The 56,573-nt window shown below is 68.6% G+C and carries 50 protein-coding genes and 3 tRNA genes (2 of these 53 running past the window's edge); 24 read left to right on the forward strand and 29 right to left on the reverse strand.

What is annotated here, in order from left to right; translation table 11 throughout:
* The 8 genes from serS to CW359_RS14295 form a co-directional block, all read right to left on the reverse strand.
* Positions 1-496, reverse strand: the 5' end (the start) of a protein-coding gene (serS, locus tag CW359_RS14260) for a serine--tRNA ligase (RefSeq protein WP_105970296.1). It extends 794 nt beyond the left edge of the window; only the first 496 of its 1,290 coding nucleotides appear in the window; its start codon is at positions 494-496; its stop codon lies beyond the left edge, outside the window.
* A 560-nt stretch (positions 497-1,056) separates the two neighbouring features.
* Positions 1,057-1,989, reverse strand: coding sequence for a prephenate dehydratase (gene pheA / locus CW359_RS14265; protein WP_105970297.1), 933 nt, complete (start codon positions 1,987-1,989; stop codon positions 1,057-1,059).
* Positions 1,990-2,040: 51 nt separating this feature from the next.
* Entirely contained in the window at positions 2,041-3,360 is a 1,320-nt protein-coding gene (gene efeB / locus CW359_RS14270) for an iron uptake transporter deferrochelatase/peroxidase subunit (RefSeq protein ID WP_105970298.1), read from the reverse strand.
* 8 nt (positions 3,361-3,368) lie between these two features.
* Complete coding sequence (locus CW359_RS14275; protein ID WP_105970299.1) at positions 3,369-5,381, reverse strand: copper resistance CopC/CopD family protein; 2,013 nt, start codon at positions 5,379-5,381, stop codon at positions 3,369-3,371.
* A gap of 19 nt (positions 5,382-5,400) precedes the next feature.
* A complete protein-coding gene (locus tag CW359_RS14280; protein ID WP_105970300.1) occupies positions 5,401-5,868 on the reverse strand; it encodes a copper chaperone PCu(A)C in 468 nt (155 codons plus the stop codon).
* A complete protein-coding gene (locus tag CW359_RS14285) occupies positions 5,865-6,518 on the reverse strand; it encodes an SCO family protein (protein ID WP_105970301.1) in 654 nt (217 codons plus the stop codon). The genes CW359_RS14280 and CW359_RS14285 overlap by 4 nt, the downstream gene beginning before the upstream one ends.
* Before the next feature lie 154 nt (positions 6,519-6,672).
* On the reverse strand, positions 6,673-7,413 hold the full coding sequence (locus CW359_RS14290; RefSeq protein WP_105970302.1) for a YcnI family copper-binding membrane protein: 741 nt from the start codon (positions 7,411-7,413) through the stop codon (positions 6,673-6,675).
* Positions 7,414-7,599: 186 nt separating this feature from the next.
* Positions 7,600-8,499 (reverse strand): hypothetical protein, encoded by a 900-nt coding sequence (locus CW359_RS14295; RefSeq protein ID WP_105970303.1) that lies wholly within the window; start codon positions 8,497-8,499, stop codon positions 7,600-7,602.
* Positions 8,500-8,750: 251 nt separating this feature from the next.
* Between CW359_RS14295 and CW359_RS14300 the strand changes: the two genes are divergently transcribed.
* From CW359_RS14300 to CW359_RS14310, 3 genes are all read left to right on the forward strand, one after another.
* Entirely contained in the window at positions 8,751-9,236 is a 486-nt protein-coding gene (locus CW359_RS14300; protein ID WP_105970304.1) for an ATP-binding protein, read from the forward strand.
* Between the two features lie 90 nt (positions 9,237-9,326).
* Positions 9,327-10,277: an intradiol ring-cleavage dioxygenase gene (locus CW359_RS14305; RefSeq protein WP_105970305.1), complete on the forward strand. Its 951-nt coding sequence runs from the start codon at positions 9,327-9,329 to the stop codon at positions 10,275-10,277.
* 9 nt (positions 10,278-10,286) lie between these two features.
* Complete coding sequence (locus CW359_RS14310) at positions 10,287-11,105, forward strand: triphosphoribosyl-dephospho-CoA synthase (protein ID WP_105970306.1); 819 nt, start codon at positions 10,287-10,289, stop codon at positions 11,103-11,105.
* 74 nt (positions 11,106-11,179) lie between these two features.
* Here CW359_RS14310 and CW359_RS14315 read toward each other — a convergent pair whose 3' ends face one another.
* Positions 11,180-12,646 carry an aminopeptidase P family protein gene (locus tag CW359_RS14315; RefSeq protein WP_105970307.1) on the reverse strand — a complete coding sequence of 489 codons (1,467 nt, stop codon included), beginning with the start codon at positions 12,644-12,646 and terminating at the stop codon, positions 11,180-11,182.
* Positions 12,647-12,727: 81 nt separating this feature from the next.
* Complete coding sequence (locus tag CW359_RS14320) at positions 12,728-14,260, reverse strand: PP2C family protein-serine/threonine phosphatase (RefSeq protein WP_105970308.1); 1,533 nt, start codon at positions 14,258-14,260, stop codon at positions 12,728-12,730.
* Between the two features lie 504 nt (positions 14,261-14,764).
* Here CW359_RS14320 and CW359_RS14325 point away from each other — a divergent pair.
* Together CW359_RS14325 and CW359_RS14330 are read left to right on the forward strand one after the other, a co-directional pair.
* Positions 14,765-15,442, forward strand: coding sequence for a bifunctional DNA primase/polymerase (locus CW359_RS14325; protein WP_105970309.1), 678 nt, complete (start codon positions 14,765-14,767; stop codon positions 15,440-15,442).
* A gap of 56 nt (positions 15,443-15,498) precedes the next feature.
* The gene (locus CW359_RS14330) at positions 15,499-16,095 is read left to right on the forward strand and encodes a hypothetical protein (protein WP_105970310.1); all 597 of its coding nucleotides are present in this window, start codon (positions 15,499-15,501) and stop codon (positions 16,093-16,095) included.
* 233 nt (positions 16,096-16,328) lie between these two features.
* Here the strand turns inward: CW359_RS14330 and CW359_RS14335 are convergent, their stop codons facing one another.
* From CW359_RS14335 to CW359_RS14345, 3 genes are all read right to left on the reverse strand, one after another.
* Positions 16,329-17,294: a DUF5926 family protein gene (locus tag CW359_RS14335; RefSeq protein ID WP_105970311.1), complete on the reverse strand. Its 966-nt coding sequence runs from the start codon at positions 17,292-17,294 to the stop codon at positions 16,329-16,331.
* Between the two features lie 132 nt (positions 17,295-17,426).
* Entirely contained in the window at positions 17,427-18,065 is a 639-nt protein-coding gene (locus CW359_RS14340) for an ATP-binding protein (protein WP_105970312.1), read from the reverse strand.
* Between the two features lie 197 nt (positions 18,066-18,262).
* Complete coding sequence (locus CW359_RS14345) at positions 18,263-19,072, reverse strand: glycerophosphodiester phosphodiesterase (RefSeq protein WP_105970313.1); 810 nt, start codon at positions 19,070-19,072, stop codon at positions 18,263-18,265.
* A 308-nt stretch (positions 19,073-19,380) separates the two neighbouring features.
* On the opposite strand from CW359_RS14345, the gene CW359_RS14355 reads away from it, so the two are divergent.
* The 5 genes from CW359_RS14355 to CW359_RS14375 all read left to right on the forward strand — a co-directional run bounded on the left by CW359_RS14355 (position 19,381) and on the right by CW359_RS14375 (position 22,981).
* Positions 19,381-20,880: a S1C family serine protease gene (locus tag CW359_RS14355; protein WP_105970314.1), complete on the forward strand. Its 1,500-nt coding sequence runs from the start codon at positions 19,381-19,383 to the stop codon at positions 20,878-20,880.
* Between the two features lie 22 nt (positions 20,881-20,902).
* Positions 20,903-20,989: transfer RNA gene (locus tag CW359_RS14360), tRNA-Ser, on the forward strand.
* A 196-nt stretch (positions 20,990-21,185) separates the two neighbouring features.
* Positions 21,186-21,497: a hypothetical protein gene (locus CW359_RS14365; protein ID WP_105970315.1), complete on the forward strand. Its 312-nt coding sequence runs from the start codon at positions 21,186-21,188 to the stop codon at positions 21,495-21,497.
* Between the two features lie 15 nt (positions 21,498-21,512).
* Positions 21,513-22,088, forward strand: a complete 576-nt coding sequence (locus CW359_RS14370; protein ID WP_105970316.1) for a hypothetical protein — start codon at positions 21,513-21,515, stop codon at positions 22,086-22,088.
* Entirely contained in the window at positions 22,085-22,981 is an 897-nt protein-coding gene (locus tag CW359_RS14375; protein WP_105970317.1) for a hypothetical protein, read from the forward strand. The genes CW359_RS14370 and CW359_RS14375 overlap by 4 nt, the downstream gene beginning before the upstream one ends.
* A gap of 89 nt (positions 22,982-23,070) precedes the next feature.
* Here the strand turns inward: CW359_RS14375 and CW359_RS14380 are convergent, their stop codons facing one another.
* A complete protein-coding gene (locus CW359_RS14380; protein ID WP_105970318.1) occupies positions 23,071-23,943 on the reverse strand; it encodes a bifunctional DNA primase/polymerase in 873 nt (290 codons plus the stop codon).
* Between the two features lie 419 nt (positions 23,944-24,362).
* On the opposite strand from CW359_RS14380, the gene CW359_RS14385 reads away from it, so the two are divergent.
* The 6 genes from CW359_RS14385 (at position 24,363) to CW359_RS14410 (ending at position 30,067) form a co-directional block, all read left to right on the forward strand.
* On the forward strand, positions 24,363-24,668 hold the full coding sequence (locus CW359_RS14385; RefSeq protein WP_105970319.1) for a hypothetical protein: 306 nt from the start codon (positions 24,363-24,365) through the stop codon (positions 24,666-24,668).
* Between the two features lie 205 nt (positions 24,669-24,873).
* Positions 24,874-25,848: a bifunctional MaoC family dehydratase N-terminal/OB-fold nucleic acid binding domain-containing protein gene (locus CW359_RS14390; protein ID WP_105970320.1), complete on the forward strand. Its 975-nt coding sequence runs from the start codon at positions 24,874-24,876 to the stop codon at positions 25,846-25,848.
* Positions 25,845-26,258, forward strand: a complete 414-nt coding sequence (locus tag CW359_RS14395; protein ID WP_105970321.1) for a MaoC family dehydratase — start codon at positions 25,845-25,847, stop codon at positions 26,256-26,258. Before CW359_RS14390 ends, CW359_RS14395 begins: the two co-directional genes overlap by 4 nt.
* Positions 26,255-27,421 (forward strand): lipid-transfer protein, encoded by a 1,167-nt coding sequence (locus CW359_RS14400; protein WP_105970322.1) that lies wholly within the window; start codon positions 26,255-26,257, stop codon positions 27,419-27,421. Before CW359_RS14395 ends, CW359_RS14400 begins: the two co-directional genes overlap by 4 nt.
* A gap of 225 nt (positions 27,422-27,646) precedes the next feature.
* On the forward strand, positions 27,647-28,243 hold the full coding sequence (locus CW359_RS14405) for a SigE family RNA polymerase sigma factor (RefSeq protein ID WP_105970323.1): 597 nt from the start codon (positions 27,647-27,649) through the stop codon (positions 28,241-28,243).
* Positions 28,244-28,390: 147 nt separating this feature from the next.
* Complete coding sequence (locus tag CW359_RS14410; protein WP_105970324.1) at positions 28,391-30,067, forward strand: long-chain fatty acid--CoA ligase; 1,677 nt, start codon at positions 28,391-28,393, stop codon at positions 30,065-30,067.
* 101 nt (positions 30,068-30,168) lie between these two features.
* Here the strand turns inward: CW359_RS14410 and CW359_RS14415 are convergent, their stop codons facing one another.
* Both CW359_RS14415 and CW359_RS14420 read right to left on the reverse strand, forming a co-directional pair.
* On the reverse strand, positions 30,169-34,791 hold the full coding sequence (locus CW359_RS14415; protein WP_105970325.1) for a response regulator: 4,623 nt from the start codon (positions 34,789-34,791) through the stop codon (positions 30,169-30,171).
* Between the two features lie 257 nt (positions 34,792-35,048).
* A complete protein-coding gene (locus tag CW359_RS14420; protein ID WP_105970326.1) occupies positions 35,049-35,582 on the reverse strand; it encodes an SSI family serine proteinase inhibitor in 534 nt (177 codons plus the stop codon).
* 221 nt (positions 35,583-35,803) lie between these two features.
* Between CW359_RS14420 and CW359_RS14425 the strand changes: the two genes are divergently transcribed.
* From CW359_RS14425 to CW359_RS14435, 3 genes are all read left to right on the forward strand, one after another.
* A tRNA-Ser gene (locus tag CW359_RS14425) sits at positions 35,804-35,894 on the forward strand.
* A 207-nt stretch (positions 35,895-36,101) separates the two neighbouring features.
* A tRNA-Arg gene (locus tag CW359_RS14430) sits at positions 36,102-36,174 on the forward strand.
* A gap of 365 nt (positions 36,175-36,539) precedes the next feature.
* Positions 36,540-37,286 carry a hypothetical protein gene (locus tag CW359_RS14435; protein ID WP_105970327.1) on the forward strand — a complete coding sequence of 249 codons (747 nt, stop codon included), beginning with the start codon at positions 36,540-36,542 and terminating at the stop codon, positions 37,284-37,286.
* A gap of 63 nt (positions 37,287-37,349) precedes the next feature.
* On the opposite strand, the gene CW359_RS14440 is transcribed toward CW359_RS14435, so the two are convergent.
* From CW359_RS14440 to CW359_RS14470, 7 genes are all read right to left on the reverse strand, one after another.
* On the reverse strand, positions 37,350-38,576 hold the full coding sequence (locus CW359_RS14440; protein WP_105970328.1) for a site-specific integrase: 1,227 nt from the start codon (positions 38,574-38,576) through the stop codon (positions 37,350-37,352).
* Complete coding sequence (locus tag CW359_RS14445; RefSeq protein WP_105970329.1) at positions 38,576-38,758, reverse strand: helix-turn-helix domain-containing protein; 183 nt, start codon at positions 38,756-38,758, stop codon at positions 38,576-38,578. The genes CW359_RS14440 and CW359_RS14445 overlap by 1 nt, the downstream gene beginning before the upstream one ends.
* Positions 38,755-40,218, reverse strand: coding sequence for a replication initiator (locus CW359_RS14450; protein WP_105970330.1), 1,464 nt, complete (start codon positions 40,216-40,218; stop codon positions 38,755-38,757). The genes CW359_RS14445 and CW359_RS14450 overlap by 4 nt, the downstream gene beginning before the upstream one ends.
* Positions 40,219-40,368: 150 nt before the next feature.
* Positions 40,369-41,073 (reverse strand): DUF2637 domain-containing protein, encoded by a 705-nt coding sequence (locus CW359_RS14455; protein WP_105970331.1) that lies wholly within the window; start codon positions 41,071-41,073, stop codon positions 40,369-40,371.
* 61 nt (positions 41,074-41,134) lie between these two features.
* Complete coding sequence (locus CW359_RS14460) at positions 41,135-42,541, reverse strand: FtsK/SpoIIIE domain-containing protein (RefSeq protein WP_105970332.1); 1,407 nt, start codon at positions 42,539-42,541, stop codon at positions 41,135-41,137.
* On the reverse strand, positions 42,538-42,750 hold the full coding sequence (locus CW359_RS14465) for a hypothetical protein (RefSeq protein WP_105970333.1): 213 nt from the start codon (positions 42,748-42,750) through the stop codon (positions 42,538-42,540). The genes CW359_RS14460 and CW359_RS14465 overlap by 4 nt, the downstream gene beginning before the upstream one ends.
* On the reverse strand, positions 42,747-43,097 hold the full coding sequence (locus CW359_RS14470; protein WP_006381100.1) for an SCO3933 family regulatory protein: 351 nt from the start codon (positions 43,095-43,097) through the stop codon (positions 42,747-42,749). Before CW359_RS14470 ends, CW359_RS14465 begins: the two co-directional genes overlap by 4 nt.
* A 171-nt stretch (positions 43,098-43,268) precedes the next feature.
* Between CW359_RS14470 and CW359_RS14475 the strand changes: the two genes are divergently transcribed.
* Complete coding sequence (locus CW359_RS14475; protein WP_105970334.1) at positions 43,269-43,766, forward strand: GntR family transcriptional regulator; 498 nt, start codon at positions 43,269-43,271, stop codon at positions 43,764-43,766.
* An 869-nt stretch (positions 43,767-44,635) separates the two neighbouring features.
* Here the strand turns inward: CW359_RS14475 and CW359_RS14480 are convergent.
* The 3 genes from CW359_RS14480 to CW359_RS14490 all read right to left on the reverse strand — a co-directional run bounded on the left by CW359_RS14480 (position 44,636) and on the right by CW359_RS14490 (position 46,481).
* Positions 44,636-45,472, reverse strand: a complete 837-nt coding sequence (locus CW359_RS14480; RefSeq protein WP_105970335.1) for a serine/threonine-protein kinase — start codon at positions 45,470-45,472, stop codon at positions 44,636-44,638.
* A 71-nt stretch (positions 45,473-45,543) separates the two neighbouring features.
* Complete coding sequence (locus CW359_RS14485; RefSeq protein ID WP_105970336.1) at positions 45,544-45,987, reverse strand: glycine-rich domain-containing protein; 444 nt, start codon at positions 45,985-45,987, stop codon at positions 45,544-45,546.
* Positions 45,988-46,238: 251 nt separating this feature from the next.
* The gene (locus CW359_RS14490; RefSeq protein WP_105970337.1) at positions 46,239-46,481 is read right to left on the reverse strand and encodes a hypothetical protein; all 243 of its coding nucleotides are present in this window, start codon (positions 46,479-46,481) and stop codon (positions 46,239-46,241) included.
* 114 nt (positions 46,482-46,595) lie between these two features.
* Between CW359_RS14490 and CW359_RS14495 the strand changes: the two genes are divergently transcribed.
* A complete protein-coding gene (locus CW359_RS14495; RefSeq protein ID WP_105970338.1) occupies positions 46,596-47,936 on the forward strand; it encodes a helix-turn-helix domain-containing protein in 1,341 nt (446 codons plus the stop codon).
* Here CW359_RS14495 and CW359_RS14500 read toward each other — a convergent pair.
* On the reverse strand, positions 47,914-48,447 hold the full coding sequence (locus CW359_RS14500; RefSeq protein ID WP_105970339.1) for an NUDIX hydrolase: 534 nt from the start codon (positions 48,445-48,447) through the stop codon (positions 47,914-47,916). The genes CW359_RS14495 and CW359_RS14500 overlap by 23 nt on opposite strands.
* A gap of 166 nt (positions 48,448-48,613) precedes the next feature.
* On the opposite strand from CW359_RS14500, the gene CW359_RS14505 reads away from it, so the two are divergent.
* Positions 48,614-52,390, forward strand: coding sequence for an NACHT domain-containing protein (locus tag CW359_RS14505; protein ID WP_105970458.1), 3,777 nt, complete (start codon positions 48,614-48,616; stop codon positions 52,388-52,390).
* A gap of 607 nt (positions 52,391-52,997) precedes the next feature.
* Complete coding sequence (locus tag CW359_RS14510) at positions 52,998-53,729, forward strand: ferritin-like domain-containing protein (RefSeq protein ID WP_105970340.1); 732 nt, start codon at positions 52,998-53,000, stop codon at positions 53,727-53,729.
* Here CW359_RS14510 and CW359_RS14515 read toward each other — a convergent pair.
* A complete protein-coding gene (locus tag CW359_RS14515) occupies positions 53,715-54,314 on the reverse strand; it encodes a DinB family protein (RefSeq protein WP_105970341.1) in 600 nt (199 codons plus the stop codon). The two genes, CW359_RS14510 and CW359_RS14515, sit on opposite strands and share 15 nt — an antisense overlap.
* A gap of 390 nt (positions 54,315-54,704) precedes the next feature.
* Between CW359_RS14515 and CW359_RS46410 the strand changes: the two genes are divergently transcribed.
* On the forward strand, positions 54,705-55,442 hold the full coding sequence (locus tag CW359_RS46410) for a hypothetical protein (RefSeq protein ID WP_232838392.1): 738 nt from the start codon (positions 54,705-54,707) through the stop codon (positions 55,440-55,442).
* 115 nt (positions 55,443-55,557) lie between these two features.
* Here CW359_RS46410 and CW359_RS14525 read toward each other — a convergent pair whose 3' ends face one another.
* Positions 55,558-56,573, reverse strand: partial view of a glycosyltransferase gene (locus CW359_RS14525; protein WP_105970343.1) — the 3' portion only. The gene runs 259 nt beyond the window's last position; only the last 1,016 of its 1,275 coding nucleotides appear in the window; its start codon lies off the right edge, out of view; it ends in the stop codon at positions 55,558-55,560.

Here is a 56,573-nt window from a genome sequence, read left to right on the forward strand (position 1 = left end):
GGTAGTAGAAGCGCGAACCGGACACCTTGGCGCCGCGCTCGACGTCGATGGCGCCCAGCGCCTCGCCCAGCTCCAGGTGGTCCTTGGGCTCGAAGCCCTCGGCGCCGAAGTCGCGGATCGTGCCGTGCGTCTCCAGGACGACGAAGTCCTCCTCGCCGCCTACGGGGACGTCCGGGTGGACCAGGTTGCCGAGCTGGAGGAGGAGCTTCTTGGCGTCCTCGTCCGCCTCGTGCTGCTCGGCGTCGGCCGCCTTGACGTCGGTGGCGAGCCGGCCCGTCTTCTTGAGCAGCTCGGCCTTCTCCTCGGGGGAGGCCTTGGAGATGAGCTTGCCGATGCTCTTCTGCTCGGAACGCAGCTCGTCGAAGCGGACGCCGGACGCCCTGCGCCGCTCGTCGGCGGACAGGAGAGCGTCGACGAGCGCGACGTCCTCTCCACGGGCACGCTGCGAGGCGCGCACACGGTCGGGGTCCTCACGGAGCAGGCGAAGGTCAATCACGGTCCAAGGCTACCGGTGCGAGGTCGGCGCTCACGACTCGGTATTTCCATACACCCCTTCTGCTGCTATTTGCCCGAAATGCCGATCACGTCAAGGGGAATGGGAGCGGTCCCCCGGAAGGATCTGCGGAGGCCTCGCCGGTTGACTCGAATCCCTTGCGGCGAACGGGACTTGAGGTGCGGCGAGGCGTGGTAATCCACACCCTCGAAAAGTTATCCACAGGCTGTGCGAAAGATCTGTGGATTACGGCGGTGATCGTTTCGGAAGGTGTCCGGCAGATGACCAATTCCCGAAGCAAACCACCCTCACGCCCACTTTCGGGTGGAAATGCGTAACCCCGGGGAGTTACGCCAGGGAAACGAGTGGACGAAGGGTGGCATGCCGGGCTGTGGACGAGTCGACGGTCTGTAGGCCGATTTGTCGACAGACCGGCACTCCGTTGTCGACTTGTCCCCAGGTCGAGAAGCTGGCCTGTGGATAACTTCTGTGGATAACGCAAATCGGCTGGTAGGACTGGCCCCAGGTAGCTGCCAGGAGCTTCCAGGAGCTGAAGGTCCGGTTTAGAAGCGGCCGTCCTGGCAGCGGGCCACCCAGTCGGCGGCCGTCACGAACTCGTCGTCGGACGTCCCCGGCAGCGGAGCGCGCACGTCCTCGACGCCGATGTCCGCACGCGGGTACGAACCCAGGTACCGCACCTTGAGACAGATCCGCCGGAGCCCCATGAGCGCCTCGGCGACCTTCCGGTCGGAAATGTGTCCCTCGGCGTCGATCGCGAAGCAGTAGTTGCCGATGCCCTGCCCGGTCGGCCGGGACTGCAGCAGCATCAGGTTGACGCCGCGTACGGCGAACTCGCCCAGCAGGTCGCGCAGTCCACCGGGGTGGTCGTCGCGCTGCCAGATGACGACGGACGTCTTGTCGGCGCCGGTCGGCGCGGCGGGCCGGGCGGGCCTGCCGACCAGGACGAACCGGGTCTGCGCGTTCTCCGCGTCGTGGATGCCGGTCTCCAGCGCCGTGAGGCCGTAGCGGGCGGCGGCGAACTCGCCGGCGAAGGCGGCGTCGTAGCGGCCCTCCTGGACCAGCCGGGCGCCGTCCGCGTTCGAGGCGGACGACTCCCACACCACGTCCGGGAGGTTGATCTTCATCCAGTTGCGGATCTGCGACTGCGCCGCCGGATGGGCGGTGACCGTCTTGATCTCCGACAGCTTGGTGCCCGGCCTGACCAGCAGCGCGAAGGTGATCGACAGCAGCACCTCGCGGTAGATCATCAGCGGGGCGCCCGCGACCAGCTCGTCCAGCGTGGTGGTGATGCCGCCCTCGACGGAGTTCTCGATCGGCACGAACGCCGCCTCGACCTCGCCGCTGCGCACCGCGTCGAGCGTGGCGGGCACGGACACCATCGGGATCAACTCCCGGGTGGCCGCCTCGGGAAGCGTGCGCAGGGCAACCTCGGTGAAGGTGCCCTCGGGGCCGAGATACGCGTAGCTGGCTGGCATGCCCTCACCCTAATGGCCCCCGCAGAGCCCCGGCGCACGCTTCCTTCCCCGTCACCCCTCCAGCAGCGACTGCCCCACGTACTCCCCCTCGCCCGCCCCGCCGGGCACCGCGAACAGCCCGCTCGACTCGTGCCGGATGAACTTGGAGAGGGCGTCGCCCCGGTCGAGCTTGCGCTGGACGGTGACGAAGCCGCGCAGCGGGTCCGCCTGCCAGCACACGAAGAGGAGCCCCGCGTCGGGCGTACCGTCCGTGCCGATCCCGTCGTGGAAGGACCAGGGGCGCCGCAGCATGGCCGCGCCCCCGTTCTCGTCCGGGCGCGCGATCCGCGCGTGGGCGTTGATGGGGACCACGAGATCGCCGTTCGCGTCGACCTTCTCCAGATCCATCGCGGTGGTCTCGGTACCGCCGCTGAGCGGAGCCCCGTTCGACTTCTTCCGCCCGACGACGTCCTCCTGGGCCTTGACCGACAGTTGCTCCCAGTCGTCGAGCAGCATGCGGATGCGGCGTACGACGGCGTAGGAGCCGTTGGCCATCCAGGACGGTTCGCCGGTGGCGGGCACGAAGATGCGCTTGTCGAAGTCGGCCTCGGTCGGCTTGGGGTTGCGGGTGCCGTCGATCTGGCCCATCAGGTTGCGGGCGGTCATGGGCTGCGCGGTGGCGCCCGGCGACCGGTTGAAGCCGTTCATCTGCCAGCGGACCCGGGCCGCGCTGCCCGCGTCCTTCTGGATCGCGCGCAGGGCGTGGAAGGCGACCAGGGCGTCGTTCGCGCCGATCTGCACCCACAGATCGCCGTTGCTGCGGGCCTTGTCGACGTGGTCGGAGGAGAACTCGGGCAGCGGGTCCAGCGCGACCGGGCGCTGCTTCTCCAGCCCGGTGCGGGCGAAGAAGCCGTAGCCGAAGCCGAAGGTGATCGTCAGCGACGAGGGACCGGCGTCCCGGGCGACATCCGTGTCGTCGTGCGCGGCGGGCTCTCCCGCCATGAGCCGCTGGGCGGTGTCGGACCAGCGGCGCAGCAGTGCGGCGGCCTCCTTGCGCCCGGCGCCCGCCGCGAGGTCGAAGGCGACGAGGTGGCCGCGCGCCTGGAGGCCTTCGGTGATGCCCGGCTGATGTTTCACGTGAAACATGACCCTGTCCGTACCCACCGAGGTGAGCGGGAGGGACTGGCCGGAGGAGCCGGTGGAATCGGATCCGGAGCCGACGGCATAGCCGGTGGCCCCGCCCGCCGCGCCGAGCGCGAGCCCGGTGGCACCGGCGGTACCGAGCAGCCGCCTGCGCGAGATGCCGGGTTCCCCGTGCTCGTGCTCGGTGCTTCCGGGGGCGTTCTCCCGGTTGCTTTCCCGGTCGTTTTCCTTGGTGGACTGCTCGGGCATGGTGCGGTTCAGCCGATCTGCGCGTTCTTGGTGACGGTCACTTGGTCGATGTCGGAGGTCCGCACCGTCACGGCGATCTTCCAGGTGCCGGTCATGGGGATCTGTACCGCGTTCGCCGTCCAGTGGCCGGTGGCGACGTGGTCCGGGTTCACGGTCAGCGGCCCGATCTTCTTGGCGGTGAGGGTGAAGGCGACCTTGACCTCGGGCACGTCGAAGGCGCGGCCGTTGGGCCGTTCCACGTAGACGTGCATGACGTTGCCGCCGACCCGGGCGGGGTTGATGTCGATCCGGGCGAGGCCCTTGCCGTCCTGGCCGCCGGTGTCGAAGGGCATGTCCAGGGTCAGCGCGCCGGTCCCGGCCCCGGAGTCCGCGGCGGACGACGAGGCCGAGGCCGCGGTGGCCGCCTTGGCCTCCTCCTCCGTACGGCCCGGTTCGGTGGACGTCAGCACGGTGGTGACGGCGAGCAGGACGACGGCGACGCCCGCCTCGGCCAGCACCGAGCGGCGCAGCCCGGTGCGCAGGGGGTCGGCGTCGCGCAGCCGCTTCACGCGCGCGGTGTCGACGGCGGCCCGCTGCCGGGCGAGCTGGGCGGCACGCTTGGTGTCCCCGCCCGCGACGGCGCCCGCGGCGACCGGTTCCTTCTCGGCGTCGGCGCTCTCGTGCTCCGTATCTTCCGTGGCCTCCGTCTCGACGGCTTCGGCGGTCTCCGGGAGCTGGGCGGTCCAGCGGCGCGAGATGTAGGCGAGGCCGACGAGGACGACGACCAGGCCGATCTTGACGAGCAGCAGCTGCCCGTACGAGGTGCCGGTGAGCGCGGACCAGGAGCCGACCTGGCGCCAGGACTGGTAGATGCCGGTCGCGACCAGCGCCAGCACGCTGCCGAACGCGAGGCGGGAGAAGCGGCGTACGGCCGAGCCCTCGATCGGGGCGTCGGCGGGTGCCCGGAACAGGGCTACGAGGAGGGCGGAGAGCCCGCCGAGCCAGAGGGCGACGGCCACCAGGTGGATCACGTCGACGGGCATCGCGATGCCCGCCTGGAGCCCGGTCGAGGCGTGTTCGGCGAGCGCCCAGGTGGCGGCGAGGCCGATGGCCACGACACCGCCGCCGATGGCGAGCCCGAAGGTGAGGTCGCGCCGCGCGGTGGCGCGGTACGCCGCCTCCTCGGCCTCCTCTTCCTCCGTGCGGTCGTCCTCGCCGAGGCCGGCGTCCTCCGCTTCGTCGTCCTCGTCCGGTCTGGCGTACGCCCCGAAGAGGACCGCGATGAAGAGAGCGCCGGCCGCGAGCAGCAGCAGGCGGGAGACGAGGGCGGCGCCGGTCTTGGTCTGGAGGACGTCGGCGAGGAGGCTCAGGTCGAAGATGTCGGCGACCTTGCCGGAGCCGGTGTACGAGCCGCGCATCAGCAGCAGGGCGAGGGTGGCGGCGGTCATCGCGAGCCATCCGGCGGCCACGAGCCGCTGGAGCGCCCGCACACCGGCCCCGCGCTGCCAGCAGGCGAGGACGAAGGCGGCGCCGCCGACCATGACGATGAAGCCCGCGTACGACACGTACCGGCCGAAGCCGTAGAGGGCGCCGACGACTCCGCCGCCCGCCGACTGGTCGGAGACCGAGACGGAGGTGACGGAGGGGGCGCCGACGGAGAAGGTGAAGGCGCCCGCGACGGGGTGGCTGTCCGCCGAGACGACCTGGTAGGCGACGGTGAAGGTGCCGTCGGGCAGTCCGGAGTGGAGCGGGACGCCGTAGGTCGTGCCGCTGATCTCGGCCGCCTTGCCGGTGTCGACGCGCTTGCCCTTGGGGTCGAGCACCCGGAACGCGCCGTCGGAGAACGCGATCTTCTCGGAGAAGGTGAGCGTCACCTGGTCGGGGGCCTTGTCGACCACCACTCCCTGCGAGGGGGAGCTGCCGATCAGAGCGGCGTGTGCGGATGCGGGCGCGGCGCCGGCCAGCCCGGTGAGCAGTGCGGCGGCGAGCGCGAGGAACAGCAGCACCAGGGGGCGTACGCGGGGGGCGATGGTCTGTGTCACGGTGGTCCCTCCCTCGGTCTCAGTGTCCGGTCTTCGGGTTGTACGTCGCGGACTTCACCGGCATCTCGACGGTGATCGGCGAGGTTTTGGCAAAGTGCAGCTGGACGGCGACCTTCTCGCCCTCGCGCGGCTTGCGCTTGAGCTGTTCGAACATCAGGTGGTCGCCGCCGCTCTGGAGGACGAGTTCGCCGTGGGCCGGGATGTCGAGGCTCTCGGCCTCCTCCATGGTCTGCCCGACGGTCCTGTGCACGGTGACCTCGCCCGCGACCTCGCTGGTGACGCGGGTGAGCACCTCACCGGCGGCGCCCTTGTTGGTGATGACGAGGAACCCGGCGGCCATGGTGTCCGAGACGGGCTGGGGCATGTAGGCGGAGCCGACGGACAGTCCGGCGCCGTCGGAGGAGCCGTCGGAGTCGGAACCGCCGCACGCGGTGAGGGCGAGCGCCCCCGCGAGCACCGCGGCCGTCACCGAGGGGACGCGCCTCACGGGTTCTGCCCCTTGATGATCTTCGGGAGGTCCTTGGTGTAGTCGTCGACGGTGGCGTCCTCGCCGTAGAGGACGTAGCCGCCGTCGGTCTTCGGGGAGAACGCGATGACCTGGGTGCCGTGCATCGAGATCGTCTTGCCGTTCTTGTCCTTCGACGTCGGCTCGATGGAGATGCCGAGGGTGCGGGCGCCCGCCTGGATGGTGGCGAAGTCGCCGGTCAGGCCGACCACCTGGGGGTCGATGCCCTTGAGCCACTTGCCCAGCTCGGCCGGGGTGTCGCGCTTGGGGTCGGTGGTGACGAAGACGATGCGGAGCTTGTCCTGGTCGGCCTTGGACAGCTGCTTCTTGGCCACGGCGATGTTGTTCATCGTCAGCGGGCAGACGTCGGGGCAGTTGGTGTAGCCGAAGTAGATGAGCGTGGGCCGGCCCTTGGTCTCCGCGCGGAAGTCGTACGGCTTGCCCTGGGTGTCGGTGAGGACCAGGTCGGGCTTCTCGAACGGCTGGTCGAGGATCGTGGCGGCCTTGTCGGAGCCCGCCTCGACGGAGACATCGGCGACGGACTGGTTGTCGGAGTCGCCGCTGCCGCAGGCGGAGAGGGTCAGGGTGGCCGCGACCAGCAGGGCGGACGCGGCGAACAGCTTCTTGCGCATAAGGAGATGTCCCGAAGGTGTGGTTCGTGGAAGGCCCGGTGCGCCGGCGGGCGGGGCCGTACCGGGAAGAGGTCGTACAGGGAAGGCGTCGTACCGGGAGGGGGCGTACGGGAGAACCGCACGCCCCCGGCGCGCACCGGAGGGTGAGCGAGGGTCAGGCGGCGGTGCGGCGACGGCCGGCCAGCACGCCGAACGCCACGCCCGCGACCCCGACGACGATGCCCACGACGCCCAGCACGCGCGCGGTGGTGTCGCCGCTGTCGGCGGGCTCGGCCGCGGTGGTCGTGGTCTTCGCGGCGGGCTCCGCGGAGGCCGCCGCCTCGGTCTCCTCCGTGGCGGAGCCGCCGTGGTGGTCCCCGGTGGCGGCGGACAGGGCGAGCACCGGAGCCGGGTTGTCGGGCTCCTCGGCGCCGTCCGCCTGGACCTCGATCCAGCGGACGACCTCCTTGTTGGAGTACGTCTGCAGCGCCTTGAACACCAGTTCGTCGGCGTCCTCGGGCAGCTGGCCGATGGAGAGCGGGAACTTCTGGAAGAAGCCGGGCTCGATGCCCTTGCCCGCTGCGGTCCAGGTGACCTTGGAGACGGCCTCGGAGATCTTCTCGCCGTGCAGCTCGACCGGGGTGGCCAGCTTGGACTTGGTGACCTTGACGGTCCAGCCCGCGACCGGCTCCGGCATCACCGAGGCGAGCGGGTGGTCGGTCGGGAAGCTGACCTCCAGCTTGGTGGTCGAGGCGTTGTCGCGCTCGTTCGGCACCTTGAAGTTGACGGTCGCGTAACCGCCCTTGGCGGCGGTGCCCTCGGCGGACACGCTGACGTGCGCGAAGGCGGGGCCGGAGAGGACGAGGACGGTGGCGCCGGCGAGGGCACCGGCGGCGGCGATACGGGAAACCTTCATGTCGGAAGGCGCTCCACTTCGGTTCGAGGGGCATGCGAGGGGCATGCGAGAGACAGGAGGGGAAGGGGACGCGCGGGCGGAACGGTGCACACGCGCGTGTGTGCCGCACCACGGCGGCCTTCCTCCGGCCCTCGGACCCCCGGATCACAGGACCCTGGGAAACCGACGGGGAGCGGTCGCGCCGTGTCAGGCGGCGAGCACGAGAGCGGCGGCGGGCGGACCGCGCCGGATCACCGAGTGCTGGAGCGCGGCGGCGGGTGGCCGCGGCGGTACGAGGGTGCACGCGCGCGGGGCCTGCGGTGCCGTGTCCGGGGTACCCGCAAGACCGGTACGGAGTGCGCGCGCCAGCGCGAGCGCCCCGCGCAGGGAGCGTACGAGCGCCCCCTCGGCCACTCCGTGCGCCGACAGCCGCATCAGCCGCAGCAGGGCCAGGTCGCCGCGCCGCAGCACCCAGCCCGTGACGACGGCCGCGAGGAGGTGACCGAGCAGCATGGGCAGCGAGGGCAGTCCGGAGGTCAGGGACGCGGGAATCCCGGTGGCGGAGGCGAGAGCGTCCGCGGAGTGGCCCATGGACCCCATGTCCGCGCCGGAACCCATCACCATGCCGCCCGTGCCGCCGGAACCGCCCGCGACTCCCGTACCGCCCGTGCCGATCCGCGCGTCGGTGAGGATGCGCTGGGCCTGGGCCGGGCTGATCGCGGCGAGCGGCGCACCGCACAGCAGCCGGGCGGCGCGGGCGACCAGGTCGGTGTCCGTCGCGGCGGCCGTGGACGCCGAGGCCGACGCGGCGGCGGTCACCGAGGCGGTGGTGTGCTGTCCGAGCCCGAACAGCGTGTGCAGGACCGTCTGGCCGACGGCCAGCAGGGCGACGATGCCCGGCAGCGAACGGGCCCGTCCGGCGAGCGGTGCCGCGCACGCCAGGACCCCGAGGAAACCGGCGCCCAGGGTCCACAGCGGGACGGCGGCGCAGGAGGCCAGGGTGTGCCCGGCGCCGGCCAGCACGACACAGACCGCGGCGAACACCGCGGCCCTCAGCATCCGGACCGTGCTTCCGGAGGGCGCTGTGCGCCGGCGGCGGGCAGTCATGGCGGGCTCATCATCGCACTGGCCCCACGGCACCCATACGGCAGGTCCACAAGGTGGTGTACGGCCGGATTACACCCCGTACGGCCGGGTACAAGCGGAAGGAAACTTCTGCCAATCAACGCCCCACATACACCGATTGCAGCTCGCAGCGCATCCCCCGTATGGGCGGCATCACGTCAACTGCGTGCTTACACACCGGCACTCGCGGCAATACGTACAGGTATGTCGAGCCGCGGCCTGGAGGCTGGAGCATGAGCATCTGGTGGTCACTCCATCTGCGGCGCGAGGCTGCGAGCGTTCCGCTCGCCAGACGCCTCCTGCTGGGCACCATGGAGACGGCGGGCGTAGACCCGGACATCTCCTACGACCTCTCCCTCGCGCTCAGCGAGGCCTGTGCGAACGCCGTCGAACACGCCGGTGACACCGCGCAGGGCGACTCCCTCGGGGCCTATCGCGTCACCGCGTACCTCGACGGCGAGAAGTGCCGCATCGAGGTCGCCGACTCGGGCCCCGGCTTCCCCGCGAGCACGGCGAGTCCGACAGTGGCGGAGCCCCCGCGCCGCCCGGTACCCGTCGCGTCCGTCCCGTACGACTCCGAGCACGGCCGCGGACTGTCGCTGATCGAGGAACTCGCCGACCACGTCACCATCGGCAACAAACCGGGCCGGGGCGGCGCGGTGGTCAGCTTCGACAAGATGCTCAAGTGGCGCAAGGACGCACCGCTGATGGCTGTCTGACGCTCGGTCACTTCAGCTTTCTCGCGCTTCACAGGCAGCTCTCAGCCCGCGCCCATGATCCTGATGGACGGCGTCCCTAATTTCCTGTTCATGACGGGAAACCACAAGGACACCACGATCACCCGGCGCCGCGCTCTCGCGGTGACCGGAGGCACGGTCGCCGCCGGCGGACTCGCGGTCGCGGGCTACCAGACGGCCTTCGCGGACGACGCGACGACCACGACGACGGCCGACGCCACCGCGTCCGCCACCGCGAGCGAGAGCAGCGGCACCTGCGTCCTCATGTCGAGCGTGACGGAGGGGCCGTACTACCTCGACAACGCGCTGGTGCGAAAAGACATCACCGAGGGCAAAGCCGGGGTCCCGCTGACCCTGCGCATCACCGTCCAGGACACCACCGAGTCCTGCGGCCCGGTGGCCGGCGCGGCTGTGGAGATCTGGCACTGCGACGCCTGGGGCTACTACTCCGGCTACACCACCGCCAACCCCGGCGGCTCGGCCCCCGCCGAGAGCGAGGACGGCTCCACCGCCAACGACAACACCTACCTGCGCGGCTACCAGATCGCCAACGCCAACGGGGTCGTCAAGTTCGAGACGATCTTCCCCGGCTGGTACACCCCGCGCACCTGCCACATCCACGTCAAGGTGCACACGGGCGGCGCGAAGGAGGACGGCACCTACGAGGGCGGCAAGGTCAACTACACCGGCCAGTTCTTCTTCCCCGACGACGCGGCCGAGGCGATCTTCGCCCTGGAGCCCTACTCCCAGCACTCCGGCAGCTACACCACCCTCGACAACGACATGGTCTACGACGGCGGCGGCGCGTCCAGCGGACTCCTCACGCTGAAGCCGGTCCACAAGAAGGACGTCTCCAAGGGCTACAAGGGCTTCATCACCCTGGGCATCGACCCCGACGCCGAGAACACGGGCGCGGGCAGCGGCGGAGGCGGCGAGCCCCCGAGCGGCGACGCCCCGACCGGGACGCCCCCGACGGACGCTCCGACCGAAAGTGCCTCACCCTCCGCCACGGCCTCCTCGTAAGGTACGGCCATGAGCAGCCGTGAGGACGAGGCGCTGGCGCTGGCCGCCGTGGACGCGCTGACCGGGCAGCTGGCCCTGGCTCCCAAGCCGGGCCTGCCCGACCCGCGCGATCTCGACGCGCGTGTCACGCGCAAGGACCAACTCGCTCTGCGCTGGTCGGCCAAGGCGCTCGCGCCCGGCCTCGCGGCGATGGCGGCGGCGGCCCGCCGCACCGGCGAACCGACGCCCGCGCTCCGTACGGAACTGGGCGCGATCGGCCGCTCCACCGAGCACTCGGTGGCACTGGCGGGCGGCGGCCACCGGGGCGCCCTGTGGGCGCTCGGCCTGCTGGTCGCGGCGGCGGCCCTGGACCCCGGGGCCAAGGCACGCGACGTCGCTGCCGCCGCCAAGAAGATCGCCTCCCACCCCGACAAACGCGCCCCGCGCAGACCCTCCCGGGGCTCCTCGGTGTCGGCGAAGTACGGCGCGGCCGGCGCCCGAGGCGAGGCGAGGGCCGGATTCCCGCACGTAAGACGGGCGTTGGACGCCTTGGCCACCGCCCGCTCGACCGGCGCGACGGAGGCGGAGGCCCGCCTGGACGCCCTCCTGACGGTCATGTCGACCCTCCAGGACACCGAACTCCTGTACACAGCGGGCCCGCACGGCCTACGCCACGTCCAGGCGGGCGCCCGCGAAATCCTGGAAGCGGGCGGAACGTCGACGGAGGCCGGCGCCAAGGCCCTGACGGCCTTCGACACCGACCTCCACACACGCGGCTGGAGCCCAAGAGGCAGCGCGGGCCTGTTCGCGGGCGCCTTGTTCCTGGACGCTCTCCCGGTGACTTCCTAGACGCCGGCCCGCACCAGCCCACCCAGGGGCGCGGGGAACTGCGCGACCAGCCACAGCTGACGCGCAGCCAAAACTCAACCCTTGAGCCGAGCCATCCAAGCCTCAACCTCATCAGAACGCCGAGGAAGCCCAGCCGAAAGGTTCCGGTTCCCGGACTCCGTCACGAGGATGTCGTCCTCGATCCGCACCCCGATCCCCCGATACTCCACAGGCACGGTCAGATCATCAGCCTGGAAATACAACCCGGGCTCGACCGTCAACACCATCCCCGGCTCAAGAACCCCGTCCACATAAGACTCCACCCGCGCCGCCGCACAGTCGTGAACGTCCATCCCGAGCATGTGCCCGGTCCCGTGCAGCGTCCACCTCCGCTGCAACCCCAACTCCAGCACCCGCTCCACAGGCCCCTCGACAAGCCCCCACTCCACGATCCGCTCGGCCAGCACCCGCTGCGCCGCGTCGTGGAAGTCCCGGTACTTGCCGCCGGGCTGCACCGCCGCGATCCCGGCCTCCTGGGCGTCGTACACCGCGTCGTAGATCTTCTTCTGGATGTCGGTGTACGTGCCGTTGATCGGCAGCGTCCGCGTCACGTCGGCCGTGTAGTACGTGTGCGTCTCGACGCCCGCGTCCAGCAGCAGCAGTTCGCCGGAGCGCACGGCCCCGTCGTTGCGCACCCAGTGCAGCGTGCAGGCGTGCGGCCCGGCGGCGCAGATGGAGCCGTAGCCGACGTCGTTGCCCTCGACCCGCGCGCGGAGGAAGAAGGTGCCCTCGATGTAGCGCTCGCTGGTCGCCTCGGCCTTGTCGAGGACGCGGACCACGTCCTCGAACCCGCGCACGGTCGAGTCGACGGCCTTCTGCAGCTCGCCGATCTCGAACTCGTCCTTGACCAGCCGGGCCTCGGAGAGGAAGACGCGCAGTTCGTCGTCGTGCTCGGCGGTGACCTTGTCGGTCAGCGCGGCCTCGATACCCGCGTCGAACCCGCGTACGACGCGCACCGGACCGGTCGCCGCCCGCAGCGCGTCCGCCAGCTCGCGCACGTCCGAGGCCGGGATGCCGTACACCTGTTCGGCCTCGGTGAGCGAGTGCCGGCGGCCGACCCACAGCTCGCCCTGCCCCGAGAGCCAGAACTCGCCGTTCTCGCGGTCGGAGCGCGGGAGGAGGTAGATCGTCGCCTTGTGCCCGCCGGCGGCGACCGGCTCCAGGACGAGGACGCCGTCCTCCGTCTGGTTGCCGGTCAGGTACGCGTACTCGACCGAGGCCCGGAAGGGGTACTCCGTGTCGTTCGAACGGGTCTTCAGATTCCCGGCCGGGACCACCAGCCGCTCGCCCGGGAAGCGCGCCGAGAGCGCGGCACGGCGGGCGGCGGTCTCCGCGGCCTGCGCGATGGGCGCGAGGTCCGTCAGCTCGGTGTCGGCCCAGCCGGACTTCATGCTCTCGGCCAGCTCGTCGGAGACGCCCGGGTACAGGCCGTTCTTCCGCTGCTTGATGGGCTCCTCGGACTCGGTTTCCGGGGTCGCCGGAAGCTCCTCCGCCACGGTCATCCTCCTAGATACGGCACTGGACCTCGTCCATCGTACGGTCGTACGGAACGAGGCCCAGAGGCGCGAGGGGCGACCGGCCGCTCACTCGAAGCGGGCCGCCAGCAGGACGACGTCCTCCTGACCGTCCGACGCGTCCACGTCGTCCGGCAGCATGCTGCGCAGGACGTGGTCCGCGACCGCGCCCGGATCGTCCCGCAGCCCCTTGGGCACGCTCGCCGCAGCCGCGTGCAGCCGTGAGAAGGCCCGGTCGACGGGGTCGCCGGTACGGTGCAGCAGCCCGTCGGTGTAGAGCAGAACCGTCTCTCCGGGTTCCGTACGGAACTCCACGCTGGGCGCCTCCCAGCAGGCGAGCATCCCGAGCGGTGCCGACACGGTGGTCTCCACGAACTCCGTGCGCCGCTCGCCGATCACCAGGGGCGGGCAGTGCCCGGCGCCGGCCAGTGTGATCTTGCGCAGCGCGGGCTCGCAGTAGGCGAACAGGGCGGTGGCGCAGCGGGCGGGCTCGGTGAGCCGCAGCAGCAGCTCCAGGTCGGAGAGGACGGCTACCGGGTCCTCGCCCTCCATCACGGCGTACGCGCGCAGCGAGGCCCGCAGCCGGCCCATCGCGGCGACGGCGCTCGGCCCGGACCCGGTCACCGCGCCCACGGCGAGGCCGAGGGACGCGTCCGGGAGGGGCAGCGCGTCGTACCAGTCGCCGCCGCCGCGCGGGCCCGTGCGGTGCCGGGCGGCGAGCTGGACGCCTGCCACCCGGGGCAGCCGGGCGGGCAGCAGCTCCTCGGAGATCGTCTTCACGCACGCGCGCGTGCGCTCGACTTCGACCAGTCGCGCCAGGTGCTCGGTCGCGTACCGCGCGTACAGGCCGACGAGATGGCGCTGGCGTTCGACCGGCTCCGCGGGCTCGTCGTAGAGCCAGACGGCCGCGCCGAGGCGGCCCGCGGACTCGGTGGACAGGGGGAGCGCGTAGCTCGCCGCGTAGCCGAGACGGGCGGCCACCTCACGGTGGCGGGGGTCGAGACCGTCCTCCGCGAGGAGGTCCGGGTGTGTGATTTCGCTCTCGCCGCCGGGCAGCCCCGCCGCCGTGTCGAGGAGGCGGCCGTACGGCATCGAGCCGCGCGGGATGGTCTCGATGTGCCCGAGGTCCGCGCGGGCCAGGCCCAGGCCGATGGTGGTGTCGGGGCCCAGGCCGTCACCGGGTTCCAGGACGACGAGACCGCGCCGGGCGCCCACGAGGGCGGCTCCGGCGCGCAGCAGCTCCTGGAGCGCGTCGGCGAGCGACGCCGTGCGGGCCAGTCGCTCGGTCAGCTCATGCAGTGTTGTGAGGTCGGACACCCATCCGGCGAGCCGGTCCTGAAGGAGGATGCCGGGGCCGTTCGGGCAGGTCAGCGCGGGTGTGTCCGCAGAGGTGTCCGGGACTACGGGCGCGGGCGCGACAGTGTGTGCCGGTGAGGGAACCGTTGAATCGATTCCGGCCACTTTCGGGAGGTGAGGGGCGTTCATGGTGTCCGGCCTTCCGACCGGCACGTATTGCTCAATAGCATCGCAAACCCCCATGTGATTCTGCGCCGCTAGCAGTGTCTCCACATGTACACGCACTCGTGAGGGGATGTCCAGCATTGTCCTGCCGGGATTCCTGGTGTCCATGGGTTTCCCGGGGTCCCCTTGCGAAAAAGCAAAGTTGGCCTAAAACTGACTCGGGTAGCGGGTTATTGCGGTCGACTGGCCTGGTTCGACGGAGCGTCACAGCGGTCTCGGTGGGTACGTACTCGGTGAAGGCCAGGGGTGGTTGTGCAACCGCCCGGAACCTGGCGACGGACCCGGGCGTCTTAACCACTGACGACCGTGCCCCATCCTCCCTTGGCGGAGGCGGAGAGAAATACGCGGGACGGCAAAACGCCAGACTCCGCCACCCCGCGCCATGCCCATGCTTTTGATCAACGCAGTATGGACGCGGACGTAGCCAACGCTCGGCGCTCGGCGCACAAGGGGGCTGCCCCTTGCCTCTTACCGGGGCGTGATGCGCCAAAAGGTACGCAAAAGGTACGCACAGTCAAGTGATCGACACATGGTGTGAGTGGCCCACGGTGTTGCCAGGCGTGCAACGGAAAGGAACGAGCGCTCATGCGCGAGATCCTCGGAAGGCTCGGAAGGCGACGCAGGTTCCTGTCCCGGCGTGACGGCGGGAAGAAGCCTGAAGTGCTCGGCGCGGCTCTGACGTTCGCGGCCGAATGGCAGTGGCCCGTACTACCGGGCGTGGCACCGGATCCCCAGGGGCGCGCTCGTTGCGGCTGCCCCGACCCGGAGTGCACGGTTCCCGGCGCCCACCCGTTCGACCCCGGCCTGCTCGCGGCCACCACCGACGAGCGCATGGTGCGCTGGTGGTGGACGAACCGGCCGACGGCTCCCATCATCCTGGCCACCGGCGGCACCGCCCCGTGCGCGGTCAGCCTGCCGGCCCCGGCCGCCGCCCGCGCGCTCGGCGCCCTGGACCGCATGGGCATGCGCCTGGGCCCGGTCGTCGCGGCGCCCACCCGCTGGTCGCTGCTCGTGAAGCCCTACACGATGGAACAACTGGGCGAACTGCTCTACGCGAAGGACTTCGTCCCCGGCTCCCTCCGCTTCCACAGCGAGGGCGGCTACATCGCACTGCCCCCGTCCGAGACCGGCCTCGGCCGGGTCAGCTGGGAGCGTGAACCGCTCCCCGGCTCGGCCTCGCCCTGGGTGCCGGATGTCGAGGCCGTGGTGGACGCCGTGGTCGAGGCCCTCACTCGTACGGGTGTGAGCGCACCCGAGTTGTAGGGGTGTCGGGCGCGCGGGCAACCGGGCGCCCGTCCCCTGTCGTTATCTTCGCTTTCATGAATCTCCGTCTGCTCGCGCTCTCGGGCGTCGTGGCGCTCACGGTCGCGCTTCCGCTGGCCGTGGCCTCCGCGGGGCCCGTGGGCGACGCGGACCGCGACGCCCTGCTCTCCCTGACGCCGCGAGAAGCCCCTCGGCAGGGCCCCGGCGACGGCAAGGCACGGGAGGCCGCCGATCCCACCACGGCCCCCGCCGCCGACCCCACCGGCACCCCCCTGCTGGGCCTGGGCCTCGCCACGGCCGCCCGCTGCGGTCCCGAACTCACCTCGCCCGACGGCATCGAGGCACAGACCTGTGTGCTGTCGCAGGGCGAGGAGACCTGGGCGCGCACCTACTACCGCAACGCGACCGGGCGCGAACTGCTCTCCGTGCTGAGCCTCATGGGACCCGGCGCCCGCACGGTGCAGCTGCGCTGCGCGGTGGGCGCGGAGGACGAGCCCGGGGTGTGCGAGACGCCCAGGGAGCGTGCCACGGGCGAGCCGGGGGCCTACACGGCGGTCGCGGAGTTCGCGGGCGCGGGGGCCGCGGGGGAGGCCGGACAGGGGCCGCTGCTGCTGCGTGCGGGGAGCAACTCCGGGGTTCCTGAGGGGAGTTGACGGAGGGCGCGGTTCCGTACAGAGCACCGCGCCGGAGTCCGGGCACAGAAAGACCCGGTTGCTGGCGACGGGGGATGCACCAGCAACCGGGCTACTGCAACGCTAACAAGAGATCGGCTGTTCGCAAATTCGATCTCGGCTATTCGGACACCGATTCCCCTGTTCTCATGGGGAGTTGTGACAGGAGTCACCCGGGCGGAACCTGTGCCTCCGCCTGTGGGTCCGACTGTGCGTCAGCTGAGCGTCACCTGTCGGTTGGTCAGGCCGCCGCGCGCGCGGCGCTCGTCCGGGGTGAGCGGGGCGTCCGAGGCCAGCGCGCCGGCGAGGCGCTCGGCGAACTCGGCGGCCGGCTTCTCCACGTCCTCCGCGGTCACGCCGGTCGGCAGGTCCCACACCGGGACGGTGAGGCCGTGCGCGCGGAAGGAGCCCACGAGTCGGGTGCCCTCGCCGAGGCTCGACCGCCCGGCCGCGTGCAGCCGCGCGAGGGCGTCGAGCAGCTGCTCCTCGCCGTGCGGCATCACCCAGCGCAGGTGGTTCTTGTCCGGGGTCTCGCACCAGTAGGCGGCGTCGACGCCCGTCAGCTTCACGGTCGGGATCGCGGCGTCGTTGGCCCGCTCCAGGGACGCGGTGACGTCCGCCGTCGCGTTCTCCGCGTCCGGCACCCAGAACTCGAAGCCCGTGTGCACAACTGGCTCGAAGGCGCCTTCGGGGTCGAGCAGATCCTGCAGCCGCGGTCCCTCGGCCGGGGCGCGGCGGCCCTGGACGGGCGTACCGGGCTCGGCGGTGAGCGCGCGCTGGAGGGTGTCGGCGAGGTCGCGGCTGATGTCGCCGGACGAGGTGTCGTTCTGCAGGCCGAGCAGGACCGAGCCGTCGTCGCGGCGCAGGGCGGGCCAGGCCATCGGCAGGACGGTGGCGAGCGTGACCGAGGGAACCCCGTCGGGCAGGCCGGACTTGAGGTTCAGTTCCACGGTGGCGGCGGGGACCAGCTCGCGCAGGGCCACCCAGTCGCCCTCGCCGGGCAGGCCCTCGAAGGGCCGGTGCACCAGTTCGGTCACCGCGTGTGCGGCGGCCCGGCCGTGACAGGCCTTGTAGCGCCGCCCGCTGTCGCAGGGGCAGGGCTCGCGGGCGCCGACAACCGGGATCTCGCGGTCGGACAGCTGGGGCCGCGAGGCCTTCGTCTGGGGTCGCTTCTTGGCCATCGTGGGTGTCTCCCGGTTACGGCTCGTCTCGTACTGGCGCGAGCCTAGCCGCTCGTACGAGAGCCGATGGGACCCTGTGGACAACGGCGGTCACCGGAGCCGCCAGGTTCTGTCGGTCGGTGTCGGCCGATGTCAGTCCATGTCGTCGAAGGCGTCCGCGAAGTCCAGGTCGGGTATCGCGGACATCGAGCGGGCCGTGACCCGGGTGGCGAAGTCGGTACGCCGGTGGCCCGCGTCCGGGTCGTGGACGTCGTCGTTGACGACGACCCACACGGTGACCTCGCCGCGGGTGTCGTCCCGGACACCCCAGTCGTTGGCCAGCGCCGTGATGATGTTCAGCCCGCGTCCGCCGTGCGCGGTGACCGACGGGGTCGCCGGAACCGGGCGGGTCGGGCCGCCGCCGTCCGTCACCTCGACGACGAGTCTGCCGCCGGAGTCCACGCGCCACGCGGCCCGGACGTCGCCGTCCCCGGCCAGGGCCTCACCCAGTGGCCGACCGTGTTTGCACGCGTTGCTCAAGAGTTCGGACAGGATCAACACAGCGTCGTCGATGACCGATTCCGCCACACCGCCCGTACGCAGCTGATCGCGCATCCGGTGTCTTGCTTTCCCCACGCCCGCAGGGCCATGGGGAACGGCCATGCTCGACGACGTGGGCACCTCCTGTGCCACCACAAACGCCACCCCCGAGACCTCCTTTGCCCCACGCCACGGTGTGAATGCCCCTTTGGCCTGTACCGGAAACCGCCCCTTCCGCCTTCGGTGACGCACTCGCGCCGATCGAGTACGGATCGAACGCGCCGGTGCACTCCCTGTAACCGGATGGCCGGATTTCGCCGGTATGGCCGAAGGTGGAGGCTTCCTCACTCGGGACCACAGGTCAAGACCTCTGGCAGGAACCGGGGTCGGAGTCGGGTAAGAGCGGGCGCGCGGCCGGGGATGCGCCGCAGCCGTGGGAGCGCTCCTGGTCAGCGGCCCAGTTGCCGCAGCACCGCGCCCGGGCGGTTGGTGATGATGGCGTCGATGCCCAGGTCGACGCAGAGACTGACGTCCTCGGGCTCGTTCACCGTCCAGACGTGCACCTGGTGACCGGCGCGTTTCAGCCGCTCGATGTACGCCGGGTGACTTCGCACGATCCGGATCGAGGGGCCCGCGATCCGGACCCCGGCCGGCAGCCGTCCGTCGCGCAGCCGGGGCGAGAGGAACTGGTTCAGATAGACCGTCGGCAGCGTCGGCGAGGCGGCCCGGACGCGGTGCAGCGAGCGCGCCGAGAAACTCATCACCCGTACCCGCGAATCGGCCGCGGACTCGGGGGAGTCCAGACCGAACCGCTTGAGCAGGAACAGCAGCCGCTCCTCGACCTGGCCCGCCCAGCGAGTGGGGTGCTTGGTCTCGATGGCCAGCTCCACCCGCCGCCCGGCGTCGGCGACCAGGGAGAGCAGCCGTTCCAGGGTGAGTACGGAGGTGTCCTCGCGGTCCTCCGGGCGGTGCTCCCAGTCGGGCGCCTCGTCGCGGTTCTTCCAGGAACCGAAGTCCAGGGCGGCGAGGTCGGCCAGTTCCAGGGCGGAGACCGCGCCGCGGCCGTTCGACGTACGGTTGACGCGGCGGTCGTGGACACAGACCAGATGGCCGTCCGCGGTCAGCCGTACATCGCACTCCAGGGCGTCGGCGCCGGCCTCGATGGCCTTCTTGTAGGCGGCCAGTGTGTGCTCGGGGGCCTCTTCGGAGGCTCCGCGGTGGGCGACGACCTGGATCGGGTGCTGTCGTGCGTGGGTCACCGCGTCATGGTGTCACCGTCGGAGGGCGGGTGTGACGTCGTGGTCCCCCGGTGCGCGTAACAGATCCTCACTGTTGTGTGACTTGTCAGATATAAAGGGTGCTCCCGGACGCACAGGCACCGCTTATGGTGCCCTGACGGCCTGTGGGAAAAGCTGACGGCATACAAAAGGACACGCACAGCTGAATCACGTACCGACCGCGTACCCGTGTCAACGGGCACCCGCACGTATGGATCGGGTGGATCGGATTGATCGGGCGTGACCGAGTGCGACCGAGAAGGACAGCCGTGGATCGAGGAGAAAGAGCTGTGAGCACCGAGAACGAGGGCACTGCGGTACCCCCGGCCCCGTCCGCACCTCCTGTGCCGGTGGAATCTCCTGCTGCCTCCCCGCAGGCCACCGCGCCCGAGGCACCGACCACCCAGCTCCCGCCGGTGCCGCCGAGCGCCCCGGGCGCACCGGAGGCCGCTCCGGCGTACGCGGGCCAGGTACCGGCGTACGCGTCCGCGAGCGCGCCCGACGCGCCTCAGGGCGCCGGTCTGGGCCCCGAGGCAGCCGCGTGGCCGCCTCCCCCGCCGCCGGCGGTGCCGTCGTACATGGACGGCGCGAGCGGCGGCGGTGGCGGCGACACGGGTGCGGGTGCGCCCTGGGGCGCCACGTACGACCAGCAGCCCCCGAAGCCCAAGTCCGGGCGCGGCGGCCTGATCGCCGCGGTGCTGGTGGCCGCGCTGGTCGCCGGCGGCGCGGGCGGCGGCCTCGGCTACACGCTGGCCAAGGACAACGACGACAGCACCACGTCGACGACGGTCTCCGCGGCCCAGCAGACCGGCGGCGACCTCAAGCGCGACGCGGGCACGGTCGCGGGCGTGGCCGCCAAGGCGCTGCCGAGCACGGTCACCATCGAGGCGGAGAGCTCCAGCGGCGAGGGCGGCACCGGCACGGGCTTCGTCTTCGACACGCAGGGGCACATCGTCACCAACAACCACGTCGTCGCGGACGCGGTCGACGGCGGCAAGCTGACGGCGACCTTCCCCGACGGCAAGAAGTACGACGCCGAGGTGGTCGGGCACGCGCAGGGCTACGACGTGGCGGTCATCAAGCTCAAGAACGCCCCCTCGAACCTGCAGCCGCTCACCCTGGGCGACTCCGACAAGGTGGCCGTCGGCGACTCGACGATCGCGATCGGCGCCCCCTTCGGCCTCTCCAACACGGTGACCACGGGCATCATCAGCGCCAAGAACCGCCCGGTGGCCTCCAGCGACGGCAGCGCGAGCAGCAAGGCCTCGTACATGAGCGCCCTGCAGACCGACGCGTCGATCAACCCGGGCAACTCGGGCGGCCCGCTGCTCGACGCCGCGGGCAACGTGATCGGCATCAACTCGGCGATCCAGTCCTCCAGCAGCGGCGGCCTGGGCACCGGCCAGTCCGGCTCGATCGGCCTGGGCTTCGCCATCCCGATCAACCAGGCGAAGTACGTCGCGCAGCAGCTGATCAAGACCGGCAAGCCGGTCTACGCGAAGATCGGCGCCTCGGTGGCCCTCACGGAGGGCACGGGCGGCGCCCAGATCAGCCAGAAGACCGCGGACACCACCGACCCCGTCGAGTCCGGCGGCCCGGCGGCTGCGGCGGGCCTGAAGCCCGGCGACGTCATCACGAAGCTCGACGACCACGTGATCGACAGCGGCCCGACCCTGATCGGCGAGATCTGGACGCACAAGCCGGGCGACAAGGTCCAGATCACCTACGAACGGGACGGCAAGTCCAAGACGGTCGAACTCACCCTGGGCTCACGGGTGGGCGACAGCTGACGTTACTCTTGTCCCGCGCACTGGTGGGTTGCCCGAGCGGCCTAAGGGAACGGTCTTGAAAACCGTCGTCGCAGCGATGTGACCGTGGGTTCAAATCCCACACCCACCGCAGCGGTTGAAGGGGTGCTCCTCGTCGAGGGGCACCCCTTTTCGTTCAGGAGTGCGAATTATCGATATCAGTTCGAATTTATCCCGTGAAAACTCTGCACATAATGATCGAATGTGATCATTATTAATTTGTGTCTGTTGTGTGTTCATAGCCCGCTATAGAGTCGAGTGACCAGTGGGATTTGACAGGGGGACACATGGCTGAGTTCAACATTCAGAAACAGACCGCCGAGATCATCAACCAGGGCGACAACCTCTTCATCGGCCCCCAGCAGGCGAACGCCGCCACCGCCCGCCTCGACGCCCTGCTCGGCCAGATCGACACCGAGCGCTCCGCGGCCGACGAGTGGACGGAGCTGCGTGCCGAGGTGGAGAGCGCCCGTTCCGCACTGCCGGAGCGTGAGGCGGCCGTCGGGGCGCTGGAGCGGGCCCGTGTGGTCGCCCTGGCTCTCCGGGCCGGCTCGATCGTCGCCGCCATCGCCACCGTCATCAGCTCCTTCACCCAGTGAAAGTGAAGAGGATCGATGGGCGGCAACAGAGATACGAACCAGAACCCGAACCAGAACCCGAATCACCGTTCCGTCTATAACGTCGGTCGGCAGGAAGCCCGCACCATCAACAACGCGGACACGATCAACATCTCCTACCGGGACCCCACCCCGATCGAAAGCGCGGAGGAATTCCTTCGGCTCGGAGAAACGTCGCTGCATCAGGGGTTCTACGATTCCGCGGTCGCGCAGCTGACGAAATGCGTCGGCCTCGTCGTGCCCGACCCCTCGGCCGCCGCGCACGCCCGTTTCCTGCTGGCCCTGGCCACTCTCCGGGGGCGGCGTCCGAGTCTGTGCAGCGGACCCGAACTCACCTCCGTCATCAGCCTGTTGAGCCCGCTGTCCGAGCCGTACGCCCGCTTTCTCGTGGCCCTGGTCGAAGAGGACCGCACCAACGCGTGGATGGCGTCGTCGGAAGTCCCGGTCGAACTGCGGCTGAGTGCGCGGCAGGTCGACCGGTTGCACGCGGACCTCATCCGGCGGCATGTACCCGCACCGCAGAGCCGTGTCTGGCAAGCACTGAACGAACGTGCAGGAGGAACCACCTCATGACCCTGACCATGGCGGAGACCGAAGCGACCGAGCGGAAGCGGAAAGTCGAGAAGTACTTCCACCCCACTCCCAAGCAGAGCCTCGACCAGATCGCCACAGCTCTGCTCGCGGTCGGCGGTATCGCCGTGCTGGTCGGGCTGATCGCCCTGAACAGCAACGCGTTCATCGGAATTGTGATGATGGCGGGCGGCATCTATTCCGCGATCAAGGGCGGCGCCAAGAAGAAGGAGTACCGGGACGCCTACGAGAAGGCCGAACCGAAGCCGTCCGACCGGGAGATGGACCGGCTGCTCGCACAGGACCTGAAGGTCATCGAGGAGCGTGCCATGCAGCGCCTCGGCATCACCCCGGACCATCTGGAGATCGGCGCCCAGTCCTGGGACCCGGTCGCGGCCCTGCTCGGTACGAGCCCGTCCGAACGCCCGGAGAAAAGGCCGCTGGTGCTGTACGGGCCGAATCTCAGCGGGTTCGGAATCGGCGACGACGGCGTGTGGCGGTTCCAGGAGTACGAGGTCCTGGTCGTCTGCCCCACCCTGCACCACCTCGCCCTCTTCCACTGCTCGCTGGACTTCCTGTCGGGCGGGCTGTCCAAGGAGGACACGGAGGAGTACCAGTACAACCACGTGGTCGCCGTCTCGACCAAGACCACACCCGCTCCCTCCAACATCTCCCTGGAGCAGCTGAACACCCGTACGCCCGACGACGACTCGGTCCACTTCAGCAAGGTCCAGCGGCGTCGGCTGGAGGTCAGCGTGTCGAACGGCCAGTCCATGGGCGTCACGGTCGGCATCTCCGACGAGGACGACAGCACAAAGCGGGCCAGGCTGCAGTCGAGCGGCATCGACGAGGTCATCGGGTCCATCCGGCGCGTACTGCGCGACCGTTCGCGATGAGGGCGTGACAGCTTCTTCGTCCGGTCGGCAGCGGTAGGGGTGCCTCTCCGAGAGAGGCACCCCTTTTCGCTGCCCCGCGCCTGCTCACCTCACCCCCGCCACCCCGTCATCCGCCCCGCCGAGGCCACCGTCGCCCGCGCCTCCCGCTCCGTCAGCCCCGTCTGGACGGCCGCATCCACCAGCGGCTCCACCAGGACGTCGCCCAGCCCGTTCTCGTACGCCCGGCAGGCCGCCCAGAACAGGCGGGTGTTGCGTTGGCCCTCGTGGGCCGCCAGGACGAACTGGACCAGGCCCTGGCCGTGTTCGGGCGGGGCGGGGGACGCGGTGGCGGAGCGGTGGGGGCGAGGTGGGGGGACGAGCAGGCGGAGGAGGGACTCGGGGCAGGGGGCCGGGGTCAGGTGGGCGGTGCCGGGAGCCGTGCCGTAGACGCCGTGGTCCGTGCGGGAGCCGGGGCCCACCAGGTAGCCGCCGGCTCCTCTGATGTCGATGCCGGGGGCCAGTCTGCTCGCCGAGTTGGGGACCACCGCGTCCGGCGGGCCCGACAGCCAGAGGTGGCGGCCTCCGGAGGGGGTCAGGACGACGACCGTCTCGGGGATCGTGAACAGGTGGCGCAGGGCCAGTTCGCGCAGGGCCGCCGAGGAGTCCGTGCCCGACTTGGTGTCCAGGTCGATGCCGATGAGGTGGTGCGGGGGCAGGCCGCAGGCGATGCCGTAGCCGGTGGCCCAGGGGGCGGCGGCGAAGAGTTCGCGGATACGGGACGGGTTGGTCGTGGCGTCGTACACGCCGTGGCCCGCGTTTCCGCATTCGCCGTGGCAGGGGGACGGGAGCGGCTCGTCGCGGTGCGGGGAGCGCAGGGCCGGGAGTTTGGTCCGGGACAGCGGGATCACGGCCAGGCCGCGCTCGGCGGCTGACAGGGCGTGGGCGAGGGCCAGGGTCGTGGCCTGCCGGTCGGTGGTGGCCATACCTCCATGTTCGTACGTGTGTTCGAAAAAGGGAAGGGTGCGTCGGTTCACAGGGGTCGGATCAGGCGAATGGCCGGAAATGTGCGGGAACGCTTCGCCCCTTGTGTCCCTTGGGTGTCACCCACCGCCGCTTGGCGTGAAACGGAACTAATAGGCTGACCTGGGGCTTTGGTGATGTGAAGAGGGTTTATCGACTTGTCATCACGCTTCAGGGGGAATAAATGGTTCCGGGGTGGTTCGCCGGGGATCCGGTGGGCAATCCTGATCTCGCGACGCAGTGCACGGCGGCGAGAAGGACCGGGGCGGACGGCCAACTGCCTTGGGAACAGCGGAAGTTCACGCATCACGCAGCACGCACCACACGTACTTCGTACGGTCCGGCACTGGAGCCGGGGCGTACATGTTCTGGAGGAACAGACATGGCAAGCATCCGTACCGCCCGCGTCATCGCCGCCGTCTCCGCCCTGCCCCTCGCCGTCGCGCTCTTCAGCGGCGTCGCCACGGCGGACAACGGCGCCTTCGCGGACGACGGATCGAACTCGGCCGTCGCCAACATCATCGGCAGCGGCGTGGGCGGCAACAACAACGGCAACTCGTCCACCTCGCAGCAGCAGGCGGTCGGCTCCGGCGCCTCGAACCAGAACAACACGGCACAGGTGAACGGCTCCGCCTTCACGGCCATCCACCAGTCCAACGCCGTCGTCAACTTCACCAACCTCTGGTAGGCCCTCGGGCCGACGGGGTGTGGGTCCCCGGCGGTCCTGAACTCCCTTGTGGGGAGCGCTTCATGGGGTGGTAACACGTCTGCGCGGCGGCACGGGTTCCGTGTCGCCGCGCAGACGTGTTCCATGTCGGGTGCGGGGTCCGTCACTTGCCCGTGCCCTGCCCGTCCCTTGACACCCTCCCGTATCTGACGGACAGTCAGAAACCGTGAGCCTCCCACCCAGTCACTCACCCAGCCACCCGCCCGGCAACCCGCCCGGTCACCAACTCGCCGAGCGGCTCGCCGCGTTCGAGGGGCGCCCCGCCGTCGTCGGCGGTGTCGGCAAGGATCCCGTCAACGAGCCGATGATCAGGCACTGGTGCGAGGCGCTGGGCGACAGCGGTCCGGCGTACACCGGACCGGACGCCGTCGCGCCGGCCACCATGCTCCAGGTGTGGACCATGGGCGGCCTCTCCGGACATCCGGGCCGCTCGGAGGCGTACGAGGAGTTGCTCGCCCTGCTCGACGGCGCGGGCTGCACCTCGGTCGTCGCCACCGACTGCGAGCAGGAGTATCTGCGGCCCCTGCGCCCGGGCGACCGGGTCGTGTTCGATTCGGTCGTCGAGTCCGTCGTCGGGCCCAAGACCACCAAGCTCGGCACCGGGTACTTCGTCACGACCCGGATGGATGTACGAGTGGACGGTGAGCCGGTGGGCACCCATCGGTTCCGGATCCTCAAGTACGCCCCCGCACGCGCCCCCAAGGCCACCCCCGCGCCCGCTGCCGCCACCCGCCCCCGTCCCGTCGTCAACCGCGACAACGCCGGTTTCTGGGAGGGCGTGGAGCTCCGTCGGCTGCTCATCCAGCGCTGCCTCGGCTGCCGCACCCTCCGCTTCCCCTGGCTGCCCGGCTGCAACTCCTGCGGCGACGGCGAATGGGACACCGTCGAGGCGTCCGGCGACGGCACCGTCTTCTCGTACGTCGTCCTGCACCACCCGCCCTTCCCCGCCTTCGACCCGCCCTACGCGGTCGGGCTGATCGAGCTGGCCGAGGGCGTGCGGATCATCAGCAACGTGATCGGGGTGCCGTACGACAAGGTGCGGATCGGGATGCCGGTGCGGCTGGAGTTCGTGCGGTACGAGGACGGGCAGCCGGAGTTGCCGGTCTTCCGGGGCGATCTGCCGGGTGGGGTGGGGGAATGAGGGCTGGGGACGAACTGCCGCCGCTGGAGATCGAGATCACGCGCACGCTGATCGTCGCCGGGGCCATCGCCTCCCGTGACTTCCAGGACGTGCACCACGACGCCGAGCTGGCGCGGGCGAAGGGGTCGCCGGACATCTTCATGAACATCCTCACCACGAACGGCCTGGTGGGGCGGTACATCACCGACTGCCTCGGGCCCGCCGCCGTCCTGCGCAAGGTCGCCATCCGCCTCGGCGCCCCCAACCACCCCGGCGACACCATGGTGCTGACCGGTCGGATCGAGGAGGTCGTCGCAGACGTGGACGGCGGCGACACCGTCGTCGTACGCGTGCTCGGGGCGAACGCGATCGGCCGGCACGTCTCCGGCACGGTGACCGTCTCCGTACCCCCTAGGGGAGGCACCCCGTGAGCCTGCACACGCGCGACGACCTCGGCGGACGTACGGCCGTCGTGGGCATCGGGGCCACCGAGTTCTCCAAGGACTCGGGGCGCAGCGAGCTGCGGCTGGCCGTGGAGGCGGTGCGGGCCGCGCTCGACGACGCCGGGCTGACGCCCGCCGACGTGGACGGCATGGTCACGTTCACGATGGACACCAGCCCGGAGATCACCGTCGCGCAGGCCGCCGGGATCGGGGAGCTGTCCTTCTTCTCCCGCGTCCACTACGGCGGGGGCGCCGCCTGCGCGACCGTCCAGCAGGCCGCGCTCGCCGTCGCGGCCGGGATCGCCGAGGTCGTCGTCTGCTACCGCGCTTTCAACGAGCGGTCCGGGCGGCGGTTCGGGTCGGGGGTGCAGCGGCGGGAGCCGTCGGCGGAGGGGGTGGCGCTCGGCTGGTCGCTGCCGTTCGGGCTGCTCACGCCCGCCTCCTGGGTGGCGATGGCCGCGCAGCGGTACCTCTACGCGTACGGGTTGACGGCGGACGCGTTCGGGCAGGTCGCGGTGAGCGGGCGGAAGTACGCGGCGACCAATCCGGCCGCCTGGTTCCACGGCCGGCCCATCACCCTCGCCGACCACGCGGCCTCGCGCTGGATCGCCGAGCCGCTGCGGCTGCTGGACTGCTGCCAGGAGACGGACGGCGGCCAGGCGCTCGTCGTCACCTCCGTCGAACGCGCGCGCGAGCTGCGGCACCCGGCGGTCGTCGTCGCCGCGGCTGCCCAGGGCGCCGGACGCGCCCAGGAGCAGATGACCAGCTTCTACCGCGACGACCTCACCGGGCTCCCCGAGATGGGCGTGGTGGCCCGGCAGTTGTGGCGGACGGCAGGGGTGGGTCCGGGTGACATGGACGTCGGCATCATCTACGACCACTTCACGCCGTTCGTGCTGATGCAGCTGGAGGAGTTCGGCTTCTGCGGCCCGGGCGAGGCGGCCGATCTCGTCGCATCCGGGGGGCTGCCCCTCAATACACATGGGGGACAACTCGGGGAGGCGTACCTGCACGGTATGAACGGCATCGCGGAGGCGGTACGGCAGCTGCGCGGGACCTCCGTCAACCAGGTGCCGGGCGCGGAAAGAGCGCTGGTCACGGCGGGTACGGGGGTGCCGACCTCGGGGCTGGTCCTGGAGGCCGCCCGATGAGCGCACCCGGTGCGCCGGCCACCTCGCCCACGGCTGTCACTACTACCGGAGGACCAGGCTCCGTACTACCGCCGTACGACACCTCAGGGTCGAACCCTCATAGCCCCGTACCATGCCTCCACCTTCAGGAGGTGGAGCCGGCCCCCCTCCTACAACCTGAGGCGGACGAGCCTTCGGGACCTGCGGCCGATCCGCCCGAGTAGGGGTCGAACCTAGCGTAGAGCCATGACCACACCCGTCTGCACCAGCGCTTCGAACGCGGCTACGCCGGCGACGCAGACCCTGGCGTTCGCGTCGTACACCTCACCGTTCACCCCGTCCTACACCTCGTACCCGTCGTTCTCGTCGTACGTGAAGGCCCGCCGCCCGGTGCTGCTGCGCACCGCCCGGTCGCTCACCGCGAACCCGAGCGACGCCGAGGACCTCCTGCAGACCGCGCTCACCAAGACGTACGTCGCGTGGGAGCGGATCGAGGACCACCGGGCGCTCGACGGCTATGTCCGCCGCGCGCTGCTCAACACGCGGACGTCGCAGTGGCGGAAGCGGAAGGTCGACGAGTTCGTCTGCGACGAGCTGCCGGAGCCCGAGGGGGCGCCGGTCGGCGACCCGGCCGAGCACCAGGTGCTGCACGACGCGATGTGGCGCGCGATCATGAAGCTGCCCGCGCGGCAGCGGGCGATGGTGGTCCTGCGGTACTACGAGGACCTGAGCGAGGTCCAGACCGCCGAGGTGCTCGGGGTGTCGGTGGGCACGGTCAAGTCGGCCGTCTCACGCGCGCTGGGCAAGCTGCGCGAGGACCCTGAACTGGTGCTCGCCCGCTAGCTGTCGTACGCCGGTTCCCGCACGGGAACCTCTGGTGACCGCCGATAGTTCCCGAGGCACGACGTGATCTGATCGATCACTCTCCCCTAGTGACGTACCGCTCGGTATGTGAGCAGAATCAGCACAACCTTTACCACCGAGTAGGCAATGAAGCCCCGGGAGGACGCCGTGCTGAGCACCATGCAGGACGTACCGCTGCTGATCTCAAGGATCCTGGCCCATGGGTCGACGATCCACGGCGACTCACAGGTCATCACCTGGACCGGCGAGCCCGAACCGCAGCGCCGCTCCTACGCCGAGATCGGGGCCCGGTCGGCACAGCTCGCACACGCCCTGCACGACGACCTGGGCATCACCGGCGACGAGCGGGTCGCCACGCTCATGTGGAACAACGCCGAGCACGTCGAGGCCTACTTCGCGATCCCTTCCATGGGCGCGGTGCTCCACACCCTCAATCTTCGGCTGCCGCCCGAGCAGCTGGCCTGGATCGTCAACCACGCCGCCGACAAGGTGGTCATTGCCAACGGCTCCCTGCTGCCGCTGCTGGCCCCGCTGCTCCCGCACCTCAAGACGGTCGAGCACGTCGTGGTCTCCGGCCCGGGCGACCGTTCCGCGCTCGCCGGTTCGCACGCCCAGGTGCACGAGTACGAGGACCTCGTCGCCGGGAAGCCGACCAGCTACGACTGGCCCGAGCTGGACGAACGCACGGCCGCGGCCATGTGTTACACCTCCGGGACGACGGGCGACCCCAAGGGCGTGGTCTACAGCCACCGCTCCATCTATCTGCACTCCATGCAGGTCAACATGGCCCAGTCCATGGGCCTGACCGACCAGGACACGTCCCTGGCCGTAGTGCCCCAATTTCATGTAAACGCTTGGGGTTTGCCCCACGCGACCCTGATGACCGGCGTCAACATGCTGATGCCGGACCGGTTCCTGCAGCCCGGGCCGCTCGCCGAGATGATCGAGAAGGTCCGGCCGACGCACGCTGCCGCCGTCCCCACCATCTGGCAGGGCCTCCTCGCGGAGCTGACCGCGAAGCCCCGGGACGTCTCCTCCCTCACCCAGGTCACCATCGGCGGCTCGGCCTGCCCGCCCGCCCTGATGGCCGCCTTCGACAAGCTGGGCATGCGCGTCTGCCACGCCTGGGGCATGACGGAGACCTCCCCGCTCGGCACGATCGCCCGGCCCCCGGCCCGCGCGGTGGGTACGGACCAGGAGTTCGCGTACCGCCTCACCCAGGGCCGCTTCCCGACCAGCGTCGAGGCCCGGCTGAGCGGCCCCGGCGGCGAACGGCTCCCCTGGGACGGCGAGTCCGCCGGTGAGCTGGAGGTGCGCGGCCCGTGGATCGCGGGCTCCTACTACAACGGCCCCGACGGTGAGATCCTGCGCCCCGCCGACAAGTTCAGCGAGGACGGCTGGCTCAAGACGGGCGACGTGGGCACCATCAGCCCCGACGGCTTCCTGACCCTCACCGACCGTGCCAAGGACGTCATCAAGTCGGGCGGCGAGTGGATCTCGTCCGTCGACCTGGAGAACGCCCTCATGGCCCACCCGGACGTCCTGGAGGCGGCCGTCGTGGCCGTCCCCGACGACAAGTGGGGCGAGCGCCCGCTGGCCACGGTCGTGCTGTCGGAGGGCTCCACCGCCGACTTCGAGTCGCTGCGCGCCTTCCTCGCGGGCGAGGGCAAGATCGCCAAGTGGCAGCTCCCGGAGCGCTGGACGATCATCGAGTCGGTGCCGAAGACGAGCGTCGGCAAGTTCGACAAGAAGGTGCTCCGCAGGCAGTACGCGGAGGGCGAGCTGGACGTCACCAAGCTCTGACGTCCCCTTTGGGCCGGTAGACGGGTCGGGGCGATGTTTCACGTGAAACCGATGTTTCACGTGAAACATCGCCCCAATTCCATTTCCATGGGCCGAAGGCGCTAGTTGGTGCCGATCCGGGCCAGCAGATCGACGATCCGGCCCTGTACCTCCGCGCTGGTGGACCGCTCGGCGAGGAACAGCACCGTCTCGCCCGAGGCGAGCCTTGGCAGGTCGGCCTGGTCGACGGCGGCCGTGTAGACGACCAGCGGGGTGCGGTTCAACTGCCCGTTCGCCCGCAGCCAGTCCACGATCCCGGCCCTGCGGCGCCGTACCTGAAGCAGGTCCATGACCACCAGGTTCGGCCGCAACTGCGAGGCCAGCGTGACCGCGTCCGCGTCGCTCGCGGCCCGCGCGACCTGCATCCCGCGCCGCTCCAGCGTCGCCGTCAGCGCGAGCGCGATCTCCGCGTGCTCCTCGATCAGCAGCACCCGCGGCGGATGCTGCTCACTGTCACGCGGGGCGAGCGCCTTCAGGAGTACGGCCGGATCGGCGCCGTACGCCGCCTCGCGCGTCGCCTGTCCGAGCCCGGCCGTGACCAGCACCGGGACCTCGGCGGCCACGGCGGCCTGGCGCAGCGACTGGAGGGCGGTGCGGGTGATCGGCCCGGTCAGCGGGTCGACGAACAGTGCCGCCGGGAAGGCCGCTATCTGGGCGGCGACCTCTTCGCGCGAGTGCACGATGACGGGCCGGTAGCCACGGTCGCTGAGCGCCTGCTGCGTGGTGACGTCCGGCGCGGGCCAGACCAGCAGCCGACGCGGGTTGTCCAGTGGCTCCGGCGGCAACTCGTCGTCCATCGGCCGGGGCTGCGGCTGGTCGGAGACCTCGACGGCACCGCCGGGTCCGTCCAGCGGCTCGGGCCCCTCGGCCGCGTTCTCGTCCGGTGCTCCTATGGCGTACGAGCGCCCGGCGCCGTCGGTGAACCCGGGCAGCCTCGGATTGCCCGGGGCGAGCTGCGTCTGCCCGGCGAGCGAGGGCTGCGCGGGCAACGGCACTTGCCCGGCGAGGGACGGCTGACCCGGCATGGGCGCCTGGCCGGCAAGGGAGGGCTGGGCCGGGACGGGCGCGGCGGCCTGGGCTGCCGCAGGTGTCGCGGGCGTGGCCGGGGCGGCCTGGTTGCCGCCCTGCGGATGCTGCCGTGCCGTCGTCTCCGGCTGGCCTGCGGCGGGTTCGGGGCGGGTGCCGAGCTTGCGGCGGCGACCGGAGCCGTTCGAGCCGTTGGTGCCGTGCGGAGGCGTACCGGGCTGCTGCTGGGCCGGTGCCTGCACCTGCGCGGCCTGCCGACTGAACGCCACGCCCTGCCCGAGCGTCCGCACACTGAACGCCCGCCCCTGGGTCGAGTTCGGGTCGACCGGCGCGGCGACGGCCTCGGCGGGCAGCACCCGCTCCGGCGGAAGCGGCGCGGCTGCCACCTGGGGCTGGGGCTGGGCCACGGGGGCGGGAACGGCGGCCGGGTTGTTCGGGTTCGGCGGTACGGCGGTGCCGACGTCCGGGGTCTCGTCGTCGGCCGGGGGCCAGGGCTGAGGCTGCCCGGCGGCGGCCTGGGCCGGGATCGCCTGACCGGGGGCGAGGCCCTGGGCGAGGGCGGCCTGAGGCGCCGTACCCTGCGCCGGGACCTGCTGGGCGACGGCCTGGGCCGCCTGCTGCGGGGCCTGCTGGACCTGCCTGCCCTGGACGCCCTGGGCCGGGACGGGCTGGCCGGGGAGCGGCTGTGCGGGGAGGGGCTGGCCCGGGGCGGCCTGCGCGACCGGCTGCTGGCCGAGGGCGGGCTGGCCGGGGAGCGCCTGCGCGGGAAGCCCCTGGGCCGGGACCGCCTGTCCGGGCATGGCCTGGGCGACCTGTGAGGCCTGCGCGACCTGTGCCGCGGGGACGGCCTGTCCCGGCATGGGCTGCCTGGGCAGCGGCTGTCCGGGGACGGGCTGCTGGCCGGGCATCGGCTGCCCCTGGCCCGGTACGCCGCCCTGCTGCTGGCCCACGGCGGCGACCTGGGCGGCCGGTGCCTGCGCGGGAGCCATCTGCCCGGCGGCCGGAACGGGCGTCCCCTGTCCGGGGATTCCGCCCGGAGGCACTGCTCCCGGCTGTTCCGGGGCCTGGCGGGCCCGGCGGCGGCCGGTCGGGCCGGACGTCGGGTGCGGCTGGGGCGGGGTGTGGTCGTCGTCGTGGTCGTGCGTGAGCCCGTCATGACGGCCGCCGTCGTCGAAACGGTCGCCGACCGGCCCGGCGGGCGCCCCGGGGGCACCCTGGTCCGTCCGGTCGGCCTCGGCCGGGGGCAGGGCGAACACCGGACGGGGGCCCGCCTCCTGCGCGGCGCCGCGCTCGGCCGCAGCCGCCAGCGCCCGGCGCCGGCGCCCGGTGGGCTGCCCGTCCGCGCTCTCGTCGGCGCCGCCCTGCGCGTCTCCGGTACCGGCGGCACCGGAGGGAGCGGCGGGCAGGGCGGGCGGCAACGCGTGCTGCTCGCCGCCGCGCCGGGCCGGAGCGCCGGGCACGCCCTGGGGCGGCACCGTTCCGCCCAGGCCGGTGCCCACGGCGGCGGTGCCCGCGCCGTGCTCGCCCGCCATGACGACGGCGCCCTCGGAGACGCTGTCCTGCTGCTCGTTCACGCCCGCGCCCTCGACGGGACTGGGCCGCCCGCGCCGACGCCCGGTGCCGCCGTCCCCGTCGCCCGAGGGCTGGAGCTGCGGCTGGGCCTGGGCCTGGGGATCGGGACCAGAGGACGCGGCGGCGGCCTCCTCGGCGGCCCGCCTCCGGCGCCGTCCGGTGGGCGCGACGGCCTCGTTGCCGGGGACCCCGGGGGTACCGGCCGGGAGACCGGCGGCAGCGGGGTCGCCGAGTTGGGCGTCGGCCTCCGCGTCGCCCTCGGGTGCGCCCTCCGGGCCGTCGCCCTCCAGGAAGGCGTCCACGGAGGACCGCCGGGCCCGCCGGCGTCCACTGACACCACCGTTGCCGCCGTCGCTGTCCCCGCCCTGCCCGGGGACGGCGAGTTCCGCACCGACCCCGACCCCGACCTCGGCCACGACCGCGCCAGCCCCACCCCCGATGGGCACCTCAAGGACGTACGCACTGCCGCTCATACCCGGCACCTCGTGCGTCTGCAGCACTCCGCCGTGCGCGCGCACGATCCCGCGCACGATCGGCTCGTGCACCGGGTCTCCCCCGGGGTACGGCCCGCGCACCTCGATCCGGACGACCTCGCCGCGCTGCGCCGCCGCGACGACGACGGTGTTGTCCATGTACCCGCCCGCGGAGGCGGGAGAGTTGCCGGTCGCGTCGACGCCGGCGACGTCCGCGACGAGATGCGCGAGGGCGGTCGCGAGGCGCTGCGGGTCGACCTCGGCCTCGATGGGCGGCGCGTGCACGGCGAACTGGACGCGCCCCGGGCCGATCAGTTCGACGGCGCCGTCGACACCGGCGGCGACGACCGCGTCGAGCATCACCTTCGTACGGCTGACGGAGTCGACGCCTGTGTCGAGCCGCTGGTAGGAGAGGACGTTGTCGACCAATGTGGTGATGCGCGAGTAACCGGCCGACAGATGGTGCAGCACCTGGTTGGCCTCGGGCCACAGCTGACCGGCGTCGTCGGCGGCGAGGGCGGAGAGTTCGCGGCGCAGCTCGTCGAGGGGTCCGCGCAGCGAACGCCCGAGCAGCACGAGCAGCTGCTCCTGCCGGCCGGCCAGCGCCTCGTACCGGTCCTTCTCGCGCTCACCGAGGGCCGCGTACCGGTCCTCACCCGCCGCGAGTTCCTCTTCGTGCTCCTCGCGCAGCCGCTCGATCTCGGTGACGTGCTGCTGGCGCAGGGCGGTGAGTTCGGAGGCGTGCTCCTCGGCGGCGCGCTCCAGCTCCTCCTCGTGCAGCTTGTCGGCGGCGTCCTTCTCCTCGGCCAGGGAGTCGTACGGACGCCGGTCGGTGAACGTCATCACCGCGCCGACGAGCTGGTCGCCGTCCCGCACGGGCGCGGTCGTCAGATCGACGGAGACCTTGTCACCGCTCTTGGACCACAGCACCTGCCCGCGCACCCGGTGCTTGCGCCCGGACCGCAGGGTGTCCGCGAGCGGCGACTCGCCGTACGGGAAGGGCTCGCCGTCGGCGCGCGAGTGCAGGACGAGGGTGTGCAGCTCGCGCCCGCCGAGGTCGCTGGCGCGGTAGCCGAGTATCTGGGCGGCGGCCGGATTGACGAGGACGACCCGCCCCTCGGTGTCGGTCCCGACGACCCCCTCCGCCGCCGCGCGCAGGATCATCTCGGTCTGACGTTGCGAACGCGCGAGTTCGGCCTCGGTGTCGACGGTGCCGGACAGATCCCGTACGACGAGCATGAGCAGCTCGTCATTGGTGTAGCCGTAGCTGTCGTACGCCTGCTGGCCGTTCTCGAGATTCGCACTGGTGACCTCGACCGGGAACTCGCTCCCGTCGGTCCGCCGGGCGATCATCCGGGTCGGCTTCGTCTGCCCGTTCGGGTCCATCGAATCGGGGCGGCGCATGGTGCCGGGGATCAGCCGGGAGTCGAACTGCGGCAGCAGATCGAGCAGCCCGCGCCCGACGAGGGCGGTGCCCGGCGTCTCGAAGGCCGCGAGGGCGATCGTATTGGCGTTGACGACGGTCCCATTGGCGTTGACCAGCACCAACGCATCGGGCAGCGCGTCGAGTATGGCTGCGAGGCGAGCAGCGCCTCGGGATGGCCTGCTGCTCACGAGACGCTTCCTCCCTGTTACCGCACCTTGCCGACCGCGGGCGCCATCTTGCCAACCGGCCCGCAACGTGTCACGCGAGGGAGTCTAAGGGCAGTGGTTGCGCTCGCGACGCCGGATGAGAGGGAGGTCGCACGACGAAGTGACAGAGACCCGGTGACCGTGCACTTCACACCACTTATGCGCTACGGGGCGCCTGTGACTGTGGTGTGAGCGCGTGCGGTGGGCTGCGCCGGGCCCCAGGCGGCCTGTCGAATGCCCTATCGAAGATCGGGGAGCAGCGGCACGAGCCGGTCCCACCGGGCCATCTCGCAGCCGTTGCTGCGATCGAACGCGGCGTCGACGGGACGCCCGGCCCAGGTCCCGGTCACATGGGCGGTGGCGGCACCGCCGTACATCATCGTGCAGACGCTGTCGGGTGACACGGGGGCGAAGGGGTCCTCGCCCCACCTGGCCCCCCGGTCGAGCGACCCGCAGGCCCCCGCGACGTCGGGATGACTCCCGCCCCCCGGATGACACTCCAGCTCGAACCGCCCGTCAGCCCGTCCGCCGGTGCCTCGGACGGTGACGGTGAGGTGGTCGGCGGCGCGTTGGGTGGGGGCGAGGTGGGGGGCGAAGGGGGAGGAGGCGGAGGGCGAGAGGGGTGCGAGGGGTGCGGGGGGTGTGAGGGGGCGGGTCTGGGGAGCGGAGTCGGCGTGGGCGGCGGTGGGGGCTGCGGCGAGGGAGGCTGCGGCGGTGGCGGTGAGGAGGGCGCGGCGCAGGGGGCCGCGAGGAAGAGGGGTGACCTTGAACATGACCTGACTAACGCGTGACGCGGGCGGACGTTGCGCGGGGCGGGCCGCGCGGTCACCGGACGGTGCGCGTGGAGGTGCACGCGGACGCGCCGTACGGACGTGCTGTAACGGCTTTGCCCTGCGCCCCGCCTGCCTAGTACCGTGGGAGGCGATTGGTGACACCGCGCTCGTCTGTGTCATCATCTGCACGCACCACTCGCGCTCGCGCGGGAGGTTGTGCTGGAGGCGTCGCCTAGTCCGGTCTATGGCGCCGCACTGCTAATGCGGTTTGGGACTTACATCCCATCGAGGGTTCAAATCCCTCCGCCTCCGCACCTGATCCCGAAGCCCTGGTCACGACTGACCGGGGCTTCGGCGGTTCCCGGACCGTTTCCAGGGCGCCTTCGGGTCGTTTTCGCAGGTCAGGCAGGGTGCGGCAAACGGATTTCACCTCACGCCGACAGTCATGTAATGTTGTTCCCGCAACGCCGACCGGGTTGAAAAACCCGCCAGGAAGAGCAAACACAACAGAAGACACAAGCACTCGTAGCTTAACGGATAGAGCATCTGACTACGGATCAGAAGGTTGCAGGTTCGAATCCTGCCGAGTGCACAGCAGACCAGAGGCCCCGTGGAGGAATCCACGGGGCCTCTGATTTTTGTGTTGACGGCAGTGCTTGACGGCAACCGTGGATCGCCCGGCGATGGGGCGTGCATTCAGGTCGGCGCCTTTCGTCCCATCTGTTGACGTTACCTCTCTCATCCGATACAACCCGATACGCGCGGATCGTCACGCGCTGGCCGCTGCTGAAGATGACGTGCTCACGCTGTCCTTCTGGCAGGGATGCCATCAGATGGACAGCAATCCTGCGCTCCCGGCGCGTCTCCGGGGGCGTCCATGTGAGCCAGGGGGGCATCACTGTATTGGCAATGAATAGAGGTGAAAAGGGATGGTTCGGCGGTGTAACCGTCTTGGCTGTGGTGCTGCTCCTGTTGCTACTCGGATCTTGTGGTGACGACTGCGAGGACGTGTCGTCGACGCCGAATGCGGTGGTCACTGTCACGGCCGATCCGAGCCCGGCTGGGAGCCAGGTCGGGAAGAGCATCGATATCGCCGTGGAGCGGGCCCTGCAGGCCGGGCTGAGCGTTGGGATCCACGACGCCAGCGACCGGGACGAAGCTCCGCGAGGGGACTGGACGGTGTGCTTCGAGAAGGCGACGTTGAGCGATGTCGTTTTTGCTGCCGTGCCAGACGAGGCACCGTGCCCAAAGAAGGATGGTCAACGCATTCCCTGGCCCAAGATGCCGAACATGAAGGACACCACGTACGCCAAGGCAGTGGTGAAGCTGGAAGATGCCGTCGGTGAGGTTGCCCTCAAGGCCGCCTACGAGGACGAGGCGGCCTACGACACGAACAACGAAACTGGTGACTACGCGAACTGGAGAGTGTGCTTCCAGAGTGTCAAGGCTGGGACTGCTCTGCCGTATGAACCAGATGTCACTCTGCATGCAGTGGAGAACGGTGAGGCGTGTCCGTCGGCGAAGGGGCTCTACAAGGACCCCACGAACGATCCGGACTACGTCGACCTCGACGACGGATCGTCTGAAGACGACAGCAGCAACGGTGGCAGCGGTAGCGGCGAGGAAGACTACTACCCCGGTGATAAGGGTGGATGCCCGCCTGGTGGTTGCTACAACCCATGCCCGCCCGGAGGCTGCCGGTAGGGCGTAAAGGCCCGCGCCAATGTTGCTTGGCGCGGGCCCCGACAGGCAGAGCGGGTGTTCTTGCTATCTCAGCGCGTCCCCGACGCGATCGAAGGCCGAGCGCTGTGAGTCGAGCCGTACGAACGTGTAGATGTCCATGGTCACGCGGATCGAGCTGTGGCCGAGCACTTCCATGATCATGCGGGCGTCGGCGCCCTGTTCGTGGAGGAGCGACGCGCAAGTGTGGCGCAGGTCGTGCAGCCGGACCTTGCGGAGGCCGGCGCGGACGCTCAGTGCTTCGAAGGAGCGGTTCATGTTGCGCGGCTCGATCGGTGTCCCGTTCTTCGTGGTGAAGACGAGATCGTGGCCAGTCTCCTTCCAGTTGTCCCCCGCTGCCTTCTTGTCGGCGATCTGCTGGGCACGCTGAGCGCGAAGCGCCGTCACACACTCAGCAGGCAAGGCCACGCGGCGGGCCGAGCGCTGAGTCTTCGGCGCGACGATCAGCAGTTCGCCGCCGACCCGTTGGAGCGCCTGCCGGACGGTGAGCACTCCTTCGTAGAGATCCAGGTCTGACCAGCGCAGGCCCAGCAGCTCACCGCGCCGCAGGCCGATGCGGACCGCCAGCTCGTACGCGGCCCACAGCCGGTTGTCACGGGCCGCCATCAGGAGCTGACGCCCTTCCTTGGCCGTGAGCGGTTCGATCTCGCGCTTCGTTCCCATGCTCAGCTCCACGTTCCGGGCCACGTTGCGCGGTAGTTCGTCCTCACGTACGGCGTGCTGGATAGCGGCGCGCAGGATCACGAGCAGGAAGCGGACGGTTCGATCTGACGGGAGCTTCTTGCAGCACTTGCCGAGGGCGCAGCAGCGCCGCTTGTGCTCCGGGCGGTTCTTGTCCTTGCCCTGGGCGCAGCACTGGCAGGTGGCCGCCGTCTTGGTGAGGAAGGCGCGGATATCTCGGGCGGTCAGCCGGGTCAGCTTCTTCTTGCCGAACTCCGAGGTGACGTAGTTCCGGACGAGGGACTCGTAGTTGACGTATGTCGTCCGGCGGACCTTGCCCTTGGCGACGTTCGCCAGCCAGTACGCCAGGTACTCGCTCAGCGTCATCTTGCTGGTGGCCACCGGGAGACCGCTCAGGGAGTCGGCCTTGAGCTTGGTCAGCTTCTCGTGGGCTTCGTCCCAGGTCTTGCCGTAGACGCTGCGCCGCTTGTACGTGCCGTCCGTCGTCAGCACGTAGGCACTGCCTTCCCAACGACCGTCCTTGCGCTGGTAGATGGTGCCCTCGTTGTTGGCGTTTTTCTTCGGCTTGGCCATCAGGCGGCTTCCTGTTCGGTGCGGTGGGATACGTAGGCGTCCACGGCGGCTTCGCTGATGCGTCGGCAGCGGCCGATCTTGAAGGAGGCGAGTTCGCGGGAGCGGATCAGGTCGTGGACCTTCCAGCGGCTGATGCCGAGACGTTCGGCGACCTGGTCCACGGTGAGTACGGCCGTCGTCATGCAGGCAGCAGCCCTTCTTGCTTCAGGCGTTCGGTGTGGACTCTGTCGTGGCGGACCTGGGCGGCGAGGAGTTCTTCGCCGGGGCGGTAGCCGCTGCTGAGATAGGTCCACGAGGAGGCGGTGACGAGGGTGGTGTTCTCGTCGTCGACCGGAAGGCTGGCCCGGACGCGGGCGGCTTCGGCCTGAGCGGTGCGCCAGGCGCGGCGTACGTCGCGGAGCGCGCCGAGGGTGGTCGAGTAGGCGCGGGATTTGCTGGAGAAGTGGCCGCGGAAGCCGAGCATGTGCGCCCACTTCCAGAGCTTGAGGTGGGCGAACTCCGGGAGGTGGCCGAGCGCCCAGGCGGTGCGGATCATCTGCCGGGCGTGCTGCTGGACGGCGAGGTTGGTGAGGGGTTCGGCTTGGCCGGTGCCGTCGCAGTCCTCGCACAGGTCGCGGAAGCCGTCGGGGCCGCGTACGTAGCCGCGTCCGGCGCAGGGGCGGCATACGAGGGTGCGGTCCACGGTGCCCGCGCCTTCGGCATTTTTGGTGGCGTACTTGGCGACGTATCCGGCGACCTTGGCGTCCGTGAGTTCGCCGTCCCCCAAGGCCGAGATCTGATCCACCTTGAAGCGGTCGCCCCACCGGATGACGCGTTCGCCGACCGCGTCCGACTCGACGATGAGCCGGGCACGTTCGATGGCCAGGCCGACGGCGACTTGGAGGGCGTCGAAGGTGGCCCAGGCCGGGGGTGCGGTGGTGTGGCCGTCCGGACCGTCGAAGCGGACGACGGCGTGGAAGTGGACCAGGCCCCGCTGTTGGTACTCGGCGACTTTGGCGAAGGAGATACGGAGGGCCGCGTTGAGTGCCTTCTGTGTCATGCCGAGGTGCTCGGCGAGGGCACGGCGCAGGTAGGTGGTGAAGCGTGCCCACAGGGCCCCGGCGTGGGCGTTCCACAGCACGGCGCCGCTGTAGTCGTAGTGTGCCGGGCGCAGTGGGGTGCCGAGTTCGGGAGCGTCTTGGGCGTGGGTTTCGCCGCATGAGCAGGGGCGGGGCTTGCCCGCGTCGGTCGTGGGGCGGTTGTGGACGGGGCCGAAGGAAGGGGCGGTGAGGGTGACGAAGGCGCGGGGGTGGTCGCGGACGGTTTCGGCGACGTTCTTGCCGCCGGACAGTCCGGCCTTGATCAGGTGGTAGGTGTCGGCGGCGTAGAGGCGGGAGCAGGCGGGGCAGCGGGAGGCACGGCGGTTGCCGCAGGTGGTGAGGAGGCGGCCGGAAGGTTCGTCCTCGGAGCGGTAGGAGCGGACCACTTGGTTGGTGGTCTGGTCGGTGGTGATGGTCCAGCCGTGCAGGTTGACCGGGCTGGTGCAGCCGCGCAGGTCGCGGACCTGTTCGGTGACTCGGTCGAAGTTGTCGGTGTTGGCCAGTTCGACCAGGTCCCGCAGGCCGGGGCTGATGACGTGGCGCAGGTCGAGGGGGCGGCGCATGGGTGGCGGGGTGTCCCTTCTGGCACGAGGGTGGGCTCTGCGGGCAGCAGCGATTCAGTGCGCTCGGGCTGCTGCCCGCAGGCATGGCAAGGCGGGCCCAGGGGCGGGCGGTGGTGGGAAGTGGCGGAGCGGCCGACGGAAGGGGCGGCGCTACAGAGCGGCGTGCAGCGCGGTGGCCATGGGCAGGCCGATCCCGAGTCGCGCCTTGAGCTGGGCCGCCGTGATCGGTTCGCCGTGCTCGGTGTGGTGGGACGTGGCGATGGAGCGTGCTTCGGTCAGCAGCGGCTCAGGAACCTTGACCGCAGGCGAGGCAGGAGCCGGGGCCACGTGAGGAGCGGCGGGGGTCGGGGCCGGAACGGTGGGAGGCGTCGCGGGCGCAGGGCGGGATGTGTCAGAAGCCGTCTCAGGCTTCGACTCGGTCTTGTTCGGCAGGAAGGCCGGTACGGCGGGGCGCGCAACGGTGTGGAAGGCGCGGAGGAGTTGCGGGCCGACGGAGCCCCAGCCGAGGAGGAGTAGCGGGGCCACCGCGTCGACGGCGGCGCGGCCGTAGTGTCCGGTGACGATCGGTTCGGCGACGTTGAGGGCGAGGGTCAGTAGTCCGGAGAAGTGCATAAGGCGGGTCGCGGCCGTCATCTGTTCGGCCGGAAGGCCGCGCAGGGAGAGGTAGCGAAGTGCGACCAGGAGGCCGACCACGGACAGGTCCACCATTGGGGCGATGAGCGGTGCGATCGGGCCGGGGACGCCGAGGCGGAGTGCGAGGGACCAGACGTTGCCGAAGGAGAAGACGAACGCCAGCGCGGCAATGACGATCATGACGGCGGTGATCGTGCGCTGGGTGATCCGGTCTTCTGTCATGAGTTTTCACCCCCTCTCCTGAGGTGTCGGGAACGTGCGAGGCGGTGGGGCGACGACCTGCTCAGGCGTCGAGCTTCGTGAGATCCACGTCCGTCGTGCGAGGGCCGATAGAGGCTGCCAGCAGGGTCGACGGGTCGATGGTGAGGTTCGCCGTCTCTTCGGCGATGCGAGCCGCTTCCGCGTCGGGTACGTAGGGCGTACGAATGCGGGTGAAGCCGGGTTGCGACTGGTGGTTCATCGACGCGACACCGACGTAGGTGGGGTCCTGGAGGTTGATGGGGTTGGCGTCCGGCCATTCCCGGATCTCGTCACCGAGAGCGGCCACGGCGGCTTCAGCGGTCTTCTGGGCGAAGCTCAGGCCCACGGGGCACACGTCGCGGATGAAGGTGGGTATCGCGTCGCCCGTGGACTTCTGAGTGGTGAGGATGACGAGCAGTCCCACGGACCGGCCCTTCTTCACCAGGTCCTCCACGAGCCGGGCGTTCTCGGCGGCGAGCACGGCCAGCTTCTTCGTCTCCTGGTCGCTTCCCTTGTGGTCGCGGAAGTAGGTGTGCGCTTCGTCGACGATCAGCACGACCAGGGGCCAGCTCTCGGAAGGACCGATGTCCCACATGGACTTCACCCCGAGTACCTGGCGCACCGATGCCGACCGGGCGCGGCGCAGCTCCACGAGTTGCCGGAACAGCTTGTTGGCCTCTTCCAGGTCATCGCCCACGAAGGCGAACATCCGCTGCACCCAGTCCGCGTAGTCACCTTCGTACGCAGCCGACACCTTGCCGTCCGCGCAGGCGAACTGCACTGCGGGCGAGGGAGACCAGTCGGCGAGCAGCCGGTTGATCAGGCTGGTCTTGCCGAAGCCGGGGAGGCCAGCCACGGTCACGCCGGGCACCTGCGTGAGGTTCACGGACACGGGTTGCGCGTACTCGTCGAGGCCCAGATCCCACTGGGCTGTTTCCTCCGGCGGCTCACCCGTGGGGTGGTGCTCTGTGGGGAACTTCAGCGGATCCAGTCGCACACCACGGATGAGGACCTGCCCAGGCGTGTCCTGGGTGACCGCCACCCGTGTGCAGCGCCAGGCGTCCGCGAGGTGCGGGGCCGCCTTCTGGAATTGCGCAAGCCCGACGCCAGGCAGGCACTGTGCCCGCGCGATCACTCCGTACGCGTCGTGCTTCACCTTCAGGGCGGGAATGAGGACGCGCGGTTTGACGGGCTTGCCGTTCGTGTTCGCCAGTGACGCTAGCGCGGTCGGGGTTTTGTCCGTGGCCGACAGCTTGAGCATCGGTGCGAGCCGCTTCCAGCCCCACCGCACGCGTATGGCCTGCCGTATGGACTGGCGGGTCATGGCATCGGCGCGAACGTAGCGGACTATCCACCAGGCTGCCCATCCGGCGAGCATCGCGAGCGCCAGGGCGACGACGACCGGGACGTGACCGAAGATCCCTTGCGCTGGTGTGTTCGGATCCTTCACCTGTGACTCTCCAACGGGTTGTAGAGGAAGGCCGCGAGGGCCGATTCGAGGGCCGCCCGATCCGCCGATGTGTCGAGGCGGGGGTAGCCGTAGGCGACGAGCACGGCCGCCACCGAGGTCACGAGCGACTCGGTGAACTGGGCGCCCGGCTCGGCGTGGGGCAGTGGGTAGCTGTGCCCAGCGCCGGACCGGAAGGCGGGGCCGCTCACGCCGCCTCGGCGGCCGGGGCCACCAGGTCCAGTCGGCCCGCGCGGTAGGCGATGCCGTCCGAGAGCGAGCCGTTGAAGATGCGCGCCCACGGAGTGGCGAACAGCTCCACCGGCATGACCGGGACACCGGGCCGGAGCCCGTTGGGCAGACCGGTTTCCGGAACGGTGATCTTCAGAGCCTCGGCACGGTCCTCCTCCATGAAGAAGAGGGTGATCGTGTAGAGCTTCGCGCCGGTCTCACGGTCGGTGGCGAACTGCGTCTTCTCCTGGTCCGCGTACTTCGGCACCGGCAGGGTGCCGACCATGAACGAAGAGGTGGGGAGCAGGCCAACACGAATGCGTGCCATGGGAGTTGGTTCCTCTCGATTGCGCTCCACCGGGGTGGTGGGGCGTGCTCTCCATTGAACATAGCAGACCTAGCAGAGTCAAGTGAATCAGGTGAGCTAGCTGTCAACTGACATAGGCCACCTATGTCAGTGGGGTGTGCTAGGGGTGCTAAGAATCGCTACTCTTGGGCCATGAGCCCCGCGCCAGAGAGCAAGCAGGACCGTCGGCCGCCGTATCAGCACGCTGCCGACGAGATTCGGCGCGACATCTTGCAGGGGCGGATCAAGCCGGGCGAGCAGATGCCGTCCATCCGCGAGCTACAGGAACGCTTCGGCGTGGCCAACATGACCGCGAGGTCCGCGCTCAACGTGCTGCGGGACGAGGGCCTGATCTACACGATCCATGGTCGGGGCAGCTTCGTCGCAGACCACAATGCCGGCGGGGAGCCCTCGGCGAACTACACCGCTCCGGTTTGGTACTTGGCGAACAGGGACGAGAAGCACGGTGAGGCCGAGCAAGGGGAGAGCGGGCCCGACGACACCGAAGCTGCCGCAGTCGCCGGGACCACCCTTGCCGAAGTACTCACCGCACTACGTGACGAGATCCGTGCTCTCAGCGCTGATCATCAGGAACTGCGGCGCGAGGTCGAGGAGCTGAAGGCAGCTCAGCAGCCGAAGCCGAAGCCGTAGTCCTGAGCTGGGCTACTTCCTCTCGCAACTCCCTGGTCTCCCTACTGAGGCGGACGACCATGGCCCGCATCTCCTCGATCAGCGCGACTACTTGATCCGTGTCCCCGACCTGAATGCTGGTCGACCCCATTTCGTTGTCCGGTATGTGCTCGGTCATCGCTCCCCGCTTGCCGCCGTGCCGTCGTTCCGTGCCGCACTTGCTCGAACCGTCGGGGCATGCCCACGGCATCCGTGCCTCTCCCAGGTTGATCGACCGCTGCCCATCGGTGCTGTTCAGAGTTTCTTTACTGGATCAAGGCGGACCGCCTACGGCGGTCCGCGCGCGCTGGCAGCCGGGGGGCCGCCGCCGCTCCCTGTCTCCGCCACCGCTGCGGCGGCCCCCGGCCACTCAGCGCGCAGCAACGCCAAGGCAGACAGCCAGGCCAGGAAGCAACTTGCCCAGCCCGAGCACCAGGACCACGACCAGGAGCAGGCCGAGCCCGAGCGTGCACGACCCCGACGTCCGGGTGGCCGTCGTTTCGAAACCGGGAAGCGTGGCTGATGCCGGTACGGGGTTGCTGGAGGCATACGTGACGGGTGCTTGTTCGACGCATTCGCCGTCTTGGCTGACTTTCGGTGGTGCAGGTCAGAACTTCGCTTCCAATGACCGTCTTCAACCGCCTTCCTCTCTAACTCAACAACAGCTGATGGGGGTTGTCGCCGCACCCGAATCCGGGCACGCCGACCGCCCCGGTACCATCGGCACCGGGGTCCTGATCAGGGCTTCCACGACCGGACCACCCGGAATGCTGTCCAGGCTGAGGGGTGGTCCGGTCTTTCGTTGTTGGCGTCCGCGACCTGCTGATGCGAGACGGGCGGGGGTTTCGGGATCAGGTCAGGGCTTTGACCACCTCGGAGATGGTGGGCCGGTCCCCCGGCGCATGACTGAGCATCGCGTCGACCAATTCGCCCAGTTCACCGGGTACTTTCACCGGCCGACGTCGGCCGGTGGCCACCGCCTCTCGCTGTACGGGGCGGGGAGCATCGTCCGGGTACTCGACCGCCCGCCAGCCCGTGGCGGAGATGAGCAGCGAGGCCCCGAGCGCGTAGACGTCGGCCGCCTGTGTCGGCTCCGCTTCCCCGGTGTCGAGCACGCTGCGCGCGATCTCCGGTGCTTCGTAGTGGACGAGGCAGCCGTGGAACGGGAAGTCGTGCCCCTCGGGGACATGGCCGCCGTGGGCAAGGGCGAGGTCGATGAGGTGTGTTCGTTCGGGCCCGATGATGAAGTGGGCGGGTTGCACGTCACCGTGTGCCCAGCCCTTGGCGTGGAGTTCGGCCAGCGCTACGACGCATTCCAACGCCTCGCTGGTGTCCGGCGCGATGGAAGAGTCTCCCTTCCGGCAGCGCTCCCACAGCCGGTACAGGTCCGGCCCCTCGTGCCACGGCTGGAAGTTCCACGTGCCGTGCTCCCATTCGCCGTACGCGATCCCCTCGACGCCGAGGCGAAGCAGAACGGCACCTTCGCGTGCGGGCGCGAGTGCGGTCCAGGGCTGGGCAGGCCAGTCGGCCGTGGCTTCGATCGGATAGCCGATCTTCACGGCGTAGTGGCCCCGGCGGCTTTCCACCTCCCAGACCGTGGAGCCCCGACGATTGATGACCATGCGCTGAGTCGTGGGCATGAGTGCGTCGAGCACCACGATCGGCAGTTCAGGGGTTGAGCCGGCCAACGTCTCTTCTCCTTCCAGGCGAGCGCGGCCGACCACGAGTTCGGGCCGGCCGCGTCGCTGTTTGTCGTGTGCTACGCCTGACCGTACGGTCGGCCGCAGTCCGAATCGCACTGCGCGAGATTCACGCCGTTCACGGTCCATAGGTCGTCGAAGACCATGAACCCGGCCGCCTTGATGGCGCTTGCCGAGGCGGCGACCATCTCCGGGTCGCGGGCGCCTCCACCCGGCTTCGGGTTGTGGTGCAGGAAGCGGCCCGCGTACCGATCGCACAGCGCCGCGTACTCCTTCGTGTGCAGGATGAGCGCGTGGAGGCCGAGGTCCACGTCATCGGACGGGACCATGGCAACAGTGGCGGTGGCCGCCGTGACCAGGAACGCGACCGCCTGGTCCGCGATCCGCTCCGCGCGCTCGGCCGACTGCCCGTTGTGGATGACCACGAAGTGGGCGAGGCTCTCGAACAATTCCTCACCAGCCACCGCGCGACCGGTCCGCTGATCGTTCGCCGTTGCCGTCATGTGCAATCTCCCGGTGTGAGGTGGTGGGTGGCACGGGCATGCCGCCCTGATCGCCGAGCTGGGCTCTTCCAGACGATCAGGGGGCAGGTTTGGAGGTCGGCCCCGAACGGGGACGGGGGAGCCGTGAACTGGCACCCGTCCGGGGCGGCCGATCTACTGGCGGATACCGAGGGCCGCGCCGATCAGCAGGCCGCACGAACCGCTGATGCAGATGATGAAAGGGACTCCCGCGTATCGGCCGATGGCGCGCATCACAACCCGCCCAGACTGTTGCCGTTCTTGATGGTCAGACGTGCGCTCAGTTCCTCCCGCGCGCTGAGCGCCACCACGTCGTCCGGAATGGCATCCCACTCCAGGCCGCCACGGATCGGCCGCATCTGCACACGGCCGCCGCACTCGCCCATGACGACACCGATACGGTCCTTGACGCTGTCCTTGGCCAGTTCACCGATGCCTGGTCTGGTCTGCTGATTGCTCGCCATGCACACGAGCATCGCGAACCGGGTACCCCCGCCAAAAGGTCAGGCTGATTACCCAACTTGGGTAACATCGCGGGAAGTAGAGAATCCGCGACGTTGCGTAGCCCTCGCAGTGTGGGAGCTTGCCCGATGCCCGACACCGACCAGCCGCAGGAACTGCCTGCCAGGCTGCTCACCGATCCCGAGATGATCAACGCGTGCCGGGTACGGGACTTCGGAAGAGTCTTCCGGCTGGTGAAGGTACGGGCGGGGATCTATCCGTCGATGATCGCCAGGCGATGCGAGCTGACACCCAGCCGAGTCGGTGAAGTGATTGCCGGGCGCCGCCAGTTGCTGCATATGGACGTCGTTGAACGCATCGCGGACGGTTTGCGGATCCCAGGGCACATGCTCGGGCTTGCCCGCCGTCCCTGGGAGACGCCCCAGGCTCTCGTGGTCACTGAGCGCGAGGCCCCGCAGGCGCCGGAGCCAGCACAGTCGGCCCCCGCGTCTCTGCCGGGGCCGGATGTGGACAGCATCCTGGCTCTGGCCACGCGAACGAACCTCAGCACAGCCACACTTGAAGCGTTCCGATCCTCCATCGAGGACTACTGGCGACGGGACGACCAGCACGGCGGCGAGGCTCTGAGGCCGGCCATCGTCGGTCAACTCCGGCATGTGGTGGGCCTGTTGAAAGAGAGCCGACCGCCGTCCATCCAGAACGGCCTGTACGGAATCGCGGCCGAGCTGGCACGCCTCACCGGCTGGACCTACTTCGACGCCCGCCAATACAACCAAGCCCGCGCGTACTTCACCGAGGCCCTGCAACTGGCCAAGGAAATCAACGACCGCCAGTTCATGGCCAACGTCCTGGCCTGCATGAGCTTGCAGGCCACGTATCAGGACAAGCCGGGGGACTCTCTGGCACTCGTCACCGCCGCTCAGGACCAGGCCCGCCCAGCTCTCGGCACCACGCCGCGCGTCATGTCGATGCTGTCCATGCGCGAAGCCTTCGCCCATGCCACCCTCGGCGACCGGGACTCCACTCACCGGGCGATCGGGGAAGCCCACCGCCACTTCGAGCAGATCCAGGCAAACGACCCGGACCCGTCGTGGGTGACCTACTTCGACGAGCTGAAGCTCATAGTGGACACCGGCATTGCCCACGGCCGACTTGGCGAGGCAGCCACTGCCGAGCCCTTGATCGCAGATGCTCTGCGGCGGGAGAACAGCACCAACCAACGCGGCCGGGCGTTTCACGCGTTCTGGCTGGCTCGTACGCAACTGGACCAAGGGAAACTCGCGCAGGCGTGCCACACGGCCACGCAAGCTCTGGAGCCCGCCTCGGCGGTGTCCTCCGAGCGGGTGTCGGGCCATCTCCGGGAGTTCTACGAGCAGTTGGCCCCGCACAGGCGGGAGCCCGTAGCCCTGGCCTTCGAGGCACGGCTACGGGAACTCCTCCCACCGGTCAGCGGATCGCTTCGTCCATGAGCACGTACAGGAGGCCGACGAGGGATCCGCTGCTGACGATCTCGCGGCGGTCGATCATCCCGCGCACCTCGCTCAGGGGGATCCACTCGATGCGGTCGGACTCGTTCTTCTCGGTGGGCGGACCGTCGTAAGTGGCGCCGTCCGCGCGGAAGACGTGGTGTTGTGAGTCGGTGATCCCGTTGGCCGGCTCGGCATAGATCAGGGGCTTGATGGGACCGGGGCGCCAGCCCGTCTCCTCCAGGACCTCGCGGGCCGCTGCCTCTTCTGGGGACTCACCCTCCTCGACCAGGCCCATGGGCAACTCCCAGGCCCACGAGTCCGTGATGAAGCGGTGCCGCCACATCATCAGCACCTCCTGGCGGTCGTTGACCACGGCGGCCACGGCCAGATGCCGGAGGCGAACGACGTGGTACTCCCACCTGCGCCCGTCAGGCTGCTGGACGTCGACCAGACACAGATTCACCCACTTGTTGGTGTAGACCTGTCGCTCACCATGGGTCTTCCACTCCATACCTTCGGCCCCTCTCGATCGGACTCCAGGATCTCAGACCGGCCTGGAGGAGGACGCACGTTCAACTTGCCTAGTGGATCGGCCAAGTGGGCGGTGTGGGCACCTCGGCGACGGTAGGCTTTCCTCCCTCTCTGTAACGCTAGCCGCCGGATCGCTAGGAGTCGTCATGGATTACAACTACGAAACTCTCCTCGACCAGCGATTCCAGAAGCTTTGCCAAGCTCTTTTGCTCAAAGAATACGATAGCGTGCAATGCTTTCCTGTCGGCATGGCTGACGGCGGCCGAGACGCTACCTCAAATTCCACTGGAAAACTGGAAACAGTATTCCAGGTAAAATTTACACACAAGCCTGATTCCATCAAGAATGTTGCCAAATGGATTACGGGTACGCTTGATGGTGAATTGGAAAAAATCCATCGACTCAAGGAATTGGGGGCAACGCGCTACATTCTGATTACGAATGCCTTCCCCACTGCCAACCTAGGAAGTGGGGCGATCGATAAGGTTAACGAGTACATGGCCGAACATATCCCCATGGAGGCTTCCTGCTGGTGGCGGGATGACCTAGACCGGAGGCTAGATGGAAACTACGACGTCAAGCTTTCCTACCCGTCAGTCATGTCTGGTCCTGACATGCTACGCCTATTGTGGGAAAACGCGGGATCAAATGAAGATGCACAAAGGAGGAAGATGGCCCTGAGTGCGTACTTCGCGCACCAGGCAGAGCAAGACGCCACAATTAGGTTCAAGCAAGCTGAACTGCTACCGAGCTCTCTCTTGGAGCTGTTCATTGATGTTCCGGCAATTCCTCATGATCAGTACGGTGCAATTGACTCGCCCGTACTCAATAGCTATCTGAAAGCACTATACTCTCAAGACGTGCCTAGCAGCATGCGCGTACGAGAGGCTAGGCGCAGACTCGAATACCTGCTACAGCGCTCGACAGATGACACGAAGCCTTCCCCGCGCCTTATTAGGACCGCGATCAGAGATGTTGGCAGCTCAGTCGGAGCAGCTGATCTATTGTTGAATGAGCAGTTTTTGGGAAGCTGTCCTCTCGTAGTTCTTGAGGGCGCACCCGGCCAAGGAAAATCCACGCTCTCACAGTATCTCGCGCAAATTCAGCGCTTGCGTATCTTGGACCGCTCCAGCGATGTCGCGCGAATTCATGATTCTCATGCTGCAAGCCCTGTGATGCTACCTTTCAAGATCGAGCTTCGCGACTTGGCTTCCTGGATTAAGGGAGAAGACCCTTGGTCAGGTAACCCTCACGACCGGCATGACCTCCCGCGAACACTTGAGGGAGCGATCTCTGGTCACATTGAACGTTACTCCGGAGGTTTCACTTTCAACGTTGCTGACATGGCCTTTATGGCTCAATCGCGACCAGTACTGATTATCCTTGATGCTCTGGACGAGGTAGCTGATCTGGAAGACAGGCGTGCTGTAGTGGATGAGGTGGTAGCGGCTGTAGCGCGCCTTTCACAGGGGGCTAAGACTCTGAAGGTATTGGTCACAAGTCGGCCGACGGCCGTATCTGGCGCCCCTTCTTTCCCACCGAATAAATTCGCCTATCTGACGTTGGCCGCAATTCCGCGCAAGCTTGGGCTGGAATATGCTCAAAAATGGAGTCGAGCTAGGAATATTAGGAAGTCTGATGCCGCTGAGATTAGTCAAATCTTGACGCAAAAGATGTCTGCGCCCCACATGGCGGAGCTTGCGAAAAATACTATGCAGCTCTCCATTCTGCTCAGCCTAATCTACCACCGCGGATCTAGTCTGCCTGATAAGCGGACCGAACTTTATGATGCCTACGTTGACTCCTTTTTCAATAGAGAGGTGGAGAAGAGTAAAGTAGTAAGAGAAAATCGCATGCTGCTAATCGGAATGCATCAACATCTTGCTTTTTACATGCATGCTAGGGCCGAGAGTGATAGAACGACGGGGCGCATCGGTGTCGAAGAGCTAAAGCAGGTCCTGAAAGATTACCTTGTAAAGCAGCAAGAGTCTGTTTCGGTACTTGAAGATCTACTCACTGGCATGGTGGAGCGAGTCGTAGCCTTGGTTTCACGTGTCGAGGGAACCTATGAGTTTGAAGTGCAACCACTTCGGGAGTACTTCGCTGCACGCCACCTCTACGACACTGCACCCTATGTTTCTGCCACCAGGATGGGACACGGAACAAAGCCGGATCGCTTCGATGGGATTGCAAGGAACCCGTATTGGATGAATGTCACTCGCTTCTTTGCTGGTTGCTTCACGAAGGGCGAGCTACTGGACCTTGCTGAGCGAGTCTGCAGTTTGTGTGATCTTCCCGACATGAAGGGAGATAAATATCCGCGCAACCTTGCGTTGGCACTACTTCAGGACTGGGTATTCTCGCAGTCGAAGCCTGCAACCGAAAAGGTAATCGATAAGCTTTATGACACCTACGGTGTCAGATCCTTCTTCGTAGCGGATAGCGTTCGAGGGCGTGCCACGCCTGACAGTCATCACGGTAATCTTTCGCTTTCGAGCGAGACCGGTTCAACATATTTCGTCCAAAGTCGTCTTGATGCATTGCTTAAGGGCCCTTATTTGGAGGAGTCTCGAGCACTGGCGTATGTCATGGGAAGGCAGCCAAAAAACGATAAGGATACGATTCGTCATGATTGGCAAGAATGCTACCGAACTTCATCTCCGGAGCGTCGAGTTGATCTGATCCGTATTGCGCGTTGGGCCAACCTGTTTCACGCAGACATGGACATTGACCTGTTTAGGAACGAACGCGACTTGCGCGTTCTGCTGGCGATGGTGGATGTCGACTTCGCGGGGGACCTGATCCCTCATTCGCTGCATGGACCGCTTGCCTTGACAAGCCTGAATGGGGCAAGTCAATTCACCCTATATTCGTCATCTCTGAATGGGGGAATCACTAACTCCCTTGCTGTCACGAGGCTTCCATTGTGGTATTACAGTGCCGTTCATAGGTATTCGGGGGTATTTGCTGGAGAGCTTTCTGCTGAAGAGCCCAAGTCTCAATCGGAAACGATGCGGATTCTGCGTGAGATCGCGATTCCGGTAGTAAATCCGACGGTAGAAATCCATGAGAACTATGGCATTTGGCGGGAATTCTTGATTGCCCTCAAAGATGCTTTTGGTGAAACTTGGGCCGGGACTCTGATCGGTCTGCTCTCTGGGGCGGTAAGGGCGCCGCAGGAAAAGGGCGCTAGGGCTGAAGACCTGTTCTCAGATGACCATCCGTTCTGTGATCGTGTTAGACATGCGCGGCGGCGCAGAGGGCAAGCTGCTTGGTGGACTGAGCAACTTAGCGCTGCTCATACAGCAGAACAAAAAGAACTGTGGATGGCAACGGCGTTTGGCTGCGCGAGCGGGGATGTCCTGACGGCGCTTTTTGAGGATATCGAGACACTTCTTGCGGGGCTCTCTGAAGAGTCGATTTCTCGCCTTGTGGAATTGGCCGCGAACAAGGAGCAGATTTCGGTGGGGCATTCTGGGGATGTCAAATTTCCGAGCTCCTGGGTGCGTCAAGCGCCGTTGAACTCCCCTATGTTTGCAATTTTTTTCAATCGACTAGAGGCGGGACCGCAGAAGGATCGCATCCTCTCAAAGAGAGCATCGGGTTTGGAACTAAACTCGGAATTCTTGGCTACTGCGTTGCGTTATGGGTGGAGCAGATGGGCTCAGGGGTTCTTGAGTGAAAGGCAGATTATTGCGGCGAATAAAAAGCTCTATCGAGCGGGCGTCTTTACCCCATTGGGGATCTCCCTTCAAACATCCCTCGATAGGCGGACCCTTCGTTCGCACTTGGAAGTGTTCCTGAGTCAAGTTGATAATATGCCAGACATGATCGTCGAGTATATCGAATCCGAGTTGCGTCGAATGGCTACACGTCGCAAGCCGGTTCTGCGTGTGGCAGAAAAAGAAAAGTGGTTTGCGTGAGGCGTCGAGAAGCCTCTAGGTGTGCACAGTGAAGCGTGATGTAATTGCTGTGCGGCTACCTGAAGAGGTTACGCTACCCGCACTCTGCCTAAAGGCGATGTCTCTCTTGTTTCTTCACGTCCGCGCACCCGCGCCGCGCGGTCCCTAAATGCATGGAGATCGTTGTAAATTAGCAGATGTGTGAAGGCTCGGACGCGCGTGTACATCTCGCTTAGTGGTTGACGGATCTATGTGGTTTGCTACCTGCGACTGCTGTTGGGGAGCGCGCCCGTCTTGGTGGAGTTGGGGCGGGCAGACTGAAACTTGTCGCAGCGGCGTTACCGATCGGAGTTGACGGCAGCTTTGACGGCAACGACGGCACACAGAGGCCGGTGATCACGACCGCCGGCGATCACTCCGGGAGGAGGTGGACCAGTCTCCCAATGAGCTGCCCGATCCTACGGATCAGAAGGTTGCAGGTTCGAATCCTGCCGAGTGCACAGCAGACCAGAGGCCCCGTGGAGGAATCCACGGGGCCTCTGGTGTTTTGCGGTGGAACGGTTCGGTGTCCGGCGGGCGTCGTTCCTCTCCAGGGCGCGGTGGCCGTGTTCCGGAGAGGGGTGGCCGGGTGGGTGCGGGTGGATTCGCGAAGTGGACGCGGCGGTTCGAGGAGGAGCGGGAGCTGCGGCGGGGTCGGGGGGATCCGGACTGGGGGCGCGGGGCGGTGCTGCATCCGGCCGTGTGGGCCAGTGTTCAGCGGTTCCAGGTCGGTGAGGACGGGGACGGGGCGAACCTCGTCGGCAAGGCGGACCAGGCCGGTGATGCCGACTACGCGCAGGTGGTTCGGCTGTTCGTCGCCGAGGAGCAGAACCATGCCCGTCTGCTCGCGCTGTTGCTGGGCGCTGGTGGTGTGCCGACGTTGGCCGGGCACTGGAGTGACACCGTCTTCGTGCGGTTGCGGCGGCTCATGGGGCTGCGCCTGGAGTTGTTGGTGCTGATGATCGCGGAAGTGGTGGCGCTGCGGTACTACCGGGCCCTGCGTGACGGTGTCGCTGATCCGCTCACTTCGGAAGTGGCTGCTCGGATCCTGTCCGACGAGGAGCGGCACGTCCCCTTCCACTGCGAGCGGTTGCATGTCTCCCTGGCGGAACTGCCGCGCCCGGTGCGTCGCCCGGTGATGGCTCTGTGGCGGCTCCTGTTGTTCGCGGTCACGCTCGTTGTCGTCGTCGACCACGGGCCGGCTCTACGGCGGCTCGGGCTCGGGCGCCTTCGGTTCCTGGCCGATGTCTTGGTGTCCGCCGATGCGGTGGTCTCGGCGGTGCTGGCACCTCGGCCGGATGCTTGGTCAGGCGGGCGGTGACACCGGGTTGGCGGCGGCTGCTTTGGCGGCTTGCTCGATCTTCGCGCATCGGGCTTCCCAGAAGGCCGCGTCGTGCCGTGGGCTCGCGTACTTGGCTGTTGTGCCTGTGGATCGGTCGAGTTGCTCGCGCAGGATGTCGGCGTGTCCGGTGTGCCGGCTGGTCTCGGTGAGCATGTGGACCAGGATGTTGAACAGCTTCACGTCGGGACTTGGCCACCAGGGCACGTGGCCGGGAGAGTCGATGGCGAGGGCGGTGATCGTCGCGTCCGAGTGCTCCCAGGCGCGACGGTAGCGGTCGACGATCTCCTCGCGTGTCTCGTGCTCGGTCGCCCACATGTCGGCGTCGTGTTCCTCGGCGTCGTCCCATCTGGGCAGCGGTTCGGGGAACGGTCGAGCGAAGACCTCGCCGAAGTACCTGGACTCCCAGATCGACAGGTGCTTGACCAGGCCGAGAAGGTTGGTGCCCGTCGCGGTCAGGGGGCGGCGGATGTCGTACTCGCCGAGTCCGTCGAGCTTCCAGAGCATCGCCTCGCGTATCTCTTGGAGATCGCTGTGCAAGTACTCTTTCGCGAAATCATCGATCATGGGGCACGAGTGTGTCAGTGCCGTCGGTGGGCCCGGAAGCGGCCCTTTCCCGGTAGTCGGACGTCCTTTCGGGGTCTTGTCTTGGCGCCGCTCGGGTGATCCTCGGGCGTGGTACGAGTCGGTTATTAGTAATTCTTTATAAAGAACGAACAATGGCGCCGTCTGTGGCCGAGGTGAGGTGACAGCGGAACGAAGCGTGCTGAGAGCGCGCTTGTTTCCTGATCCCTCCCAACCATTGGGAAGGTTCTCGTGAACCGTAGAACGATCCGAGTCTCGCGTCTTAAGTCCGCCACCATGGTGTCGGTCGGGGCGGTTGCCGTGGCGCTCAGTGTGGTGCCGAGCACCGCGGCTGTCGCCGACGCGATGCAAAGGCCTGGTACCAGCAGCGCTGTGACCCAGCTGCATCCGAACGACCTGCGCTCGGCGGCCATCGCCGACGCGGTCCGCAGGGCCGGCACCATGGGGCAGGCGACGGTGTATCCAGACGCCGCCGCCGCGCAGTCCGCCGACGGTCGGAAGGATCGCCGCCCCCACGGCCCCCGTGGCCCGCAGGGCCCCGAGGGCAAGCAGGGCAAGCCAGGTAAGCCGGGTAGGCCCGGCAGGCCGGGTCCCCAGGGACCGCAGGGCGCGCAGGGCGCCCAAGGGGCCCAAGGGGCCCAGGGCGCTCAGGGCTCGCAGGGAACCCAGGGAACCCAGGGAACGCAAGGAGTCCAGGGAGCCCAGGGTGCTTCGGGAGGAGCGCAGGGTGCTCAGGGCGCGCAGGGTGCTCAGGGCGCGCAGGGAGCTCAGGGCACCCAGGGCACCCAGGGCACCCAGGGCACCCAGGGCACCCAGGGCACCCAGGGAACCCAGGGCACCCAAGGCGCGCAAGGCGCGCAAGGCGCCCAGGGCACCATCGGTAGCTCGTACGTCAACACGAACACCGGCCAGAGAAGCGTGACCGTCCAGTGCAACGCCGGTGACGTCGCCACCGGTGGCGGGGCCCTGGCCGAGAGCGGCAACCTCATCGAGACCTACCCGATCGGTGGTACCACCACGACGCCTCCCACCGGGTGGCAGGCCACCACTACCGCCAACAACCCGCTCAACATCACCGCCTACGTGGTCTGCGCCGACGTGACTCCGTAACTCCTCAGCGAGCGGGCGGCGTCGGCGTTCCGGTCGACCGCTCGGCAGGGATGCGTGGAAGGTGCCCCTGAGGCTTCGGTCTCGCGGGCACCGTCCGCATTCGCACACTCGGGCCCTAGACCAGCAACGGCCCCCCACACCGTTCCGCGCCGTCCTTCATCGCGATGAGGTTGGCGACCACGTACGAGATGTTCTTCTCGGAGTGCCACTCGGACGGGAAACAGGTCGTCAGTCGAGAACTCTGGAACCTGGCCTCGATCTCGGGCACGAAGGCGCGGTACTGGTCGTCCGTGTAGTACCAGAAGGAGTTCTCGTTGTAGTACGCGACGTGGGTCGGGTCCTGGTAGGCGCCGCGGCCGTCGGAGCTGGGGGTCGTGCTGAGGAGCATGCCGCCGGGTGCCAGCAGCCGGTACAGCTCGTTGATCAGGGGCACCTTCGCGGGCACGTGCTCCAGGAAGTCCACGGCCCGCAGCAGACCTACGGAGTCGTCGGGCAGGTCCAGTCTGCCGGGCAGGGTCGCGACGATGTCGACGCCTTCGCCCGGGTACTGGTCCACGCCCAGGTAACCGGGTGGCTTTCGATGCGCGGCGCCGAGGTCCAGTGCGACCAGTCCCCTCCGGTAGGTCCAGGCGAGGGCGTTGGCCTCGATGTACTTGTCGTACAGGGCGACCGTCTCCTGCTGGATGTGCGCGTTGATCTCCGGGTCGCGTTGTGTGTTCGCGGGGTGCATCCGCTGGAGGTACAGGCAGCGGGGGATGTGGTGGAAGTCGCCGACGTGGAAGAGGCGGCACATCAGGTCCTGGTCGTCCAGGACCGTACGGGTGGGGTCGTACCCGCCCGCCTTCACGTACGCCTCCTTGCGGAACGCCCGCACGTGGTTGGGCGCGTACCAGATGTAGGCGACGTTGTGCGGGGTCGGAGCCATGGACCGGACCTGGAGCAGTTTGCGGCCGTCGACGCGTACGTCCTCGTAGTGCCAGCCGTGTGCCTCGTTGAAGCGGCTGTCGTCCCGTTTGCCGTCCTCGGTGATCTGCGCGGTGTTGCTGTAGACGAAGACGACCTCGGGGTGGGCGTCGAACGCCTTGCCCAGCTCGGCCAGGCAGGCCTTGGCCAGCAGGTCGTCGTGGTCGA

The organism is Streptomyces geranii (assembly GCF_002954775.1).
Classification (GTDB): Bacteria; Actinomycetota; Actinomycetes; order Streptomycetales; family Streptomycetaceae; genus Streptomyces; species Streptomyces geranii.

Excerpts from the sequence above, each read along its gene's own strand:
- CW359_RS14325 (WP_105970309.1), top strand. The coding sequence starts at position 14,765 with ATGCGCGAGATCCTCGGAAGGCTCGGAAGGCGACGCAGGTTCCTGTCC.
- pheA (WP_105970297.1), bottom strand. The coding sequence starts at position 1,989 with ATGCCAGCCAGCTACGCGTATCTCGGCCCCGAGGGCACCTTCACCGAG.
- CW359_RS14405 (WP_105970323.1), top strand. The coding sequence starts at position 27,647 with ATGACCACACCCGTCTGCACCAGCGCTTCGAACGCGGCTACGCCGGCG.
- CW359_RS14305 (WP_105970305.1), top strand. The coding sequence starts at position 9,327 with ATGACGGGAAACCACAAGGACACCACGATCACCCGGCGCCGCGCTCTC.
- CW359_RS14410 (WP_105970324.1), top strand. The coding sequence starts at position 28,391 with ATGAAGCCCCGGGAGGACGCCGTGCTGAGCACCATGCAGGACGTACCG.
- CW359_RS14490 (WP_105970337.1), bottom strand. The coding sequence starts at position 46,481 with ATGCTCGTGTGCATGGCGAGCAATCAGCAGACCAGACCAGGCATCGGT.
- CW359_RS14285 (WP_105970301.1), bottom strand. The coding sequence starts at position 6,518 with ATGCGCAAGAAGCTGTTCGCCGCGTCCGCCCTGCTGGTCGCGGCCACC.
- CW359_RS14485 (WP_105970336.1), bottom strand. The coding sequence starts at position 45,987 with ATGACGGCAACGGCGAACGATCAGCGGACCGGTCGCGCGGTGGCTGGT.
- CW359_RS14445 (WP_105970329.1), bottom strand. The coding sequence starts at position 38,758 with ATGACGACGGCCGTACTCACCGTGGACCAGGTCGCCGAACGTCTCGGC.
- efeB (WP_105970298.1), bottom strand. The coding sequence starts at position 3,360 with ATGCCCGAGCAGTCCACCAAGGAAAACGACCGGGAAAGCAACCGGGAG.
- CW359_RS14500 (WP_105970339.1), bottom strand. The coding sequence starts at position 48,447 with ATGGAGTGGAAGACCCATGGTGAGCGACAGGTCTACACCAACAAGTGG.
- CW359_RS14375 (WP_105970317.1), top strand. The coding sequence starts at position 22,085 with ATGACCCTGACCATGGCGGAGACCGAAGCGACCGAGCGGAAGCGGAAA.
- CW359_RS14505 (WP_105970458.1), top strand. The coding sequence starts at position 48,614 with ATGGATTACAACTACGAAACTCTCCTCGACCAGCGATTCCAGAAGCTT.
- CW359_RS14300 (WP_105970304.1), top strand. The coding sequence starts at position 8,751 with ATGAGCATCTGGTGGTCACTCCATCTGCGGCGCGAGGCTGCGAGCGTT.
- CW359_RS14320 (WP_105970308.1), bottom strand. The coding sequence starts at position 14,260 with ATGCTGGACATCCCCTCACGAGTGCGTGTACATGTGGAGACACTGCTA.
- CW359_RS14470 (WP_006381100.1), bottom strand. The coding sequence starts at position 43,097 with ATGGCACGCATTCGTGTTGGCCTGCTCCCCACCTCTTCGTTCATGGTC.
- CW359_RS14315 (WP_105970307.1), bottom strand. The coding sequence starts at position 12,646 with ATGACCGTGGCGGAGGAGCTTCCGGCGACCCCGGAAACCGAGTCCGAG.
- CW359_RS14385 (WP_105970319.1), top strand. The coding sequence starts at position 24,363 with ATGGCAAGCATCCGTACCGCCCGCGTCATCGCCGCCGTCTCCGCCCTG.
- CW359_RS14420 (WP_105970326.1), bottom strand. The coding sequence starts at position 35,582 with ATGTTCAAGGTCACCCCTCTTCCTCGCGGCCCCCTGCGCCGCGCCCTC.
- CW359_RS14515 (WP_105970341.1), bottom strand. The coding sequence starts at position 54,314 with ATGATCGATGATTTCGCGAAAGAGTACTTGCACAGCGATCTCCAAGAG.
- CW359_RS14380 (WP_105970318.1), bottom strand. The coding sequence starts at position 23,943 with ATGGCCACCACCGACCGGCAGGCCACGACCCTGGCCCTCGCCCACGCC.
- CW359_RS14495 (WP_105970338.1), top strand. The coding sequence starts at position 46,596 with ATGCCCGACACCGACCAGCCGCAGGAACTGCCTGCCAGGCTGCTCACC.
- CW359_RS14290 (WP_105970302.1), bottom strand. The coding sequence starts at position 7,413 with ATGAAGGTTTCCCGTATCGCCGCCGCCGGTGCCCTCGCCGGCGCCACC.
- CW359_RS14365 (WP_105970315.1), top strand. The coding sequence starts at position 21,186 with ATGGCTGAGTTCAACATTCAGAAACAGACCGCCGAGATCATCAACCAG.
- CW359_RS14455 (WP_105970331.1), bottom strand. The coding sequence starts at position 41,073 with ATGACAGAAGACCGGATCACCCAGCGCACGATCACCGCCGTCATGATC.
- CW359_RS14395 (WP_105970321.1), top strand. The coding sequence starts at position 25,845 with ATGAGGGCTGGGGACGAACTGCCGCCGCTGGAGATCGAGATCACGCGC.
- CW359_RS14295 (WP_105970303.1), bottom strand. The coding sequence starts at position 8,499 with ATGACTGCCCGCCGCCGGCGCACAGCGCCCTCCGGAAGCACGGTCCGG.
- CW359_RS14450 (WP_105970330.1), bottom strand. The coding sequence starts at position 40,218 with ATGCGCCGCCCCCTCGACCTGCGCCACGTCATCAGCCCCGGCCTGCGG.
- CW359_RS14335 (WP_105970311.1), bottom strand. The coding sequence starts at position 17,294 with ATGGCCAAGAAGCGACCCCAGACGAAGGCCTCGCGGCCCCAGCTGTCC.
- CW359_RS14440 (WP_105970328.1), bottom strand. The coding sequence starts at position 38,576 with ATGGCCAAGCCGAAGAAAAACGCCAACAACGAGGGCACCATCTACCAG.
- CW359_RS14475 (WP_105970334.1), top strand. The coding sequence starts at position 43,269 with ATGAGCCCCGCGCCAGAGAGCAAGCAGGACCGTCGGCCGCCGTATCAG.
- CW359_RS14330 (WP_105970310.1), top strand. The coding sequence starts at position 15,499 with ATGAATCTCCGTCTGCTCGCGCTCTCGGGCGTCGTGGCGCTCACGGTC.
- CW359_RS14370 (WP_105970316.1), top strand. The coding sequence starts at position 21,513 with ATGGGCGGCAACAGAGATACGAACCAGAACCCGAACCAGAACCCGAAT.
- CW359_RS14310 (WP_105970306.1), top strand. The coding sequence starts at position 10,287 with ATGAGCAGCCGTGAGGACGAGGCGCTGGCGCTGGCCGCCGTGGACGCG.